Here is a 54,589-nt window from a genome sequence, read left to right as displayed (position 1 = left end):
AGGACATGGTGCATGAGACTTTGAGGTGCCTTCGCGGCTGGTTGGCCGGCTACCGCGAAACTGGCGTCACGATGGACGGCGAGGCGGTTTCCGCTCTCATCAAGCTGACGCTGTTTTACGACGCACAGTTCACCATCCTGCAGTCGCGTTTGGCAGGCGCGGCGGTACCGATCGAGCCCGGCGGCAACGTCGTCGACCTTAGACCCTATCTCGCCAAAGGCAGCGGTGCCCAGATCGGAGACGCCCGATGAAATCGGCCGGCTCCATCATGTTGCAGATCCCAGGCGAAACCGGCGACAGCCCGATCCAGCATTTCTTTCTCGTCAAGGCGGAGCGGCCTCTTGCCGCCCCGCCTACGGCTTCCCGCCCGCCATACGTCGAAGCCGCCATCGTCGAGGTCATCAAGGCCTTCACGCGGCTTGAAGACTCCCACAACAGCCGCAGCGAGCGCGCCGCTCGCTTCGCTCTAGAACGCGCGGCGCGAAAGCTTCGCCTCGCCCACGCTTCCGACAAACCCTTCCCGAAAAAAGGATAACGACCATGGATGCAGTCATTCTCGAAGAAAAACAGGCGACGGGCACCACTGTCGTCAAGGGCAAGGAATACGTCACCAATGCCGAAGGTGGCCTGACGCCTCTCGCCCTGGTGAAGGCAGAGGACTTTCTGGAAGATCAGATGGTCCGCAAGATCATCGGCTTTGCCAAGCCGCTTTCGGCCGAACTTGCCCGCTTCAAAAAGCACACCAGAGCGGACATCGCCGAGTTCGACCGTCTCCTCGAAGCCCAATACGGCCTGGTCAAACGCGGTAGAGCAGGCGCCGGAAACCAGAAGTACCGCACGATCGACGGGCTGATGACCGTCGAAACGCGCGTCAACAAGCTGATCGAGTTCGGGCCTCAGTTGCAGGTCGCCAAGGGCCTGATTGACGAATGCCTCAATGAGTGGACGGAAGACGGCCGCGCGGAAATCCGCGGCCTCGTCACCCGTGCCTTCAATGTCGACCAGGCCGGCAAAATCAGCAAGGACGCCGTGTTCGAGCTGTTCAAGATCGAAAGCGACGATCCGCGATGGGTGCGAGCCATGGAGGCCATCAACGCGGCCGTGCGTGTGATCGGCTCGAAGGAGTACCTGCATTTCAGCTTCCGCGAGAGCCACGAGTCCGAATGGATCCGCATCTCGCTCAATATCGCTGATGCGTGAGGAGAGCTGCCATGGATCGCGATGATTTGAAGCGCCGGATCAACTCCCTCCGGCGCATGACCACCGGCAGCGGTTGCACAGAACAAGAGGCGCTAGCGGCGGCTGCCAAGGCCGCCGAGTTGATGGCTTCCCATGGGCTTTCGGCCGATGAGCTGGAAATGACTAGCTCGACCATATCGACGGATAAGGGAAGCTCATCCCCAGAGTCCCGTCTATGGGGGGCGATTGCCTCCTGCACAAACACGTCCGTCCTCTGGACCATGGGTCCCGAGGGTAAGGCGCTGATCTTCATCGGCCGTGACCCCTGGCCGGAAATCGCCGGCTATTTGGTCGATGTCTGCTCGAATGCCGTCAAATTCGAGCAGAAGAAATTCCGGGCCGGCGAGTTCTACAAGCGCCGCCGCGCGACGGCGACCCGGCGCCAGGCTTTGCGGGATTTCACGTATGGGCTGATCGTCCGCATAGTCGAAAGGCTTCGGGAGTTATTCGCGGCCACGATCTCCGACGCCGCCCAGGCTGCCGCTCGGGCCGAGCGCGACCGCCAGTTTGCCAGCTCGAAGGTAGTCAAGTCGGCAAAGTACAAACCGAGGTTCGACCAAGCGATCAGCGCCGGATGGAGAGCCGGTGGCGACGTCCATCTTTCCCATGGCGTTGGGACCCGCAGCGCTCGGAAGCTGATCGGTGGTGCAGCATGACTACTCAGAAGTATCCCATACCGACCCACGATCACGCGGTGCAGGGATTGCCCCCTGCCGTCGCGGACGCCCTCGACGAAGCCTGGCTTGCCGACTTCGCCGCCTGGAACCTCGCAACTTTCGGACCCGGCCCGCGCACGCAAGGAACGATCGACCATATCCGGAAGGAGCTTGTCGAGATCGAGCGTGATCCGACAGACCCGGCAGAATGGGTCGATATCGTCTTGCTGGGGCTGAACGGGCTCATTCGGCTTGGCTACACTCCGGGCCAGGCCATCGGCCTTATCCGGTCCAAGCTGACGGTCAACAAAGCGCGCCAATGGCCGGATTGGCGCGACACCGATCCCCACAAAGCGATCGAGCATGTGAAAGGCGGTGCCGAGTGATGGTCATTCATAAAAGTTTGCCGATCGCTGATGGCGTCGCCTTCGACGACACCCTCGGTTTCAGCGACAGACAAATCCAACTGCTGAAATCTCGAAAGGTCCTGTTCGCCACCAAATTCCGTGATGAAGATGCTGATCGTTGGTTCTACGGCATCATCCTCGCCACTGACATCGATGCCGCCAAGGCTGTCGCCTTCGGGCGCGGCCTTGGCGAGGAAGTCACGGGAGAGCTGGTATGACTACGCTCTTCTGGACGCCCGATGAGGTTGAGCTGAAGACGTTCTCTTCGTCGTCGAAGAAGACGGCGAAGGGCCTCGAAACGCTCATCAAGATCGAACTCTCGGTCAAAGACACGTTCGCGATCGCCTCGCTCCTGCGGCAGCTCGATGATGCGTCGCGGAAACAGGAGGACGCGAAAAAGCCTCATCCAAAGCCGCCAACCAAAAAATCCGAACGCCTGGCGCTTCCCGCTCCATTGCTTCGGATCGCGGATCATCGGGAGGGCTCGAAGTGAGCAGCTCTATCGCCGCCCTTCACGTCGCCAAAAAGCAACTCGGCCTCGACGACGACACCTATCGCGCCAAGCTGGCGCGCATTACCGGCAAAACCTCGGCCAAGGATATGACCGAGGCCGAGCGCCAGAAGGTTCTCACAGTGTTCCGCAACGAGGGCTTTGCACCGGCCGGCGCCGATCGGCGCCGTGACGGCCGCCAAAAGCTGTCCGGCCGCTATGCCGGCAAGCTGCAGGCCTTGTGGATCGCCGGGTGGAACCTCGGCATCGTCCGCGACCGCGACGACGCTGCACTGATCGCCTTCGTCAAGCGTCAGACCGGCATCGACCATACCCGTTTCCTGCACCATGCCGATGACGCTGCCCGCGTTATCGAAGCCCTGAAAAACTGGCTGACGCGCGAAGGTGGCGTCGGCTGGCGCCGGGACAGGCTCGCTCCGTCCTGGGGCAACGAGCCGGAGTACCGCATCGCACAGGCGCAGTTCGCCCGGATCAAGGGCTGGAAGGAAAAGCAGTTCTGGGTCGAGGTTCGCGCCATCCTGCGCACACCGATCACCGGCGACCAAATGACCCGCGACAACTGGATCACGGTCATGAACGAACTCGGCCGCATCATCCGCGACCAGCAACATACCGGCAGGAGCGACTGACATGGCCGCTGTCCTGCCCCTCTTCGACAAGCATGAACTCGATGCCATCCGGTATGAGCGTGAAGAGCTTTTGAAAAGGCTTCAAAGGGGTGGCATGGACGCGCATTCGCGCATACGCACAGAACAGAAGGTCAAGCTTCTGACCGCTGACCTGATCCGCCTCGAGTTGCGCATGGGGCTTGTCCGATGAGAGCCGAGCGCAACGAAGAACTGACGGACGAGCTGCTCGACACTGTCGGGCTTGAAGGCTTTATCCGCCTGGCCGATGCCTTCGGCGGCACCCGGCTTTATGTGCCCGTCGAGCCGAACGGCACATTGCTGCAGCACGAAATCGGCGTGGCCGCCGCAAGCCGTCTATGCAAGCACTACGGCCGCAGCTATATAAGGGTACCGCTCGGCCGAGAGCATCGGGCGGTGCACTTCCGCGAAAGCGGCATGAGCAACAGCCAGATCGCCCGCCGCCTCGGCATGACGGAGACCGGCGTCGACAAGCTCTTTCGCCGCGCCGGCACCCGCCCGGCTCGCCCGCGCCGCCAGGCCGACACCTTCCAGCTCGAAATATTCCCGCCCAAAGAGGAATAGGCCCCGCCCCGGCGGGCATGATTAATCCCTGTCGCCCTGTCTAATCTCGACCCTGTCAAACCGGCCGCTTCGGCCGGTTTTCATTTAGGGCGAAATTTGGTCGAGGGGCGATAATGCAGTCTTTTGATGAGTGGCTGGCTGGCCGCCTGGCAATCCACGGCCATCCTGTTTCCGGCGCTGGCGCGAAAGCGGTCAGTGTCGCGCTGATGGCGTTTCAGTCATCGATCGGGCTGGCGGTAACAGGTACGGCCAATGCCGATACCGTCGCGGCCTTGCGCAAGACCACGGACCAGGTCACGAACATTTCTCAATACCAGGCCGTTCCGGTCGCGCCGACGAAGCCGTCATGGATGCGCGAAGCCGAGCGCCTCATCGGCCTGCACGAGGGCGTCGGCGCGGCCAACAACCCGACCATTATCGGATGGGCCAAGAAGCTCGGCGGCTGGATCAGCAGCTATTACACCCAGGACAGCACGCCCTGGTGCGGCCTCTTCCAGGCGCATTGCATTGGCGCCGCGCTGCCAACCGAAAGGCTCCCGGACAATCCGCTTGGCGCCCTGAATTGGGCAACCTTCGGCCGTGCGCTTCAAACGCCGGCGCCCGGGGCGATCCTCGTCTTCAAGCGTACCGGCGGCGGCCACGTCACCCAGTACTATGGCGAAAACGAAACGCACTTCTGCTGCCTCGGCGGCAACCAGTCGGACGCAGTGACCAATGACGACTGGGTGCCGAAAGAGCGCCTCGTTGCCATTCGCTGGCCTCTTACCGGCGAGGCGCCGGTTGGTGGCCGGATGATGCTAACCGCTAACCACACCCCCTCCGCCAAAGAAGCCTAGAAGGAACAACGATGCGTCTTGCTTTGATTGCCGCCGCCGCTGCTCTGTGCACGCTCTCCCTGTCGGGCTGCGTCACCACGAGCGTCGATAACGCCAATGCCACGATCCAGCAGAAGCTGACGGACTATTGCCCGAAGGTCGAAGCTGCCCACACAGCCTTCGTCCTGGTGACGTTGATCGCCAATGTTCCGCAGTCGGTCAAGGATGCGGAAAAGACCGCCTACACCACGGCGGAAGAGTTCTGCGCCGACCCCTCCTCCGTGACGGTTCAGACGGCGCCGCAGAAGGTCATCGACGCGCTCGATGACATCAACGACGCCAAGGCCAAAGCCGACGCGGCAAGCTAACCATCCCCAAACTTTGAAGGACCTAACGCAGTGACAAAGAAGTTTTTTGCCGCCTTGCGGCATCATATCGGAGATATCATCCCGCCTATCCCGGTGTTGTTGGTTTCAGCGATCGTTCTTTTCTTCGCCGCCGCAGGCTTCGTCCTGGCGGCGGACGGCGGAACGATCAGCCCGCCCCTTGGCATGCTGTCCTATGCGCCCACTGTCTTGATCGTGGCCGCCATGCTGGTGATCTGCTACCCGCTCGGCCGACGTGTCATCGGTGCAACCGTCGCGGCCTTTCTATCCATCTCAATGATTGCGCATGCGGCGGATGCAGCTCCTGCAACGACCAGCATCGCGGATCAGATCGTCGGCTACGGGATCGATACGGTTGTCGGCCTGCTCGGCCTGGCCGGCGCTTGGATCGTGAAGGAGATCATCTCCCTTCTTGGCCTGTTCAAAATTACGGCAAGTCAGGACGTTGAGCGGAACCTTCGCGATGTCCTGCATTTCGCGGCCGAGAACGGTCTGAAGTTCGCATTTGCCAAGGCTGGCCTGCCGCCCTCGGTCAATCCAACGGCCGACGTCATCGCTGATGCCATGTTCTACGTGCAGGGGCATGCCCCGGACGCACTCGACAAGCTTTCGGTCGATGAAGAGGCTCTGCATCGCCTCATCCTTTCCAAGCTGCCCGAGATGGCGTCGTGGTTCGGCCCAGCCGAGGCAGTCGTAACCGAGCCGGTGAATAGTCCGGCCCCCGTTGCCGCAGCTCCAGCGCCAGCCGCCACATGAATGATCGCGTAAATTTCGACCTCGCCGATCGGCGAGCCGAAGAAGAGCGGGAGGCGGCTATTTCCGCCGCCTCTCGCGCCGTGAAGGCCAAGGGCAAACTCGAATGCGAGGATTGCTCGGCCGAAATCCCCGCCGCCCGCCGAGCCGTATATCCGTCCGCCCGGCGCTGCATCCGTTGCCAAAGCGAGCACGAAGCCGATATCCGGAGCCACCGTTGACCATCGACCCGCAAAGCCTCCTCCTTTGGCTGACCATCATTTCCTCGCTGATCTCGATCGGCACCGCTGTCTGGGTCGGCCTCAGCTCCGGCCCCAAGAAGATTGCGTCGCGCCTGGACGATCATGCCAATCGCCTTGCCACAGTCGAAAATGATCTGAAGCACATGCCGAGCCAGGACACGGTCCACAGGCTGCAGCTCGATCTGACCGAGATGAAGGGGCAGATCGGCGTCATGGCGAAATCGTCGGAAGTGACCGAACGCACGACACGACGCGTGGAAGAATTTCTTTTGAGCCGGAAGGACTGATCCACCTATGAGCCTCGCAGACGAATACAAGGATTGGCGGCTGGAAAATGTCCGCCTCATCATTTTGAAGGCGCTCGCCGCCGAACGCGGTGGCGTCATGAACGACTATGGCCTTAGCAAGGAGCTTGAGGCCTTCGGCCATCGCAAGACGACGGATTTCGTTCGCAACCAGTTGCTCTGGCTTGAAGAGGAGGCCGGCGCCGTCCGCACCCGCGTTATCGGAACCGCGATGATGGCCGAGCTGACGAAGACCGGCAGGGACCATGTCGAGCGCCGGCATCAGCTCATCGGCGTCCAGGCTCCCGGCGATCCGGACTGAGGCGCACCATGGCACCGCATATGCGCCCGCGTCCATCCGCGATCGACCAGCTGCCAGAGGAGTGCGACGCCATCGTCGCCTGGGCCGCGCAGGAGCTGGCGCAGTCGGGCCGGACACAGACAGACATCTATGCCGAATTCCGGACCAAGCTGATCGCCCTGCAGGGGGAGCTTGGTCTCGGCTTCGACATTCCGGCTTTCTCGTCGTTCAACCGGCACGCCCTGAAAATCGGCAGGCTGAATGCCCGCCTGAAGCGCTCCCGCGTCATGGCTGAGGCGATCGTCGACCAGACGGCCGGAGGGACCGACGACAACGTCACCATGGCCGCCACCCTGACCTTGAAGACGCTCATTCTCGAAATGCTGGAAAACGGCGGCGAGGATGGTTTCGCGCCGAAGGAGGCGAAGGCCATGGCGGACGCCATGCGTTCGCTGCAGCTCGCCGAGAACATGTCGACGACGCGCCGGCTGAAGCTCGAAGCGGAATTCGCCAAGAAGACGGAAACCGTTCTCGAAACGCTGGCCAAGGAACCGGGCATCTCGAAGGAGAGCATCGCCAGGGCGCGCAAGGAATTCCTCGGCGTCCGCACGAAGGAGGAGAGCAAATGAGGCTGACGGGTCGCTATCGCTACCGCATCGGTTGGCGCGGGACACTCGTGCTGCAGGTCGAGGAGGAATACGATGTCTATCGTTCGCTCTTCAGCCGCCGCCAACCCGGCAATGACAGCGTGAAAGAAACCGAGCGAAACTGGCGGGACGCGCGAGTCGAAGACTTACCGCTTCAGTCGCCGACACTCGGGTTTCGGTCCGGCACGGCAGACACTCCATGACCGAGGAAACCACCTGCCCGCGTTGCCGTGGTGTCGGCCAGGCCGTCCGACGCATCACCTTCCGGAAAGACGGCAGCGTATCGACCATCACCTATGATCCGAAGCACGAGTGCACGGCCTGCGACGGCACGGGCGTTGCGGAGGTCAAGCGGTGACCACCTTCCCCGAAACCAAATGGACCGACCCGGTGCTGCCGCTCGACCAGGCCGAGCTGCCGGAAGAGTTGCCGCGCGGCGCCGATATCCCTGATGATCTCGATCCGTTGAAAGACGGCGTGTTGATGGCGCACCAAGCCGCCTGGCTCGCCGACGATTCGGATTTGAAGATTTGCGAGAAGGGCCGACGCACCGGCGTCACCTTCGCCGAGGCTCTCGACTGCACCTTGATCGCCGCAGCCAAGCGTTCGGCCGGCGGCCAGAACGTCTTCTATATCGGCGATACCAAGTCGAAAGCGCGCGAGTTCATCGGCTATGCCGCCCACTTCGCCAAGTTCGTCGCCAAGGAGATGCTGACGATCGAGGACAGCATCTATCTCGACCAGCGCGACGACGGCACCACGAAGTTCATTTCCGGCTACCAGATCAAGTTCGCCTCCGGCTTCCGCATCGAGGGCCTTTCGTCCCGGCCGGAAAACATCCGCGGTTTGCAGGGGACCGTCGTCATCGACGAAGCGGCTTTCCACAAGGATGTCCGCGACGTCCTGGACGCGGTCAACGCTCTGCTGATCTGGGGCGGCAAGATCCGCGTCATCTCCTCGCACAACGGCATCATGAACCCGTTCAACGAGCTGATCAAAGAAGCCCGCGCGAAGAAGAACCCGTTTTCGGTCCACACCTATTCCTTTGGCGATGCGGTCAGGAATGGCCTGTTCAAGCGTGTCTGTCTGATCAAGGGCGAAGAGTGGACGGCAGAGAAGGAGGAGGCATGGGAGGCGGACATCCGCGCCGCCTACGGCACGCGCACCGCCAAGATGAAGCAGGAGCTGGACGCGATCCCGGCCGAGGCCGAGGGCACAGCACTGACCCGGCTGCTGATCGAGAGCTGCATGTCCGACAGCCTGCCAGCTGTCGTGCGTTGGGACCGGCCCGACAGCTTCAAGATGCTTTCCGACATCGAGCGCGAACAGCAGGCCGAGGAATTCTGTGAAGGCGTTTTGAAGCCGCTTTTGGACGTCCTTGACGGCAACCGCGAGCACGCCTTTGGCGAGGACTTTGCGCGATCGGGCGACAAGACGGCAATCGTGGTCGCGGAGATCGGCTCCGACCTGGTGCGACGTGCCAAGCTGATAGTCGAGCTGAAGAACATTCCCTTCGATCAGCAGCGCGACATCCTCTTCTACATCGTCGATGGCATTCCGCGCCTGGTCGCCGGCGCGCTCGATGCGCGCGGCAACGGTCAGTATCTGGCGGAAAAGGCCCGCCAGCGCTGGGGCGAGATCATCTACGAAGTCATGACGACGGCGAGCTGGTACGCAGCCAACATGCCCGCCTATATCGAAGCTTTCTCCGACAAGACGATCCTCTTGCCGAAGGACGCCGACGTCCTGGCCGACCACCAGGCGCTCGCCTACGTCAACGGTATCATCAAGGTGCCGGACGGCCATTCGAGCCGAGGCGTCGACGGCTACGATCGCCACGGCGACACGGCGCCGGCCGGCGCGCTCGCCTTCTTTGCGTCCCGGCAGGAAAGCATCTCCTACGCCTATGAGGCTGGCCGCCGATCGGCGAGCACCATCGACGTGGTGCAATCGGCCATGATGCGTCCGGATGACGATCGCCGGCCGACCCGAAACACTGACATCCGCTTGAGAGGAGCGCTCTGATGGGCATGCTTCGCGACTTCCTCGGCCGCCTGGTCGACGCCTTCAGCCTCACCGAAGCCATAGCCGGGCCGAGCATAGCCGGCGGCCGCTCGCCCTATTCCGAGCATCCCGCCAACGGCATGACGCCGGAGCGCATGGCCCGAATTCTTCGGGCGGCGGATAGCGGCGAGCCGCTCGCCTATTTCGAGCTGGCCGAGGACATCGAGGAGCGCGATCCGCATTACGCCTCGGTCATGGCGACCCGCAAGCGCGCGGTGTCGCAGCTTCCGATCACCGTCACCGCCGCATCCGAGGATGCCGCCGACCAGGAGCATGCCGCCTTCATCCAGGGCTGGATCGACGACGGCGTCCTACGCCGGTCGCTCTTTGACATGCTCGATGCGATTGGCAAGGGCGTCTCGATCTGCGAGATCGACTGGCAGCTCCGTTTCGGAAGGCAGACACCCTGCCAGCTCACCTGGCGCGACCAGCGCTGGTTTACCTTCGATCTCACCGATGGCGACACCGTATTGTTGCGGGATGGTGGCATCGGTACGCCGCTGGCGCCGCACAAGTTCGTGGTCCATCGCCACAAGAACAAGTCCGGCCTGACGATCCGCTCCGGCATCGCCCGCGTCGCGGCCTGGTCGTGGATGTTCAAAAGCTTCACGGTCAAGGATTGGGCGATGTTCGTCCAGAACTTCGGCCAGCCGATCCGCATCGGCCGCTATGGCCGTGGAGCCACTGAGGCCGAGAAGGACGTGCTCTGGCGAGCCGTCTACAACATCGCCGGCGACTGCGCGGCGATCATTCCGAAGGACATGCTGATCGAGTTTCAGGAACTGTCGTCAAAGGGCTCGACGACGGACATGTACGAGAAACGCGCCGACTGGCTCGATCGTCAGACCTCCAAGCTTGTGCTCGGCCAGACAACGACGACGGACGCTGTCTCCGGCGGCCATGCGGTCAGCCGGGAGCACCGCCTGGTCCAGGAGGATATCGAGCGGTCGGACGCGCTCTGCCTGACCGACACGATCAATGCGCAGCTCATCCCGAACATGATCGCCTTCAATTTCGGGCCGCAGGATCGCTATCCGCATGTGCGCATCGGCCGTCCGGACGAAGTGCCGCTCGGCGAGTTCGCACAAGCCTTCTGGCAGTTGGCTCCGCAGGGCCTGACTGCCCCGGTCTCCTATATTCGCGATCGCATGGGCATTCCGACGCCCAAGCCCGGCGAGGACGTGATCGGCGGCAAGCCGAGCGGCGGCGGCAAGGGTGCGGCCGGCGATGGCGGGACAGACCCCGCATTGAACGCCATGATGGATCGGCTCTTCACCAGCCGGAATGCGCGCCAGACGCCCGACGACATGATCGCCGCCATGAACGATCGACTGAACCGTGAGGCAGCCGATGCGATGGACGGCATGATCGACGAGGTGCGCCAGGCCGTCACCGGCGCTAAGGATTTGCGTGACGCGGCCGACCGCCTGGCAAAGCTGCAGCTCGCTCCGGACGCACTCGCCGAGGCGATGGCCAAGGGCATGACGCTGGCGCACCTGGTCGGCCAGGCCGCACTCCTCGACGACATCAAGGCCAATGCATGATTGGCGCCCCACAGACGCTCGTAGGGCGCTTCGCCGCGACCGTCGCGCGGCTTGGACGTAAAAACGCGTCCACGGGCTTTGAAAGTACTTTGAAATCGATCCTTCCTGTCGATCCTCGCCCGTTCGCGCGGATAATTTCACGTCATGCGTCCGATGACGGAATTGCCAGTGCCTTCGACCAGCCATTCGAGGAAGCGATCGCCTTCCTGAAACAGAAGACGGCGACGCCGACAGAAAGCTACCGCGACGTCTGGGATGCTGCCCATTCGAAGATGTTCATGGTCGCCGGCGCCAACTCGAAGGCACTCGTCGAGGATTTCCAAGCCTCCATTCAAAAGGCGCTTGAGACAGGCTCGACGCTCGAAGACTTCCGGAAGGACTTCGACGCCATCGTCAAGAAGCACGGCTGGTCCTACAACGGCGATCGCGGCTGGCGGACGGACGTGATCTTCGACACCAACATGCGCACCGCCTATGCTGCCGGCCGTTATGCGCAGATGACCGAGCCCGACACGCTCGCGACCTTCCCAAACTGGCAATACAACCATTCGGGCTCACTTCATCCCCGCGTCCAGCATCTGGCGTGGAACGGCCAAATCTGGCCGGCAAACGATCCGATCTGGGGCAAGATATATCCACCGAACGGCTATCACTGCGGCTGCTTCGTCGTGCCGCTCTCGGCCGCCGGTATGCGCCGCGCCGGCAAGACCAGGCCCGATCGCGTGCCCGACCTCGACCAGCTCGGCACGGATCAGCCGCTCGGTATCGATCCGTCCTTTGCCTACAATCCCGGCAAGGCCTGGCTCGATCAGACCGCGCCTGGTCCGAAGGCCGTCAGCGCCGACGCGGTAAACATCGCCGCCTTCGTCCGCTCCTCGCTAAAGGGCAAGTGGCCGGACGGCGCCTGGACACCGGTCGCGATCGCGTCGAAGTCGATCGCCGCCGATCTCGATGTCCCGGTGAACACGGAAGTTCGCTTGTCGGCCGACACGATCCGCAGTCACGTCAAGCATGCGATCGCCACGGCAGATGCCTATGGCGTCCTGCCGAAGTGGCTGGCCGAGCATGGCAGGCTGGTAAAGGACGCGCAGGGTCGTTGGTCCTTCGTCGGCGAGTACTACGATGGCAAGCTCTACCAAGCGGGCGTCAAGGTGGTGAAGCGGCCGGACGGCAAGGATCAAATCTATCTCGTCTCGCTTCGGCGGACGAACGACAACGCAGTGCGGCGGCTGCTTGGGAAAGTGTGACGCGCTGGGGGGCCGGAAGTGCTGATCCCAATCGCTCTAAAGAGCGCGCGTCCTGCTCGGCGCGTCACAACTCAAATATAGCCCTGACAGGGCGGAAAGGCAAACATGGCCGGCGCCTCGATTTCATTCACCATCACCGACCGCGCCGTCCTTCGCGGCTTCGATCAGCTGGGCCGGCTGATGACCAACACGCGGCCGGTCATGGCCGCGATCGGCACGGAACTGGTCGCCTCGACGGTCATGCGCTTCGTCACCCAGACCGATCCGACCGGCGGCCACTGGATTGCGCTCAATCCGGAATATGCCGCCGGCAAGCGCAATGCGAGGATCCTCACCGAACGCGGCCGGCTGCGCGACAGCATCAACTCCCGGCCGAGCAATCACGAGGTCCGGATCGGCACCAACCTGGTCTATGCCGCCATCCATCAGTTCGGCGGCGTCATCCGGCCGGTGAAGGCAAAGCACCTCTTCTTCCGCATGGGTGGCAATCTCGTCGTTGCCAATCGCGTCACCTTGCCCGCGCGACCATATCTCGGTATATCGAAGGACGATCAGACCTCGATTGCCGAGATCGTCTTCTCCTTCATCGATCGCTACACCGCTCAGCCCTGACAATGCCGCCCGCCTTGTCGGGCATGATATGCGCGCGACACCCATGGCAAACCATTTGCCATGGAACAGCTCATCAACGCCCTTCTGCATGCCCTCGACCCGGCCGCCACCGTCGCGCCGGAATGGCTGCAGCTGTTGCCGGCGAAAGAATTCACCGGCGCTGACGGTCGTGGCCCTTATGCCAAGCCGGACATGGATGCGTTGATCGCGGCCTTCACCAAGGACGGCGTCCGTCTTCCCGTTGATGAAAACCACTCCACCGACCTCGCCGCCAAGCAGGGCCATTCGGCTCCGGCGCGGGGCTGGATCGTCGAATTGCAGGCTCGGCCGGACGGCCTTTGGGGCCGCGTCGACTGGACGCCGACCGGCAAACAAATGGTCGAGGATCACGAATACGGCTTCATCTCGCCGGTCTTTGCCCATACGCGGACGAAGCCCTTCAAGATCGCGAAGATGCTGCGCGTCGCGCTGACCAACGATCCCAACCTTCCATTTCTGAAATCCCTTCACTCGAAACAGGAGCATTCCATGCTTGAAGAGCTGCGGAAGGCGCTCGGCCTTCCGGAAACCGCCGACGAGGCCGCCATCCTGGCGGCCGTTGCTTCGGCTCATGCCGCACAGCAGGCGCACGCCGGCACCGTTGCTGCCATGGGCCGTATCGCCCTGGCCGCCGGCGTTGCCGCCAACGCCTCTCCGGACGCGATCGTCATTGCGATCAACGCCAAGGCGCCGGCAACCGGCACGGCGGCAGAGGTTGCCGAGCTGCGCAACCAGCTGACCTCGCTCAACACCCAGTACACGACGCTGGTCACGAGCCACGCCAAGGACCGGGCCGTCACCGTCGTCGATGCCGGCATCAAGGCCGGCAAGATCGTGCCGGCACTGCGCGACCATATGATCGAGCGCCACACGAAGGACCCGGCCTCGGTCGAGAAGGAGATCGAGCTGATGCCGTCGCTCAATGCGGGCGGCCTCGGCAATCGCACCACGCCCGCAAACACGGACCCACAGCTCAGCGTCGAAGACGACCAGGTCATCGCGCAGATGGGCTTCGACCCGAAAGCCTTCGCTGATGCCGCGAAGGCTCTGCATGGAAAGGGTGTCTGACCATGACGGCTTCGAACGATCTCTACTATGACCGCCGCCGTGGCGACAGCTACGGTTTCCCGGTTCTCGCAGGCGTGAAGATTTTCGGCCGCGCAGCTGTTGGCGTGACGGCCGCCGGCCTTGCGGTTCCTGCCGGCAACGTCAATGCCGTGGCACTTCTCGGCCTCGCCAAGGAACGCGTCGACAACACCAACGGCGCCAATGGCGACGTCTACGTCGACGTCGACAAGGGTATCTTCAATATCCCGCTCGCGGGCGCCACGCCGGCCGACGTTCATAAGCCGGTCTATGCCACGGCCGACGACACCTTCACCCTGACCGCCAGCACCAATCTGCAGATCGGCACGCTCGACGCGATCGACGCCGCCGGCGCGTGGATGAAAACCCTCTAGGATCTCCGATGGATATCAATTCAAGCACTCTGCGAAGCCTGTTCACCGGGCTTTCGCTTGCCTTCAATGCCCGTCTCGGCTCGGTCCAGACTTTCTGGAACACGGTCGCCATGCCGGTACCGTCCAGCACGGCCATGAACGAATATCCGCGCCTCGACGATCTGCCGGGCATCCGCGAATGGATCGGCGACCGCCGCGTTCATGATCTGTCGGTCCAGACTTACGTCATCCGCAACAGGTCCTTCGAGAACACGATCGGTGTGCTGCGCGAGAACATCGAAGATGATCAGCTCGGCGTCTATTCCAACATCGCCGCGCAGATGGGCCAGGACGCCGGTCAGTTCCCTGACCTGCAGATCTTCCCGTTGCTGAAAAAGGGCAACGTCACGAAGTGCTACGACGGCCAGTATTTCTTCGACACCGATCATCCCGGCTATGATGAGAACGGCGGAGCAACGACAGTCTCCAACTTCACCGATGGCGCAGGGCCGGCCTGGTATCTGGTCGACGATACGCAGGTCATCAAGCCCATGGTCTGGCAGACCCGCAAGCCGTTCAACCTTGTGCCTCTGCAGAATGCCAACGACCCGAACGTCTTTTTCAATCGCAAGTTCATCTTCGGCGTCGATGGTCGCTGCAACGCCGGCTTCGGTCTCTGGCAGCTTGCTTACATGTCGAAGGCAGCGTTGACCGCCGACAATTATGCGGCCGCCCGCGCCGCGATGATGAGCATCCGCAAACGATCCGGAGAGATCCTCAACATCCGCCCGACCAAGCTGCTCGTTCCGGCGTCACTCGAAGGCACGGCCCGTACCATCGTCGAAGCGGCATTGATCAACGGCGGCGAAACCAACGTCTGGGCAAAGACCGCCGAGGTCGTCGTCATTCCGTATCTCGCCTGATCGGCCGGGGCTGAAGCCTACGAGACAGGCCACCGCCGGCAGACCTCCCAAGCCTGCCGGCGGGTTTCTGAAAAACGGCTGATCGAGCCGCTTTCCCGAAACCCGCAAGAGGAAGTCTCATGACGAAAATCGCGATCATCTGCACGTCGCCCGGCATGCTCCGCCACGGCGTGCGCCATCCCGACCGAGAGGTCTACGACGAAGGTCGCTGGACCGAAGAGCAGCTCGCCGCGTTCAAGGCCGATCCATCCTTCCAGGTCGTCGAGATGGACGATGAGGAGGTCGCCGACCTTTCGCAGTCGATGGACTTCAAGGTCGCAGTTGCGGCCGAGGTGAAGCGCCAGGTCGAAGCCAAGTCTGCCGAACTGCAGAAGAGCTTCAACAAGTCCGTCGCCGATGCGGCGAAGGAAAGGACCAAGGAACTGAGCGCGCAGCTCGAATCCGCGAATGTGAAGGTCACGGAGTTGCAGGCGAAGGTCGATGCATCAGCCGCCGGCGCTGGAGCCGGCTCCCAGTAATACCCCGGAGCGCGGATGCCGACAGGCGCGTCAAGCTACGGGAGCTGCAGCGGCATCGCGGCTCCCAATCATCTTTTGAGGCAGAACTTTGTACGCAACCGTCGATGACATGATCGCCCGCTTCGGCGAACCCCAGATGATCCGGCTTTCCACGCCGGACGATCTGGACGCGACCGTGGTCGACGCCACCAAGGTCGAAACGGCGCTGACCGATGCGACGGCACTGATCGAGAGCTATGTGCGCGGCAGGTATTTCGTGCCGATCGCCACGCCGCCTTCCGAAATCGTCCGCGCCTGCTGCCAGCTCGCCCGCTATGACCTGGCCGATGGCGAACGCACCAGGCCGACCGAGGAGATGTCGAAACAGCGCTCCGATGTCATCTCCTGGCTGCGCGGCATTGCTGACGAAAAAATCCATCTCGATCTGCCGGCGGCCGATGCGCTCGGCCCGACCGTCAATTCCGGCCCGCGCATGGCCGATCGCCGCACTGTCTTTTCCGATCGCAGCATGAGGGACTTCTGATGGAGACTTCTTACGCACCGATCCGCACCATGGAGCCGGCCATTATCGACCGGCTGCGCCTGGCGTTCCCGTCGAAGACATTCAAGATTGACCGAGTGCCACAGAACATGACGCTGACGGAGTTCGACAGCGTCACCAAGACCACGCCGTTCATCGGCCTAGCATGGGTCGGCATGCGCACCGATCCTGACGCCGGTCGGCGCCTGAAGGGCCAGATGCTCTGGCGCCTGGTACTGATCTACAAGTCTTCGAGAGCGCTTATAGGCCGCTTCAAAGGTGACGCCCTGGACATCGGCCTCGATGCCATGGCCGACGTCGCGACCATCATGTTGCATGGCGTGACCTTTCCGGGCATCGGCGCGTGCCGTGTGACCGCCGCCAATAGCATCGTCGCCGATGGCTTCGCCGCCGACGATATCGTCCTGGCGCAGGTGGATTTCGAGATCGCCTTCACCGCCAACGTCAACGACCTGAAGCTTGAGCAGCTCGAAGACTTCCGGACGCTCGGCATGACGTGGACCTTCGCCGACGATCCGGACGCTCCGACCGTCTCCGCAGAAATCAACATCCCTCAAACCGAGTAGGACCATGGGCAAATATCTAAAACCCGGCCCCGGCCGGACAGTGTTTCAGGAGGATGGCCGTCTCTGGCCGGCTGACGGCATGGACGCCGAAAACACCCTCTATATCCGCCGGCGCCTGAAAGACGGCGACCTGATCGAAACCACGGCACCCGCCGCAGCCGCGACGCCCGCGCCGGCGGTCAGTACGCCGGCTAGCACGCCGGCCGTCTCTGCTTCGTCTTCGTCCGGATCGTCCCCGGCCGGCGCGACCGCAACCGATACGCAGGCTTCCGACGCCAGCGGCGATAAGTCCAAAGGAGTGAAATAATGGATTTCAACGAAATCCCGACCGACTGGCTGCAGCCAGATACATTCGCCGAGATCAGCGCCAACTATGACCAGGCAGGCCTTCTGGAATATCCGCAGCGCGTCTTGATGTTCGCGCCGCGCCTGGCCGCCGGCGCGCTGAAAGATACGCTGATCGCGCAGGTAACCCGCGCCAATCAGGCGATCGCTTATCTCGGCGACGGCTCGATCGGCAACGAGATGGTCGTCTATTTCAAGAAGGGTAATTCGACCACCGCCTTCTACATCATCGCGGTCGACGCGGACGTAGACGCGGTCGCCGCAACCGGCAGCTTCACATTCGTCGGCGCAGTGCCGTCCTCGACCGTCCTTCGCTTCCTCGTCGCCGGCCGCGATATCCGCATTACGGCTCTGCCTACCGACACGGTCGCCAACCTCGCGACGAAGCTTGCCGCGGCGATCAATGCGGACAGCTCCAACACTGTTACGGCAACCGCTGCCTTGGGCGTTGTCACCTGCACCAGCCGCTATGGCGGCGAGGTCGGCAACGACATCGATCTGCGCGTAAACACCGACGCGCAGATCGTTCCCACCGGCCTGACCATCACCGTCGCCGACATGCATGGCGGCCAAGGCAACCCGTCCATCCAGCCGCTGCTCGATGCGATCGCCAACACCTGGTTCACCTCGGTCATCTCGCCGTTTTCCGATGCGACCAACATGGGCCTTCTTGAAGCATGGGTGGCAGCTCGCTACGTCGCGACGGCAAAACTCGACGTCCAGGCCTATGTCGCCAAGCGCGGCACCTTCGGCCAGCTCGGCACCTTCGGCGCGCTGACGAACACGCCGTTCGTCTCCGCCATGGGCCTCAACCGGCCGAAGAGCAATGCGTTTAACATCGCGGCGGCGGTTGGCGCGCTTGCGGCCTTCCACTTGACCAACGATCCGGCCCGGCAGCTGCGCTCGCTCGTCCTTCCCGGCATCGTCGCGCCTGACGAAATCGACCAGTTCGAGGATACGGAGAAGAACCTTCTCCTGCAGACCGGCATCTCGACCTTCGAGCACCTGCCGGATGGCACGACGACGATCTCGCGCCTGATCACGACGTACAAGACGACGTCGCTCGGCGTCGCCGATCGCGCCTGGCTGGACGTCATGGTGCCCGCCACGATGAGCCGCATCCGCTATGATTGGGCGAGCTACACGACGCTCCTCTATCCGCGCGCCAAGCTGGTGAAGGACGATAGCACGGCGGCCAACTCCAACAGCTATGACAGCGACGGCAACCAGGACGCCGTTGTCACCCCGAAGAAGATGAAGGCGACCTGGACGGCGCGCTGCAAGCTCTATGAGAAGCGCGCCTGGATCCAGGACGTCGCCAACACCGTCAAGCAAAGCACCTTCGCGATTTCCGACAGTGACAAGAACCGGCTTGAGGGCCGGCCGCTGGTCAACATCGTCGGAAATCTGATGGTCTTCGCTCAGTCGCTGCAGTTCGAAGCGTAATCGAAGGACCCATCCATGACGCAAGTCTTAGGCATCGTCGACATCACCTGGAACGGGGTCAACGTCCCCGTCGAAAAGGGCGCCGAGTTTCGTCCCGGCGGCATCAAGAACAACTCCGTCACCTATGGCCGCAAGACGGCGCGCGCGCAGGAGTATCAGGGGTCGCTGATCACGGCGACCACCAACCTCGAAAAGGGCCAGAGCTGGTCCTCGCTTTATGGCACCAACAAAGAAGGGGAGCTGCAGGTCATCTGCGACACCGGCCAGACCTACGTCTGGGAGGATGCCTTCCTCTCCGGTGATATCCCAAACATTACCGGCGGCGACGGCGGTAAGATCAAGCTGCAATGGGAAGGCTCGACACCGACGGAGATCCTGAGCTAATGAAAACGCCCGCTCCCGCCCGCAATGTCACCATCGATCTTTCCTCTGAGGACGTGACCGAAATCCACGACGGCATCATCGACGAAGATGCTCCGGTCGCGGCGAAGATCAAAGACCCGACCATCATCGACGAGGACGAAGATCCGCGCGATGCTCTGCCGGACGATGCCATCAAGAACCGCGATGGCTCGGTCACTATCCCGCTGCACTATCCGGTGAAGCTCCGGACCCGGAAGGACGGCGTCGTTGCCGAGAAGGACTATAGTGAGCTGACCCTTCACCGGCTGACCGGCAAGGATCAGAAGGTGATCGCCGGCTCCCGCGACGGCGACACGATCGTCGTCGCCTTTGCCCGCGCGACCCGCATCAACCAGGCCGTCATGAACGGCATTTTCGACAATATGGATGCAGCCGATATCGCCCGATGTGGCCAGGTGCTCAACCATTTTTTGTACAGTGGCCGGAAAACTGGCGCGTAATCCTCGGCGGTCTCGCTGAGGGCACAGGGTTTGCGGCGTCGGAGATTGAGAGCTTCGACGCCGAAACCGCAATCTTCTGGTGGAACAGCATCATGGCGTTCCGACAGGAAACTTCACCGAAGGACGGCTGATCAATGGCAAACTCGATGTCGCTCGACGTCCTGGTCCGTCTGAAGGACGGACTTACCGGCCCGCTACGTGGGCTGCGCAACAGCGTTCAAAGCTTCGTCGACCTGTCCAAGAAGATCGGCCTGGTCGGCACGGCGATCGCCGGCATCTCCTTCATGGCGCCGATGCAGGAGGCGGCGGCGTTCCAGCAAAAGCTTGTCGATATCGCCGGCACGGCGAACCTGTCGGGCAAGGCCGCCTATGATTTCGTCGACAAGGCGAAAACGCAGTATGAGGGCCTGGCGCTCAAGATCGGCCAATATTCCAGCACGATCGCCGAGGGCGCCGGCCAGATGATTGCCGCCGGCCTCGACGAGAAGCTGGTGGACGCCTCGATCGGCTCGATCGGCAAGGCGGCGACGGCCGCGCATGCCGAGTTCTCTGACATGGCCGGTGTCGCCACCGCGTTGCTCACCACGCTGAAGGTGCCGGCCGACCAGCTCGACGATTCGCTCGCCGCTCTCGCGGTTGCCGGCAAGGCCGGGTCCTTCGAGCTGAAGGACATGGCGAAGTACTTCCCGACCCTCGTCGGCCAGATGGCTAAGTTTGGCGTCACCGGCCGCGAGGCGGTCAACTTTCTCGGCGCCGCGCTCGAAATCGCCAAGAAGGGCACGTCCGACCCGGCCGAGGCGGCGAACAACCTGAAGAACTTCCTGACGAAGATCCTCGCACCGACGACGATCAAGAATTTTAAGGACGCCGGCGTCGATATCCAGGCGGTCATGCAGGACGCGGCCACGAAGGGCATCAACCCGATCGAGGCCGTCGTGCAGAAAATCGTCAAGCTGACCGGCGCGTCGTCACAGGAGATCGACGGCCTGATGAAGAAAGCGAAGGCGAGCGGCCTGCAGGGCGCCGACGCGCTAGGCTACGTCCGCAACGAGCTTGAGAAAATCCACGGCGCCGGCAAGCTCGGCGGCCTCTTCTCCGACATGCAGGTGATGGACTTCCTACTGCCGCTGCTCGGCAATCTCGACGAGTATAAAGACATCAAGGACCAGGTGGCGAAGGCGACGGGTGCAGTGACCGATCGCGATTTCGCGACCCAGATGCAGGCGCTCAACCAGCAGCTCGTCATCTTCGGCGAAATCGGTACACAGGCGACCCGCGAAGTCGGCCTCGCCTTCGGCACATGGATGCCGATGATCAATAGCGGCCTTGAAGCGGCTTTGAAGTGGATGCGCGATCTCGATGCCGAGACCGGCGGCCTCGTTCGCCAGGGGCTAGCATGGGCCGGTGCTGCCGTCCTGGTGACCGCCGCCCTCGGTGCGCTCGGCATAGTTCTACCGATCGTCGGTGCTGGCATCGAGGCGGTCGCCGCACTCTTTTCCGTCGCCGGCGCTGCGATCGCAGCCGTCGGGTATGGGGCGTATCTCCTCTATAAAAATTGGGGCACGTTCGGGCCGAAGATCGGCCAGGTCTGGCAGCGGACGAAGGATGGTTTCTGGTCCTTCGTCGACGGCATGCGCGATCGCGGTCGGCAGCTCCTTGCATATGGCAGCGAGTTGTTCGACCGCTACGGACCGATGGTCAGCGATGCGCTTGGCCGCGCATGGGATGGCATCGCTGACGGTGCGCCGCGCGCCGTCGCCGCGATCGTTGATATCGGCGGCCGGATCATCGCGGCCGGCAAGGACATCGCCGATCATTTTGGCCCTGAAATAGCGGCCGGATTTGCCAGCGCCTGGGACGATATCAAGGGCGGATGGGAGAACCTGAAGACGTTCTTCGACGGCTTCAAGGAGTCACTGAATTTTAAGATCGACCTGTCTGGCCTGACGATCGACGATGCCAAGGTCAAAGCGGTCGAGGCGCTCGATCTTGCCCTGAGGGGTATCGCTGCCGGCTGGGGTGCGTTGAAGGATTTCGGGACCGGCTTTGCACCTTATCTCCGGGGCATGGGGCAGGACGTCGGTGGCATCGTCAATAATATTGTCGAGATTGGCAACGGCTTCATGCGCATAGGTGAGGCTGTCGTGAAAATCGCAGGCGTCGATCCGAGCACAGTCTCCGGCTTCTTTAAGATGCTTGGCGATCTTTTCGGTGGCACGATTGGCGCTTCGCTGCATCTAATCAAGGACATTTCCGACTGGATCGCCGCCATTGTGGACGGCTTGGCTGATCTCTCCGAAAAGGTCGCGGCCGGCATTGACTGGTCAAAGCTCCTTCCGGACGGCGTCGTGAAGACTTGGTCGGATTTGGCCAATGCGGTTTCTACCGTCAGAAACTTCATGTCGTTTGGCCAGACCTCGGCCGCACCCGGCGACAAACTTCCCAACGGCGGCACGGCCGCTGCGATCGATGATCATCTCGGCAATGACGATTTTCTCAATCCATTGCCGCAGCTGCCGCAGCGTCCCGCCGCCAACAACAACACGCCCGCGCAGGCAGCACCGGCCGCCGCCCGCAACGTCATCGTCCCAGCTCTTCCCCCGGTTACTGGCACCGCCGTCATCAAGAACGAAATCAAGGTGACGGTCGACGGCCCCGCCAGAGTCGTCGGTCAACCTGAACCAGCCGAGCAGACCGTGCCGATTAGCTCCGAGACCGGCCGCGCGATCGGGAGGCTCTGATGTCTCTGCTCGACGATATCGATTGGGCTCTCCCCGGCCTGCTCGCCGGCTCCTTTCGCGGCATCACGTTTCATATGCCGGACACCAGCACGTCGGTCGGCCGGCGCGTCATGCAGTCGCTCTATCCCGGCATCGACACCGCCGACTACGACGACTTTGGCGTCTCGCCCGACACGATCGAGATATCCGGCCTGATCATCGGCGACGACTACCAGGCGCAGGCGGCTGCCTTGGCCGCCGCGTTCCGGACACCCGGCCCGGCGATGCTGATCCATCCCTGGCTTGGACCGATGCAGGTGATCCTGGCCGAGGACCCTGCGCGCATCAGCTTCTCGGCGACCGAGCTGCGCGTCGTTCGCTTCACCGCCACCTTCAAGGAATACACGCCCGGCGCTGGCGACGTCCTTGGAAGCCTCGCCGGCCTGGTGTCGGCGATCGACGGGATCGTCGCCGCCGCCTCGGCCATCATCGGCGTGGTCGGCACGATCATATCCGCGACCCAGACGAAGTCGGTGCAGCGCTCGACGCGCGTCGTCACCTCGGCCATTGGCAGCCTGACGCCGCCATCCGGATCGGTCAACGCCGTGAGCCAGCTCAAGACGGCGATCGCCGCCAGCTCGCCGTCGACGCCAGCGGAGTTCGACACGCTGATCATCTCGGCGGCCGCGATCATCAATGCCGTCAATTCGACGCCGGCTGTCTCGCCAGCGGCTGAGGCGGCTACGATAGTGGCCCCAACGCCTGAGAGCCTGACGGCGATCGGATTGGCGATGGTAAACGCGATGACGACCGCCGCTGCCTCGGCTCCCTCCGACGCCGACACCGCGCTGCTGCTCTCGACGGCGGCGCATTTCGCAGGACAGACGGCCGCACAATCGGTCTATGCTGACTATTCCTCGCGGCAGGACGCTCAGACGTTTCGCGGCCAAGCGACCGATGCGCTCGACACGCTCGCCGACGCGCTCGAAGCCATCCGCTCCCCCATGTTTCTGACGACAGCCTCGACGTTGCGGCGCGCGACGCGCGGCGTGCAGTCGGCCTTGATTGTCGACATCAATGAGACGATTGGCCGCCTGCCGAGCGTGCTGACCTTCAATCTCGATCGACCCACCGATGCCTGGGGCCTGGCACAATATGTCTATGGTGACACGCCGAGCCAGATCGAGGCGGCCTATGCCGATATCGTCGCCCGCAACAAGCCGCGTCACCCGGCGCGTCTGGAAGGCTCGGTCGAGGTGCTCGGCTCATGATCACGCAAGGCCAGGGCATCACGCTGCGCGTCGGCGGTCAGGACTATGTCGAGTGGACATCTGCCGAGGTCAAACGGGATTTGAAGGACTTTTCAGGTGCCTTCAAATTCACCCTGAGGGACACGAAACGGTCACTTGCTACTTTCCCTTTTGCCACCGCGGGCACCGCATTCGACCTTAAGCTGGGTGTGGAAGTGCAGGTGCTGGTGGATGGCGAGCTGGTCCTGAAGGGCTGGATCGAGGGGATCGACACTGAGATCGAGGCGACCTCGGCCTCAGTGGAAATCTCCGGCCGCGACAAGACGGGCGACTTGGTCGACTGCGCGGCCTTCACCACGGGGCCGAGCGAGTACAACAACGTCAAGCTGGAAGACGCCGCCAAGCGGATTGCACAGCCCTACGGGCTCGGCGTCCGATCCGAGATCGACACGGGCGACCCCTTCACCCGCTATGGCCTCGATCTCGGCGAGACCGCCTTCACCGCGATCGAGAAAGGTTCGCGCGCCCGTCATGCCCTGGTCTTGTCGGATGGCGTCGGTAATATCGTCATTACCCGGACCGGCGCCAAGCGCGCGCCGGCAGACCTTTCACTGCCCGGCAACGTCTTGAAGTCCAAGGGTCGCTTCGGCCACCATAACCGGCATTCCCATCATCACGTCCATGGGCAGGGCGAGCGCGCCGGCAAGAAGCGCACTGGCAAGCCGCTCGACGTCTCGGCCGAGCCGTTGGCGACCGCGGATCGCAGGAGCGGCGACGGCTCCGCCACCACGGCCGAGCGCGCTGGCACCGCCGCAAAGGGCCTCGCGACCGACAGCGAGATCACGCGTTACCGCCCTGTCGTCCATCTTGCACGCGCCAAGGCTGACAACAAGGCGGCCGGCGACGAGGCTGACCGGCGCATGCGCACGTCTAGGGCGGCGAGCGAAAGCGTCACCGAAACGGTCAAGGACTTTCGGGCAAACGGACAGCTCTGGCGTGTTAATGAAATCGCCTATGTCTCCGACAGCTGGGCCGGCATCGAGCGCGACATGCTCATCACCCGCGTCACCTTCAGGGAGAGCAATGGCGAGGCGCGTGTGACCGAGCTGGAGATCATGAGCCCGGAAGCCTTTGATGCGCAGCCGGTCGGAAATCGCCGGCGCAACGGCAAAGGTAAGAAGAAGAAACACTCAGGTCCCCTCGACGGGACGGCAAGCGGGCTCTGATGGACAAGGAAACGACCGACAAGCTTCGTGGCATGGTCCGGCGCGGCGTGATCAAGAACATCAAGGATGACGGCCAGATGCAGACCGCCTCGATCGAGGTCGCGGATGGCATCTGGCGCGACAATGTCGAAATCATCCATCCCTACGGCTATGCCGGCCACCCGCCCGAGGACGGCGCCCTGGCGATCGCGCTGGCGGTTGCCGGCGACCAGGGCGACATTGTCCTCCTGCCGATCGCCAATCCGTCGAAGCGCATGGGAAACCTCAACGAGGGCGATGCCGGCATCCATAACCAGCACGGTGATAAGATGATTGTCGGCAACGATGGCGTGATCAACATCGCCGCTGGCGATTCGCTCAAGGTGAAGATCGGCGGCGTCACTTTCACAATCTCGGCCGATGGCGTCGACATCGAGGGCGGAACCGTTAAGCACAACGGCAAGAACATCGGCTGGACCCACACCCACGGCGGCGTCGTCCACGGTGGCGAAAGTACGGACGCCCCCAACAACTGACCGCCCGACATGGCGGGCATGATTGGCTTCGCGCGCGCGCGATAGCCTCCCGCCCATGTTTTACGATCTCGCCTTGTCCTTCGACCAGACCACGCGCCGGTGCGACCTCGCGCTGGATGCCGACTGCAATCTGGCGATCGACACCACGCCCATTACTCCGATGATGCTCTCGATCGGCCTCGACCACCGCGCCGGTCCTGACGATCCGCTTCCTGACGGCCGCTCTCAGTTCCTTGCCCCCGCCAGCTATTCCGAGCGGCGTGGCTGCGCCGGCGATGCGCTCGATCCATTCGGCGACCTGACCGGCAGCCTTATGTGGCTGCTTTCGCGCGCCAAGCAGACCGAACAGACCCGGCAGCTCTGCGAATATTGGCTGGCGCAATGCCTCGCTTGGGCGCTCGACGAGACCGGCGAGGCGGCCGAGATTAATGTCGTCTGGCTTCAGACTGGCGCGACCGCCATCCTGAAGTACACCGCCGAAGTTCAGGATGCATCTGTGACACTCACGTATCGGGTGGGCGGCTAATGCCCTGGCCGATCCCGACCGCAAAGACCATCGCGTCCAACATCGCCGGCACGATCGAGGCCGCGCTCATTAAGTACAATCAGGCCCTCAACCCGCTCGCGGTCTCTCGCGCCGTGCGGTCGGTCAAGGGCGCCTTCGCCCAAATCGGCCGCGCCTTCTCGCTGGAGCTTCGCGAGGCCCACGATCACATCGCCTGGTGGGGCCTGCAATACTTCCCCGACACTTCTGAAGATGAGTTTGTCCTTCGCCACGCCAGTATCTGGGGGGTAGAGCAGCGAGGACCGACCTCTTCGCTCGGTCGGGTGACGATCGCCGGCACGGTGAACTATCCCTTGCCGGCTGGCCTTCAGATGGCGACTTCGGATGCCATCGTGGTTCAAACGACCGCGACGGCGACGATCGGCGCCGGTGGCACGGTCGACGTTCCGGCGACCGCTATCACTGCTGGCAGCGCCGGCAATCTCGAAGCAGGCGTCCAGCTCGCGACCGTCGAGCCAAATCCGGACATTTCCACGATCACCGTATCGTCCGCCTTCGTCGGCGGCACCGAGGAAGAAACGCCCGCCGAGCTGCAAACGGCTGTTCTGGCGCGCATCCGTCAGCCGCCACATGGCGGCGCTTCGTTCGACTATCAGACGTGGGTCAAAGACAACTTTTCCACCTCGGCCGTCGCCATCGTCACCGATTGGGTCGGCCGCGGATCGGTCGGTGTTGTCGTCGTCATGAAGGACGATGACGGTTCGCCACGTTCGCCGACTGCGGATGAGCTGACCGCGATCGGCGCCTACCTCGGCACGTCGGGCAGTCAAACCGGCGTCAAGCCGGTCACCGCTTTCGTCGTTCCGGTCGCCGGCGTTCTGCGGCCGCTCACCCTCGACATCCGTCTTCGTCCGGATACCGCCGTGACCCGTGCCGCCGTCCAGGACGCCTGGACGCGCTTCGTCGCAACGATCGGCGATGCCGACGACGATCAAAACCCCAGCCCGATCGGCGCCCGCATCGAGCCGTCGAGGATCTCCGAAGCGATCTCGGCCGCCAATGGCGAATATGCCCACGACATGCTCTCTCCGGGTGCTCCCTTCACGCTCGGCCAGACCGAATATCCAACTGCCGGCACTGTCACATGGGAGGCGGCGATCTGATGGCGCGCACAGTGGCAGCGATCCTCAGCAGTATCATCGCCAAGCTCCCAGTGGGCTGGGCACTCGGCCTTCGCGGCGGCGTGCTGGACGCGGTTCTGTCAGGGGGCGCCGAACGTATCGCCGAGGTAGAACAGTCGGCCGAAGCCATGATGGTCGAGGTCGATCCGCGATCGGCCGTCAACTTCCTTGCCGACTTCGAGCGAGTACTTGGACCGGACCCCTGCGGTCGCGACATCGATGCCACGACGATCGAGCAGCGCCAGCTGCTTGCGCATCAGCGCTGGACCTCCTTGGGCGGCCAATCCATTCCCTATTTCATCGCGGTCGCGGCCAAGCTCGGCGTTGCGATCACCATTGACGAGTTCTGGCCATCGGTCGCCGGAGGCCTGCGCTGCGGTCAGCGGCTTCAGCCCTTCGGCTGCCAATTCGATTGGCGCGTCAACATCCCCGGCCTGACGACCGTCATTACCTTCCGCACAGGCACCAGCGGCGCCGGCGAGCGCCTCGGCACCTTCCAGATTTCCAACATCGAATGCGAGCTGCGACGGCTGAAGCCCGCGCACTCACAAGTCGTTTTCTCTTACGGAGCTGCCTGACATGGAACGTATCAATGGGGCGGATTGGGTCGATATCGGCGGCGGCAAACACGGCTTCCGCGATCTCGACCTCGCCGCCGGCCTACCCGGCACTGAGGTCACCGCCGCTTTCTTAAACGGCGTCCAGGAAGAGATTTTAAAGGTGATCGAGTCGGCTGGGTTTGCGGCCAGCGGCGCCGATCTTGGGCAATTGGCAAGGGCCATTCAGAGCGGGGCGATGAACACCGCAAATGCGGGTGGGACGGTCAACGCCTATACGGCAGCCCTGACACCTGCGCCAAGCGCATACAAGTGGGGCCTCCTGGTAAGCATGTGGTTCGCCACGCCAAATACCGGAGCGGCAACCCTAAATCTCAATGGTCTCGGCGCCTTACCAATCTTGAGCGCAGATGGCGCCCCGGTCACTGCAAACGATCTCAAGGCCAGCGTAACGTTGATATGCGTCGGCACATCCTTTGTGGTTCTGAACGTATTCACGGCTTCGGAGTTCTCACGGGGTGTCGTCCAACTAGCCACCGCCGCAGAAACCACGGCCGGCTCGAACACGAACAAGCCCGCTTCGGTCGGACGCATGGCTCCGGCGGTACAGTCGGGATCTTGGAACTATATTGCGGCGACCGGCACGGCTACTGCTCTTGTCGCGACTTTGGTCCCGGCTCCGACCGCCCTGGCCGCTGGTCTTGCGATCAATCTCAAGATTACGGCTGCGAGCACAGGACCAGCGACACTGAACGTCAACGGACTTGGGGCAAAATCGATCGTCAATTCGGATGGCAGCGCGATCGCGGCCGGCGACTTCGATGTCAACGGCATCGTCACGATGATCTATAACGGCACCAACTTCGTTGTGTCGAACGTGTCGCAAGCTACCGAAACATCGCGCGGTGTCGTCGAGCTTGCGAGCGCCGCAGAGGCCACCGCCGGCACTGACCTGACAAGGCCCGCTTCGGTCGGACGCATGGCGCCGGCAGTGCAATCGGGGTCTTGGAACTATGCTGTGGCGGCCGGAACGGCCAATGCCATTACGGCTGCCCTTACGCCGGCACCGGCAGCGCTCACTGTAGGCATGGTAGTTGACGTCAAGATTGCGTCCGCCAATACGAGCACGACGCCGACCTTGAACGTTAATGGCTTGGGCGCTGCGACGATTGTCGGCAATGACGGATCGGCAATACCGTTGAATGCGCTCGTTCCCGGCCTCGTCGCATCCTTCGAATGGGACGGAACCAACTGGCGGTATTTGAACTTCACGGCTCTCCAGGCACCACCGCGCAACATTCAAATATTTTCAGCTGCGGGAACGACTAACTTCACCGTCCCCGCCGGCGTCTACAAGATCGAGGCCGAAGGCTGGGCCGGCGGTGGTGGCGGCGGCGGCGTTGGATCTTCCGGCGGCACTGGCGGCGGCGGCGGTGGCGGGGAGTATTTCTCGGGCTGGTTTGACGTAACGCCGGGCCAGGTTATTCCCGTTACTGTTGGCGCTGGCGGTGCAGCTGGGGCGGCATCGACAACAGGTGTCGGCGGCACTGGTGGAACAACGTCTCTTGGTGCACTGGCCACAGCCATCGGCGGAGGCGGTGGTGGCAACAACACCGCTGGCGGTGGGTCTCCCGGATCTGGCGGTTCCGGAGGCCAATTCAGGCGCGCCGGCGGTGGCGGCTATAACGGCGCCTATCTCGCCGGGAACGCCAGCTATGCGATCGGCGGAAATGGCGCCCCATCCTTCAATCAGTCAATCATCCCCGCCTATGTGAGTGGTTCTGCGGTTTCGGGTTTTGGGCCAGGATCGGGTGGATCTGGAGCAGGCTATCAAGGCTCTGCCATCGTCGGTGCTGCCGGCGCGGCCGGCCAGGTCATCATCCGATATTGAGAGGTGAATATGCGTTACGGTCGTGTGCCTGAAAATGTGGTCGTGGAGATTGTTGATCTCCCGGCAGACATCACGCCATCAGATGCTTTCCACGAGGATATCGCCAAAACCTTCGAGCCCATCAGTGATGATGTTCAAGAGGGTTGGGTTCGCAATGGTGCGGCCTTCAAGGCACCGCCGCTGCCAGTCATCGCGCTTGACGACATTAAGGCCGGGCGGATCGCCGCTCTCACAGCAGCTTGCGCCGCTGCGATCATTGGCGGCTACAAGTCCTCTGCTCTTGGGTCGGAACATACATATCCGAGTGGCATCACCGACCAGATCAACATGATGGGCAGCGTCACCGCGAGCCTCTTGCCCGACCTCGCCGCTGGTTGGTCCACGCCATTCTGGTGTGAAGACGAAGCCGGGGAATGGGCGTTTCGTCCGCATGATGCTTCGCAAATCCAGCAGGCTGGGTCTGACGGTAAGGCTTGGATCGTCGCATGCCAAAACAAGCTTGCATCTCTAAGCGCTCAAGTGATGGCATCGATCTCTACCGAGGATGTGTCCAAGATCGCCTGGTGAATATCTGCCCGCTACAACGGGCGGCCGTGGCGCATATAGCGACGCCACGGCGACGGGTCTTAGTTTGGCGACCAGCCCCGTCCGACAGCATGAAAGAGATAACTGTCACACCCGTACCCTGCAGGGCGGGCTCTTCGTGACTGATTCTCAAAACGGTTTCAAATGGGCTTTGAAGAAGATTTTAGAGACGTTCCCAATACTCAGCCGCCGGCCGCATGGATCGGCGGAAAGCGCGCTCTCGCTCCCCGCCTCGTGCAACTGATCGCCGCGCGGCCACACACCCTTTATGCCGAGCCTTTCGTCGGGATGGGCGGCGTGTTTTTCCGCCGCAGGAAGGCCCCTCGGACGGAGGTCATCAACGATCGAAACGGCGAAGTCGTGAACCTCTTCCGCATCCTGCAACGTCACTATCCGCAGTTCATGGACACGCTCAAATTCCAGATCACCAGCCGGCGCGAGTTCGAACGCCTGAAGGCCTGCGACCCGACCACCCTGACCGACCTGGAACGCGCTGCGCGGTTCATCTATCTCCAGAAGCTTGCATTTGGCGGGAAGGTCGAAGGGCAGAATTTCGGCGTCCAGCGCGCCGGCGCGGCACGCTTCAACCTGACGCGCCTGGCGCCTCTTCTGGAAGACGTGCATGAGCGCCTGGCCGGCGTCGTTATAGAGAACCTGGACTGGATGGCGTTCGTTGATCGCTACGACCGGCCGGGCTCACTCTTCTACCTCGACCCGCCCTATTGGGGCTCGGAGGATGATTACGGCAAGGCTCTCTTTGGCCGCGAGCAGTTTGCGGCAATGGCCGAACGCCTCTTGCGGCTCAAAGGGAGCTTCATCCTGTCGATCAACGATCGGCCGGAAATCCGGTCGCTCTTCGCGGACTGTCTAATCGACGCCGTCGAATTGGCCTATACGGTGAACAGGCGACGCGCTACGAAGGCGAGAGAGCTGATCATCAGGGGGAAGACATGAGACTGACGGGCGCCTTGCTGGGCCTTGCGATCGTAACCTTCACAGCTACCGTCTCGTCGGCCGAAGTCGACAGAGATACGCAGGAACGAATTCGTGGCTTGGCACAAGTTATCGCCTATGCTCAGCCCTGCGGATATCAGATCGACCAGTCAGCGCTTGAACGGTACGCGGCCACGAACCGGCTCAACGATCCGGAGGCGCTTGCCATGATCCACACCCAGATCATCATCAAGGGAAGCACTCCTTCTCCGGCGGAGTGTACCCTATCGCGCAGTACAGGTCAGGCCACGGGGCTGCTGCAGAAGTGACAATCCGTTCGAGTTGCGATTTTCGCTTTGTCGCAAAAGCCGTGTCAAAAATCGCAAAAGGCGCGTCCGGCTACAGCGGCGATCAAGCCGCAACGAATGAGTTAGTCGAACCAACTAATTTCGTTGAAGATTTTGGTAGCGGAGGAGGGATTTGAACCCCCGACACAAGGATTATGATTCCTCTGCTCTGACCTACTGAGCTACTCCGCCATTTCAGCGCATAATCTCTTGAATTATACGTGACGCCAAACGATACCGCCGCTCGAGGAGCGTCGGCTCGTCGGTTGAGCGGCTTATAAGGTGCGGTTCGGCTTGGTGTCAAGCGGATGATTTGGAAAAATCAGTGCTTTCCACTATCCGGCACCAGACGTCGTCAGGCGGCGACCGGGCTGGCCAGCAATGCCTTCAGCGAGGCTTCCGCCATCGGCTCGCGTTCGGAGCGTTCGATGAAGCCGCCGCCGTAAACGCGGGCGTCGTCGCCGGGGGCGGAATAGAGCGCGCAGGCCTGGCCAGGAGCAACACCTGCCTCGCCGATCGTCAGATCGACATAGATGCCGGTCGCGTCCGCATACAGCACGGCAGGGGCCGGCGCGCGGGTCGAGCGGACCTTGGCGTAGCACGCAAAACCCTCGCCCGAAGCTGCCTTCGCCAGCGGCTCGTCACCCAGCCAGTTGACGTCGCGGAGATAGACGCGGTGCGTTTCCAGCGCCTCCTTCGGGCCGACGATGACACGACGCGAACGGGCGTCGAGATAGACGACGTAGAGCGGCTCGCCGGTCGCTATACCGATGCCGCGGCGTTGGCCGATCGTATAGTGCAAGATGCCTTCGTGTTGGCCGAGCACGCGGCCGTCGAGATGGACGATCTCGCCGGCAAGCGCCGCATTCGGCTTCAGCTTGGCGATCACGTCGGAATATTTGCCCTGCGGCACGAAACAAATGTCCTGGCTGTCGGCCTTCTTGGCAACGACGAGGCCCATTTCCTCGGCAAGCGCACGCGTCTCCGATTTCGGCATGCCGCCGAGCGGAAAGCGCAGATAGTCGATCTGCTCCTGCGTGGTCGCAAAGAGGAAATAGCTCTGGTCGCGATCGGCATCGGCCGGGCGATAGAGCGCACGGCGGCTAGGATGCTCGGCGGACGGGTTCGGGCGCGAGCGGATATAGTGGCCGGTCGCCAGCGCATCGGCGCCGAGCTCCTTGGCGGTCGCCAAGAGATCGGCGAACTTGACCGTTTGGTTGCAGGCAACGCAGGGGATCGGCGTCTCGCCGGCAACATAGCTTTCGGCGAAAGGATTGATCACCGTCTCGCGGAACCGCTTTTCGTAGTCGAGGACGTAATGCGGAATGCCAAGCGTCTCGCAGACGCGGCGGGCATCATCGATATCCTGGCCAGCGCAGCACGACCCGGCGCGGTGCACTGCTGCGCCGTGATCGTAAAGCTGCAGCGTGATCCCAAGCACATCATAGCCCTGACGCCTCAGAATACCGGCAACGACGGAACTATCGACGCCGCCAGACATGGCGACGACAACGCGCGTATCTTCCGGCCTCTTGTCAAAATCCAGTGTGTTCACGGTCTTGCCGCCAATCTCAGTCGATCTTCGGTGCTGTATTCTGTCCACCGGTTGCCATACAAAAGCGGCGGATTTTTATCATATGCGGGCACGCGGCCAGTTGGCCACCCGGCCTTGATGGATCACGGATATAGAAAGGATTGCTGCCCGGCGCAAGGGGCGGCGAATCACCGATATTGCGACGACGAATGAAACAGCCGATCAACCCCTGGCCTTTAGCCGCTGAATAAGGTGGAGGCCGCGGCGAAGAGCCGTCACCGCCGCGCCGACCGCAACGATCCAGAGTGCGATGGTCAGCAGCCAGGAGCTGCCACTCCACAGCACTTCGATGACCGACAGCAGCGCGGCGGTCGTCATTGTTGCCATACGGTGCTGCTTGGCCATCGGCCCGCCGAAATCGCTGGGATTGCCGGTGGCACGGCCTAGCTCGCGGACATAGGCGGTGAGAACGGCGAAGGCGGCCGCAGCCCAGCCAAGGCCGGGCGCGGCGATGCCGTAGCCGACGCCGGCGAAGATCAGGATATCGGCAACGCGATCCGGGAATTCATTCCAGAACGGTCCATCCGCTTCGCCCTTGCCGCCCTCGACGGCCACCATGCCGTCAAGCAGATTGCACAGCAGGCGAAGTTGGCAGAAGAGTGCCGCGAGGACCAGGAATAGGGCGCGCAGCCCGCCGTCGCCCTGCCCCGCCAGCCAGCCTGACACCCAGAAAGAACCGCCGGCCAGCGCCGCCATGACCATGCTCGCCTGCGATATCTGGTTCGGCGTCACCGACAGGCTCGTCATGCGCCGCGCCAGTGCCCGCGCCCAGCGCGTGTTGCGGCTCGCCAATGGCCGCCTGTCACCCATACCCTCGCTCGCCATGAACCTAACGTCTCCCGCCGGAAATCGAATAGTTGTAGATCGCCGCATAGCTGGTCGAGACCAACAGCGGCACTGCGATGGTCTTCAATATCTCCGGGGTGCCGCTGAGCGCATGGATCGTCACCAATATCCCGGTTGAGCCGACACAGGCGATCAACGGCGGTGCCCAGAGCGCCGTGAAGCCGCTGAAGCGTTTCGACAGGCCTTCGACAACCGACTTGAGAAACAGCGTCAGGCAAGCCGACAGAATGCCCTGAACAAGACCGGAAATCACCGGCTGCGGCATTGGGTGCAAGCGGTTGGCAAAGACGGCCCAGCCGCCCATGGCCAGGAAAGCGAAAAGCACGTGCACGACGCTGCTGCCGGCAAGCGCCCTCCCCAGCGACGTCATGACAGCGACCACCAGTAGCGCACGAGGTGAAAGAAAATCGGCGCGGAGAAAACGACGGAATCCAGCCGGTCGATCAGCCCGCCATGACCTTCGATCAGATGTCCCCAGTCCTTGACCCCACGATCACGTTTGATCGCCGACATCACCAGCCCGCCGAAGAAGCCCATCAGTGTAATCACGAAGGCAAGAAGGCCCGCCTGCAGCGGTGTGAACGGCGTGATCCACCAGAGCGCCGCCCCGATCAATGTCGCGCTGGCAACGCCACCGATGAAACCTTCGACCGTTTTGGACGGTGACAGCTTTGGTGCGATCTTGTGGCGGCCAAATAGCTTGCCCCAGACATATTGCAGGACATCGCTGAGCTGCACGACGATGACGAGAAAAGCGATCAAAAGGACGTTGCGCCCCTCATAGCCGGGTATGTGGAGGGTTAGCAGTGCGGGCACATGCGAGGCGCAGAAGACGCAAATCATCAGCGCCCATTGCACCTCGGCAATACGGATCAGGAAGCGCTCGGTATCGCCGCGCAGGACCGCAATAATCGGCATGAACAAAAAGGCGTAGACGGGGATGAAGATGGAAAAGATGCCGTATTGCTCGGCCCAGAGCAGATAATATTGGACCGGCAGCGCCACGAAGAACGCGGCGGCAAGTGCCCAATGGTCGGCGCGCCTGGTGTTGATGAGCGTGACGAACTCGCGCAACGCCGCAAAGGAGCAAAAGGCGAAAAGCAGGATGACGCCGGCGCGGCCCGCCAGAAAGGCGATGCCGATCAGGATCACCATCACCCACCAGGCCTTGATGCGGGCATTGAGGTTTTCGATCGCCGCGTTGGACCCATCCGGCGACAGGCGTTGCTGCAGCACCTGGCCGATGACGGAAGCGACGATCAGAACACCGAGGATACCTAGGATAAGCTGGATGAGATCAGAGCTTGCTGCGCTCATTCGCCACTCCCCATTGGTTTGGGAGAGAGGGCCAACAGCGCCGCTTGCGCCCGCGCCAGAAAATCCGCCTTCTCTTCGTCTGCGCCGATATGCAGTGGATCGCCGAACGTCACCGTGCAGATCAGCGGAATGGGCACGATCTCGCCCTTCGGCATCACACGGTTGAGATTGTTGATCCAGACGGGAACGAGATCGATATCGGGGCGCATCTTCGCCAGATGAAACAGCCCGCTCTTGAACGGCTGCAAAGGCGCTTCCGTCAGGTTCCGCGTGCCCTCGGGAAACAGGATCAGCGAGGAGCCCGCATCGAGAGCGGCGGCCATCTGTTCGACCGGGTCTTTCGTCCGTGCCTCGCGAACCCGTTCGATGAGCACAGCATTGAATACGTCGCGGCCGATGAAGCCCTTCAGCTTCGACTTCAGCCAATAGTCGGCGGCCGCGACCGGACGTGTTCGATATCTGAGCCGCGGCGGAAGCACCGCCCAGATGAGGATGAAATCGCCATTGCTGGAGTGATTGGCGAAATAGACGCACTGTCCGGACGGTACGCCGATCTCCGCCCAGATCGCTCTCACGGCGGTGACGGCACGAGCAAACAGCACGATCGCCGCCGCAGCCGGTTTCGCAAGCCAAGCCGCTACCGGCTTGCTCATCATTCGCCCACCATTTTCTTGTGAGGCCCCCATGACAAAGAGATAGGCATGTTTGAAGGGGAGCCGATAGCCCGATAGGCGGACTTATCCACAGCCCGTTAGGAGGTGCATTCCAACAGCAGAGCCGGCGCAGTTTCCTGCACCGGGCTCACCTGTCGCTCTTGGGAGGAGCAAGTCTAGTCGACGTTGAACACCAGCGGCTTTGCCTGGCGGATCGCCTGGTTGGCGGTCAGTTTGGCCAGAACCTCGTCGTTGATCGGGCCGTCGACGTAAAGCAGCGCGATGGCATCGCCGCCCTGCTTGTCGCGGCCGAGCTGGAAGTTGGCGATGTTGACATTGGCGGCACCCAACGTCGTGCCGATGAAGCCGATCATGCCGGGAACGTCGGTATTGGCGATATAGACCATGTGGCTGCCGACATCGGCGTCGAGATTGATGCCCTTGATCTGAATGAAGCGGGGCTTGCCATCGGAGAAGACGGTGCCGGCGATCGAGCGCGTCATGCTGTCGGTGGTGACCGTCAGCTTGATGTAGCCGTCATAGACGCCGGTCTTGTCGCGCTTGACTTCTGCGAGCACGATGCCCTTTTCCTTGATCATGATGGGCGCCGAAACCATGTTGACGTCGGCAACCTGGTTGCGGATGAGGCCGGCCAACAGCGCGCTCGTCAGCGCCTTGGTGTTCATCCCCGCGGTAACGCCGTCGTAGAGGATCTCGATTTCCTTGATCGGATCTTCCGTTACCTGGCCGACGAAGGCGCCGAGAACGTCGGCGAGCTTGATGAACGGCTTCAGGATCGGCGCTTCCTCGGCGGTAATCGAGGGCATGTTGATCGCGTTGGAAACCGCGCCCTTGACGAGATAGTCCGACATCTGCTCGGCCACCTGCAGGGCGACATTCTCCTGCGCTTCCGTGGTCGAAGCGCCGAGATGCGGCGTGCAGACGACGTTCGGCAAGCCGAACAGCGGGCTTTCCTTGGCAGGCTCGACTTCGAACACGTCGAAGGCTGCGCCGGCGACATGGCCGGACTTGATGGCGGCGGCAAGCGCTGCCTCATCTACCAGACCGCCGCGGGCGCAGTTGATGATGCGCACGCCCGGCTTGGTTTTGGCAAGCGCGTCGGCGTCAATGATATTGCGGGTCTTGTCCGTCAGCGGCACGTGCAGCGTGATGAAATCGGCGCGGGCGAAAAGTTCGTCGAGCTCGACCTTGACCACGCCCATCTCCTCGGCGCGTTCCTTGGAGAGGAACGGGTCATAGGCAACGACATGCATCTTCAGGCCGATGGCGCGGGCAATGACGATGGAGCCGATATTGCCGGCGCCGATGACGCCGAGCGTCTTGCCGGTGATTTCGACACCCATGAACTTCGACTTTTCCCACTTGCCGGCCTGGGTCGAGGCGTCGGCGGACGGAAGCTGGCGGGCAACGGCGAACATCAGCGCGATGGAGTGTTCGGCTGTTGTGATCGAATTGCCGAACGGCGTGTTCATGACGATGATGCCGCGGCGCGAAGCGGCCGGGATATCGACGTTGTCGACGCCGATGCCGGCACGGCCTACGACCTTCAGATTCTTCGCCGCTTCGATGATCTTTTCCGTCACCTTGGTGGCGGAGCGGATGGCGAGGCCGTCATAATTGCCGATGATTTCGAGCAGTTTGTCTTTGTCCTTGCCGAGCTGCGGCTGGAAATCGACTTCGACGCCGCGATCGCGAAAGATTTGGACGGCGGTTTCCGACAGTTCGTCGGATACGAGAACGCGAGGTGCCATTGAGGCCTCCTGAGAAAAGGGTCAGCGGTGACGAGCAATTCCAGGAAAAGTGTGAAGCGGTTTTCCGTCCGGAATTGCGTGAATATAAAGAGAAATTCGCGAATGCTGGGCTCCGCCTTCTTGGCGGAGCCGGGGGACGCTATGATCTCAGGCTGCAGCCTGGGAGAGCGTCGCCTTCTGCGTTTCGAAAGCCCAGGAGAGCCAGGGCATCAGCTTCTGCATGTCGGCGGCTTCGATCGTCGCACCCGCCCAGATGCGCAGGCCCGAAGGCGCGTCGCGATAATGGCCGACGTCATAGGCGACGCCTTCTTTTTCGAGCAGTGCAACCACGCCCTTGGCAAAATTCGCCTGGCCATCGGCATCGAGAGCGACGACATCGTTGTCGACGATCTTCAGGCAGACGGAGGTGTTGGATTCAGTCTCGGCCTTGACGGCGAGATTGGCGATCCAGTCATTGGCCGCAACGAAGTCGTGGATGACCCTGGCGTTGGCATCGGCGCGGCCGATCAGCGCCTTCAGGCCGCCGAGTTCCTTCGCCCAGAGCAGCGCATCGATGTAGTCTTCGACGCAGAGCATCGACGGCGTGTTGATGGTCTCGCCGGTGAAGATGCCTTCGATCAGCTTGCCGCCGCTGGTCATGCGGAAAATTTTCGGCAGCGGCCAGGCCGGCTGGTAGGTGGTCAGGCGCTCGACGGCGCGCGGCGACAGGACGATGATACCATGTGCGCCTTCGCCGCCCAGGACCTTCTGCCAGGAGAAGGTGACGACATCGAGCTTGGCAAAATCGAGGTTCTGCGCGAACGCGGCCGAGGTGGCATCGCAGATCGTCAGGCCCTTGCGATCAGCCGGAATGAAATCGGCGTTCGGAACCCGGACGCCGGAGGTCGTGCCGTTCCAGGTGAAGACCACATCGCGGTCGAAATCGATAGCGGAAAGATCGGGCAGCTCGCCGTAACCGGCCTCAAGCTTGCGGACGTCCTTGAGCTTCAGCTGCTTGACGACGTCGGTAACCCAGCCGGCACCGAAGCTTTCCCAAGCGAGCATGTCGACGCCGCGCTCACCGAGCAGCGACCAGAGCGCCATTTCGACGGCGCCGGTGTCGGAAGCCGGAACGATGCCGATGCGGTAGTCCGCCGGCACTTCAAGAACTTCGCGGGTGAGATCGATGGCCTGCTTCAGCTTGGCCTTGCCGACTTTCGCACGGTGCGAACGGCCAAGAGCCGCGTCGGAAAGAGCATCGAGCGTCCAACCGGGGCGCTTCGAGCAGGGGCCAGAAGAAAAATGGGTATTATTCGGACGGATGTCCGGCTTAGCGAGCTTAGTCATGATGCTATCCTCTCAGATAGAAAGCTCCTCGTTGGGGAGGAGTGTCCCGCCGCCGGATATATTGGAAGCCGCCAGTTGGCGCAATAGGTAAAATGCAGCGGATGGAAAGCGCTCACGAATTCGTGCAGCAATGATGCCGGTGGATAAGCTTCGCACCGCACAATCGCGTTACGTTAGCCACACAAAAGCTGGCATCTTCGCAGACACCCACCATATGTTACGGGCGTTGAATGGTCGGCGCCGACAAATAAAGAACAATGTCTTTCAAATGTCTTTTATGTACCAAGCCGCACTTTCACAGAGCCTCAGCGTGCCCGTGCAGCCGCTGCCCGTCTATCTCATCAACATTGGTCGAGCGACGGACAGATTGGCGGAAATCCAGCGCCAGAGTAATCAATTTGGCATAAGGATCGAGCGCGTCGAGGGCGTCGATGGCACTCTTTTGCCGCAGTCGCAATGGATCGACGTCGATCACGATCGTTTCCGGCGCCGGCACGGCAGGGTCATCCTTCCCGGTGAATATGGTTGCTATCGCAGCCACCTGATGGCGCTGCGTCAATTTCTGGCCGACGGCGGCGAATCGGCTGTCATCATCGAAGACGATGTCGCGCTGGACGGCGATTTTCTTGATCGCGCCATGGCGGCAAAGGAAGCCGCCCCGAACGCCGAGATCATCAAGCTGGTCAATCATCGCTGGGGCGGCTTCCGCGCCGCGACGAGCAGTCGCATGGGGGACGTGATCGGCCGCTGCCTCTTCGGCCCGCAGGGCTCGACGGCTTGCTATCTGGTGACACGCAGCGGCGCGGAAAAGATCGTCAAGTCGCTCGCAGTCATGTCCCTGCCCTGGGATGTCGCCATCGAACGCGGCTGGGAGACGCGCACATCCATCTTCACCACGCGCAACAACGTCGTTGGCTTCAGCCCGCTGCAGAGGACGACGATGATCGGTTGGCGTCGCGACTATCGCGCCGCGAAATCACCCGAATGGCGGCGCATTCCCGCGCACCTCTTCCGCACCCTGGATTTCTTTCGCCGCATCGCCTACGTGCTGACGACGTCGTAGGCAGCAATTCTACCAGGTGGTGATTCGCAAACCGATACGAATCTCGTGTCGCGACAGGGCTCCGTCGCGACCCATCGTGCCGCCGGCGCCTGCCGCCGTATCCGTAGTGGAATAGCCGAACATGTCGCCCCCGGCGATATGCGAGAAGCGATAGCCAAGATCCAGCTTCACATTCGGTGCCACCTCATAGGCGACACCCGCCATCAAGGCGTAAGTCATGCGCCAGTCGCTGTCGCCGGGATAACGTGCGCTGACCGAAGCGGCACCGCCGCAGCCGGAGATACCGTCGACGCAGGAGCCGATGGCATTGACGCTGCTCCAGGAGACCCTGGTCGCACCGATGCCGGCACCGACATAGGGCGTGAAGCCCGCGAGCGTGCCGAGATCGACATAGCCGTTCACCATCAGACTGCCGGCTTTGAAAGAGGAGCGCACCTTGGTGGAGCAACCTGCGCCGCCGGAGCAAGGCGAAGCGCTCGCCGTGCGACCATCGAAATCGCCGCTGAAGTAGTCGCCGGTGAGATCGGCACGGATGAGGTCATTGAACTGATAACCGACACCGAGGCTACCCGAAAAATCGCCGCTGAAACGGTCGGAATCGAAACGCCCGGAGCCGTAATCTCCGCTGGCGGGATCGTGGGTGCGGAAGGTCGTATCATCGTGGCTGGCGTTGATCGCGTAGCCGACATCTCCGCGCACGTACCACCCCTGGGCATTCTTGACGCTGACTTCGGGCATCTTGATTTCCGGCGGCAGATCGGCTGCAAAAGCAGTGCCCGCAAACACGCTCGCCATCATCGCGGCCAGCGCCAAAGCGTCGAAACGGATCATTACCCCTCGCCTTCCAACCTCGGGCAGGTGCCCGCATTCCAAGCCGGCCAGCCCTTGTCGTATCCACCGTTCCGGCCCTCCAAGCGGAGAGACCGGGCCGGGTCGCAGCCATTGTCATTTCATTAACCATAGGGAATTCATGGTTAATGAAGATTTAAGACGCGGCTGAATTGCTTAACGGCGACAGCAAAAAAGAAAAAAGCCGCCCGGACGAACCGGACGGCTTTTCAATGGCTTGGACGTAAGAATGCTTATTTGTAGACCGCAGGTTGGGGCGGGATCTCGGCCGGCGGCATGTAGCTGGCAGTCTGGCAGCCGCCGAAAGTGTAGCGCGCGCCGATGCGGGCTTCGTGCAGGTTGAGGCCCTTGTCGTAGCCGGGACCGCCGTTTTCCGCAAAGCCGAACATGTCGCCGCCTTCGATATGGCGGTAGCGATAGCCGACGTCGGCCTTGAGATTGCACGAGAGGTCGATCGATGTACCGGCCATCAGCGCGTAGGTGAAGCGCCAGCTGCCTCGGCCGTTATGCGTGACGGTCTCGTCGCAGGAACCCGGATTGGCGTCGGAGCAAGAGGTGTTCTTCAGATTGTCCCATTTGACGTAGGTGCCGCCGAGACCGCCGCCCACATAAGGCGTGAAGATGCCGTAGGTACCGATATCGACATAGGCGTTCGCGAGCAAGCTGTAGGCCGTCAGCGAAGCCACGTCGTGAGAGGTCGCAGGTACCGCCGTAAAGCCCGGGCCGCAGCCGCCGCAATCGCCGCTCGTGGAGCCATGGAAATCAGACTTGAAGAGGTAGTCCAGCGTCACGTCCGTGCGCAGGTAGTTATTGACCTGGTAACCGACACCGCCGCCGAGCGACCAAGTGTTGTCGAGGCTGGCGCTATCGAAATCATGCAGGTTGGAGTTAGAGCCTTGGAAATAATTGGCGCCGCGCAGATCGGAGAAAACGTAACCGACATCGCCGCGCAGATACCAGCCGCTCGATTGGCTGACCACTTCAGGTGCCGCCGGTGGCGGCGTATAGAGATCGGCTGAAAAAGCGGATGTGCCGACGAGCAAAGCTGCAGCGGCCCCAATCAAAGTTTTCATCATGACTTTGGCTCCAAATTTATTGCCATTGGCACGACAAACGCCTGCCAATCGAAAGACATGACGTGGATAATGAATGGTAATGGTTAAAACCCGCTTAACTACAAATATTTACTCTATTTCGTTGCAGGATATACTTGTTTTGTACATTAGCAATTCATAAAACTAAGATTGCAGAAAGGAATATCTTGACCTATTCGGCTCTCCGCTTCGCAGGAACCGAGGAACCCCAAAGCCAAGCCGTCCGAAGCTTTTAAACCAATTGGCAATAATCAGGTCGTTACGATGACCGTAGCCGGGGCGTAAAATATGGAGGAAGTCATTGACTTGCTTTCGCAATCTGGGTGCCGGCCTTTGCCTCGCGCTCATCTTTCTGACCACCGCCGCCCTCGCCGGGCCGATGCCGATACAGCCCGTTGCGGCAACGAGCTGGAACAAGGGGCGGGAAACTGGGCTGCCGATCCCTCGTTTTGTGTCCCTGAAAGCGCATAAGGCGCGTATGCGCGCCGGACCATCAACGATCTATCCCACCAAATGGATCTATATGAAACCCGGCCTGCCGCTGGAGATCATCGACGAATATGGCCATTGGCGACAGGTGCGCGATGACGTCGGCACCACCGGGTGGATGCACAGCGCACTTCTTTCAGGGTTGCGTACGGCTGTTGTCGCGCCGTGGCTGAAGACAAACGCAATGCTGCGCGGTAGTCCAGAAACGACGGCCGCACTCATCGCTGAACTGCAACCCGGCGTTCTGCTGTCGTTGCGTTCCTGCGCCGGCATCTGGTGTAGCGTCTCGGTACAGAAGCATTCTGCCAGCGGCTATATCAGGCAGAACTCGCTCTGGGGCGCCTATCCTGGCGAAATGTTTCAGTGATCTTCGCACGGCACCATGCGATGTGGCCGCCTCGACGAGGCAGCCACGAATCTCCTATCAATATTCTGATGGCCGGAAGCCCTGATCAGGCAGCGTTGCGCACGTTCGAGATCACATCGATCAGACCGCCGACGATGCGTTCGATCTGGCCGCGATCGTCGCCTTCCGCCATGACACGAATGAGCGGCTCGGTCCCAGAAGGGCGAATGACCAGGCGGCCGTTGCGGGCCAGCTCATTTTCGGCATCGGCGATCGCCTTGCGCACTTGAATATCTTCCAACGGCTTGCCGCCGGAAATGCGGACATTGCGCAGCAGTTGCGGCACCGGCTCGAAACGGCGGCAGACTTCGCTGACCGGCTTGCCGGTGCGCTTGACCGCAGCCAGGATCTGCAGCGCGGCCACGAGACCGTCGCCGGTCGTGCCGTAGTCGGAGAGCACGATATGGCCGGACTGCTCGCCGCCGACATTGTAATTGTGCTGACGCATATGCTCGACGACATAACGGTCGCCCACCGCGGTGCGGGCAAGCGCCATGCCCTTGTCTTCGAGGAAACGCTCCAGTCCGAGATTGGACATGACGGTGGCGACGATGCCATTGCCACGCAGCATCTGGCTCTCGGCCCAGCTCTCGGCAATGACGGCCATCAGTTGATCGCCATCAATGATCGTGCCGGTTTCGTCGACGATGATGACGCGATCTGCATCACCGTCGAGCGCAATGCCGATATCGGCACGCACCTCGTCAACCTTCTTCTGCAGCGCGACCGGGCTGGTGGAGCCGCAATTGAGATTGATATTGGTGCCGTTCGGCTCGTTGCCGATGGTGACGACATCAGCACCGAGTTCCCACAGCACCGCAGGCGCGACCTTGTAGGCGGCGCCATTGGCGCAGTCGATGGCGATACGCAGGCCCTGCAGCGTGACATCGCGCGGCAACGTACGCTTGGCATGTTCAATATAGCGGTCATGCACGCCATCGACGCGCTTGGCGCGGCCGATATTCTCGGACTTGGCAAGATGCGCCGTCATGTCCCTTTCCAGCAGGTCCTCGATCTTCGTTTCGAGATCGTCGGAGAGCTTGTAGCCGTCGGGGCCGAAAAGCTTGATGCCATTGTCTTCGTAAGGATTATGCGAAGCGGAGATCATCACGCCTATGTCCGCGCGAAGCGACCGCGTCAGCATCGCGACAGCGGGCGTCGGGATCGGGCCGAGAACGAACGCATCGACACCGGCTGCGGTGAACCCCGCCACCATGGCGTTTTCCAACATATAGCCGGAGAGACGCGTATCCTTGCCGATGACCACTCGATGGCGATGACTGCCCCGATGGAAGATCGTGCCGGCGGCGATGCCCACGCGCATGGCGAGATCCGGCGTCATCGGATAAATGTTGGATTGACCGCGGATTCCGTCCGTTCCGAAATAGCGACGTTTCATATGCACTCCCGTGATTGCGGCGTCCCTTTGAGGGACTGCGGCATCCCGTTCACCTACCCTGAATTCCAGGGGCGGCGCGAACATCGATGCTTGAGGCTCATGCCATAGATTGCAAATCTCGGCACTTAAATTACCAAGAAAGCGTATTACAACGCGTTACCGTTAATAAGCACTAAAAAAGGCCGATCCCCCAATGAAACGGACCAGCCTCCTAGTCTATCGGCGTAAATGCAGTCGCCGCTGGTACGGCGGCAGTTGGAAACTCTAACCATCCTCACATCCTTATACTTGCGCTCGTTCCGATCAACAGCAACCGTCTCTCCTGCCCAGAGTCTGGATCGGCGGGCAAGGGACGGTTCCGTATGAGCAGAACACGCAGCAATCGCCGGCCTTCGGCCGAAGGGTGGCACCGCAGCCCTTGCATTCATAGGAGTATTGGCAGGCGTCGATTGGCATCGTTTCCGTCGCCTGGAAGCGGCAGATCGGACAGGTAATTGTTGAACTGAGGATCACGGATGCTTCACGCACTGAGATCTCCGATCGTCAGTAGGGCAACTCCGGCGACACGACCGGCCTCCACTCGTTACCCTCAATCATCAAGAAAAGGCCGATTCCCTACTCAAAGGAGAACCGGCCTTTTCGTTCACATGTTCAATCAGCCCCGCGGGTCAACGCGGTTGCGGTTCGAAGCCGCCTTCGGGTTCGTCACCCTTGGTGCCCAATGAGCCGTCCTTCTTGGCGCCGGTCTTCGGCACTGCCGAGCCGCGGCTGGGAGGCGTATCGTCGCCGAGATCGCGCGCAGGCTTTTCGCCGCGAATCAGCGCCTTGATCTCTTCACCGGTCAGCGTTTCGTATTCGAGCAGGCCTTCGGCCAGTGCTACGAACTCGTCGTGTTTGGTGGTGATAATGTCCATGGCCTGTTTGTAAGCCTGATCGATGAGACGGCGGACTTCGTTGTCGATCTTCTGCGCGGTCGCCTCAGAAACATTCTTCGACTGCGAGACGGAGTGACCGAGGAAGACCTCCTGCTGGTTTTCACCATAGGCAACCTGGCCGAGCTCATCGGAGAAGCCCCACTGCGTGACCATGGCGCGGGCAAGCTTGGTTGCCTGCTCGATATCCGAGGACGCGCCGGAGGTGATGTTCTCCTTGCCAAAGGTCAGTTCTTCCGCAACGCGGCCGCCCATCATGATGCAGAGGCGCGACACCATCCACTTGTAGCTCATCGAGTAGCGGTCGCCCTCGGGAAGTTGCATGACCATACCGAGCGCACGACCGCGCGGAATGATGGTCGCCTTGTGCAGCGGATCGGCAACGGCAACATTGAGCGCCGTGATAGCGTGACCGGCTTCGTGATAGGCCGTGAGCTTCTTTTCCGCTTCGGTCATCGCCGAAGAACGGCGCTCGGCGCCCATCATGATCTTGTCCTTGGCGTCCTCGAACTCCTGCATGGTGACTAGGCGCTTGTTGCGGCGCGCAGCCATCAGAGCGGCTTCGTTGACAAGGTTCATCAAGTCCGCGCCGGAGAAGCCGGGCGTACCGCGGGCAAGAGTCTTCAAGTCGACGTTCGGAGCAAGCGGAACGTTGCGGGCGTGGACTTTCAGGATGCGCTCGCGGCCGACAATATCCGGGTTCGGCACGACGACTTGGCGGTCGAAGCGGCCGGGACGCAGCAGCGCCGGGTCGAGAACGTCAGGGCGGTTGGTCGCCGCGATGAGGATGATGCCCTCATTGGCTTCGAAACCATCCATCTCGACCAGCAACTGGTTCAGCGTCTGCTCGCGTTCATCGTTACCGCCGCCAAGACCGGCGCCACGATGGCGGCCGACGGCGTCGATTTCGTCGATGAAGATGATGCAGGGCGCATTCTTCTTGGCTTGTTCGAACATATCGCGGACGCGGCTGGCGCCGACACCGACGAACATTTCAACGAAGTCGGAACCAGAAATGGTGAAGAACGGCACATTGGCTTCGCCGGCAATGGCGCGCGCCAGAAGCGTCTTACCGGTACCGGGAGGGCCGACGAGCAGCACGCCACGCGGGATACGGCCGCCAAGACGCTGGAACTTCTGCGGATCACGCAGGAATTCAACGATTTCTTCCAGATCCTGCTTGGCTTCGTCGACACCAGCGACGTCATCGAAGGTGACGCGACCATGCGCCTCCGTCAAAAGCTTGGCTTTGGACTTGCCAAAGCCCATCGCACCGCGCGAGCCACCTTGCATCTGCCGCATGAAGAACAGCCAGACACCAAGGATCAGGAGCATCGGCAGCAGCGTGCCGAGATAGCTCAGGAAGCTCGAGGACCCATCCGATTCCGGACGGCCGACAATGTTGACGTTCTTGTTTTGCAGGCGCTCAAGCAGGCTGTCGTCCACGACCGGGGCATAGGTCTGGAAGGGTGTTCCATTTTCGACATAGCTGCCGACCACGCGATTGCCGGTGACGGTCACGTCACGGACCCGGCCGGAATCAACTTCACGGAGGAATTGCGAGTATGGAATTTCTCTGGAGCCTGTTTGTGCCGGCGCGTTCTGGAACATGCTGAACAGAGCAATCAATAGCAAAGCTATGATTGCCCACAGAGCGAAATTACGAAAATTAGGGTTCATCGAACTCCCCAGCACTGAAACTTCCGCCGTCGAACGGCGGCATTACTTGATCCCTAACATAGGGTTGCGCCAAGCCCTTGCCAAGGCAAACCGCATCGCCACGCGCTTTTTCCGTCAATAAGTCTCAAAGCGGCGGCGGCGTATAGGGTTCACGGCCAAAGCAAGCCGCCAAGCGATCGGCGAATGTGAGGTCGAATCGTGTCAAAAAGCGGTCGAAAGGCGCGACATAAGGCGCAATCGCGACTGACGCGCTGTTCCCGTCACCGCAGACGAAGACCCGCGGCAAAACCGCCCGTGCCCGCTGTACGGCACCTTTCGGCAACCCTTCCGGAAACTTCGCTGTACCGCTTGCGCCTGCCGCTTCGATACGGACGGCGGTCGGGCCGTGATTGACGATGCGGAAGCGGCCATCCCAAACACCATCAGCTCCCGACGCAAGCACAAGCGGCTGGATGTCGCGGCTTTCGCGCATGAGATAGAGCCCATCCCAGCGCAGGTCGAAGACCACTCCCCCCGCCGTGCGCCGCCCCGGCTTGTCCTCGCCGATGAAATCCAGGATATGGCGCATCCGCTCGCGGCCCGGCCCGTAGGGTTCACCGCCAAATACGGCGGCAAGGTTGGACAGCGCGTAGGAGAGCACGGCCTCATCGACGGTCAGCGCATCCCGGCTGATGACGCAGAGGACGTCCGCATGGACAACCACATGTCTGTCCAGCCAAGCAGCAGCTTTCGCCGAGAGCGCCGCGCGAGCCACACCGCCACTATTGGCCACGGAGAACGACGCGCCATCCTCCTGCGCCAGGCGCTTTCGTGTGCGCACACGCTCGTAGCGGATATCCTCATTGCTCGGATCGTCCAACCAGGACATGCCGCGCTGCGTAAGATAGGCGCGAATATCTGCCCGTCGGCAGGCGAGAAACGGCCGGACGATCCACAGGCGCCGATCGAAAAGCATCGCGTCGGCAATGCCGGTGCCGGCTCCGCCCTCACCTTCGCTGAGACGCGCAGCGCGCATCGCCAGCGTCTCATGCTGGTCATCGAGCGTGTGCGCGGTGACGACGACATTGGCAGAGATTTCGACCGCTATATCGGCGAGCAGCCCATAACGCGCCTCACGGGCAGCAGCCATGATACCGCTCTTCGGCTTCTCACCCTCCCAGCGACGAACGATATGGGGCACGCCAAGCCTTGCACAGAGAGCGGCGACGTCGCGCGCTTCCTCGGCGGACTCTGTCCGCAAGCCGTGATCTATGGTCGCCGCAGAAAGGGCAATCTCGGAATTCGGGAAGGATTTCAGCTGTTCGGCAAGAGCGGCCAGGAGACCGGTGGAATCGCTGCCGCCCGAAATGGCGACCAGAATATGGGCAGGCTTGAAAAGGGAATGAATGAAATCGGCCGCAGCAGTATCTGGCATTTGGGCTGTGGCAGCACCGGTCACAGCATCACCGGACATAGGAATCAGCAGGCAAGGCGCTTCTGTTCACTGGCGACCTTGTTGGTAACGGCCTTGGAAGCCTTCGGATAGCGCTTGTTCACTTCGCGCAGCGTCGCGCAGGCCGTGTCCTTGTTGTCGAGCGCGGCGAGCGACATGCCAAGCTTCAAGAGCATTTCGGGCGCCTTTTCGGAGGTGCCGTATTTCTGATGCGCGTTCAGGAAAGTCTTGGCCGCATCATTGTATTTGCCTTGCGAATAAAGCGCTTCACCAAGCCAGAAATTGGCGTCAGCCGCCCGGGCGCTGTTCGGATAGCTGTCGATGTACTGGCGGAACTCCTGCTCGGCGACACCATAGTCGCCGGACAGGACATGGCCATAGGCCGCCTTATACTGATCGCCTTCGTTGCCGAGCGAGGCCGTCTGTGTTCCGGCCCCTGCGGCGGGCGGAGCGCCCGCACCATTATTGGCACGTGTCGCCGTCGAGCCGACCTGTTTGCCGCTCGGATCGAACTGGATCGAGCCAAGCTGGGTCGGCGGCTTACCGGGACCACCGCTCTGCGGCGCGGGACCCGGTGCGTCGCCGCCTTGCGAATCGCTGATGACGCCGGCGATGTCGTCCTGTTGCTGACCGCCACCCGCACTCTGGGCCGGGACATCCGCTTCGCTCTTCTTCATTGGAGCGGCGCCGGCGCCCGCCGCACCGCTGCTGCCGCCTCCACCGCGCTTTTCAAGCTGCTGGAAGCGGAATTCATTGTCCTCTTGGGTCTTGCGGATCTGCTCCTGCATCTGCAGCAATTGATAGCTCATTTCTTCGACGCGGCCGTTCAACTGGCGCATCTGGTCTTCAAGCTGCTGCAAACGGACTTCGGCATCGCTGTTTTGGACGTTGATGACAGGTGCTTGCCCGGACTGTCCCTGCCCCTGGAGAACCGCGTTGTTCGGAACAGGCTGTTCCGACGTGCCGCGCCCACCGAGGTGAACTCCGAAAAGCGATAAGGCAGAGGCGTCACGCTCACTACCAGCGACAGCGGCGAGACAAAGCAAGCTCGCCACGACAAGTCTTCTCATTTGGATCATCCTGTCCCATTGATTCTTCGCGCCCTGGGCACGAACAGGAGATTTTTACAATTGATCTCAAAAAGCAATTGAGTTCGGCCAAAGTGTGGTCAAAAAAGTAAAGGCGGCCACGAGGACCGCCTTTGTACATTTTGACCCGATTTGCCCTATCAGGAACCGGCGCCGTTGAGCACCGTAACGGCGCGACGGTTCTGCGACCAGCAGGAAATATCGTCGCAAGTCGCGACCGGACGTTCCTTGCCGTAGGAGATCGTCTTCATGCGCTGAGCCGGAACGCCGCGCGAAGCGAGATAATCCTTGGTGGCGGCAGCACGACGGGCACCGAGAGCCAGGTTGTATTCGCGCGTACCACGTTCGTCGGCATGGCCTTCGACTGTGATCGAGTAGTTCGGGTAGCGGGCGAGCCACTGGGCCTGACGCTGGAGCGTCTGGGCGGCGTCGGCACGGATCGACGAGCTATCGGTATCGAAGAAAATGCGGTCGCCGACGTTGACCGTAAAGTCCTGCGGCGAGCCAGGAGCGGCATTACCGGCACCGTTGAGGCCAAGGCCGTTGGCATCGTTCGGCAAGCCCTTCTTGGAGGCGCAGCCGGCCAGCGAAAGGCCGACGAAAAGCGCGATCATGATCGGGTTGCGAGCGAGGTTTTGCATATGGCCAACGGCCGGGGTTGCGATGCGGCTCATTGCCGGTCTCTCCTTAAGTCTTTATCAGGGTTGCCAGACTGTAACCGGGTTCGGTTAATCCGATTCCAACAAATATGGTTAATAGTGTCCTAAAGTTGTCCCGAAGTGGTCCACTCACAGGACTTTGCGGCGATAAAGTGACGCGCCCCACTCTACTCGAGAAGCGGCGACCAGGCCGGATCCGAGGCGAAGCCCGGGGTCGGGATCTTCTGCTCGTTGTAGCCCGTCAGATCGATCGAATAGAGCTGCGGACCACTGGACCCCTGCGGTTCGCGGAAGAACATGATGACGCGGCCGTTCGGCGCCCAGGTCGGGCCTTCATTGTGGAAACCCGAGGTCAGAAGGCGCTCGCCCGAGCCATCCGTCTTCATCACGCCGATCGAGAAGGTCTGACCGGACTGTTTGGTGAAGGCAATCAGATCGCCGCGGGGCGACCAGACCGGCGTCGAATAGGAGCCGTCGCCGAAGGAGATGCGGTGCTGGTTGGAGCCATCAGCATTCATCACGTAGATCTGCTGCTTGCCGCCGCGGTCGCTTTCGAAGGCAATCTGCGTGCCGTCGGGCGAATAGGACGGCGAGGTGTCGATTGCCGCCGTCGACGTCAGGCGGGTCGTCGTGCGCGAGCGCAGGTCCATCGTATAGATGTTGGCGTTGCCTTCCTGCTGCAAGCTCATGATCACCCGCTGGCCATCCGGCGAGAAACGCGGCGAGAAGGTCATGCCGGGGAAGTTGCCGACGAGCTCACGCTGGCCCGTCTGAAGCTGCAGCAGGTAGACGCGCGGCTGCTGGTTGGCAAAGGACATGTAGGTGACCTCCTGCCGGTTCGGCGAGAAGCGCGGCGTCAGCACGAGATCGCTGCCATCCGTCAGCATGCGCGCGTTGAAGCCATCCTGGTCCATGATGCCAAGCTGCGTCTTGCGGGCCGTCTTCGGCCCGCTTTCGGCGACGAAGACGACGCGCGTATCGAAATAGCCCTTTTCACCGGTGATCTTCTCATAGATCGCGTCGGCGATGATGTGGGCGACGCGGCGCCAGTTGTCCGGCTGCGCATAGAACTGCTGGCCGACCATCTGCTGGTTCCCATAGGTGTCCCACAGCCGGAACTCGGCGCGAAGGCGGCCGCCCTCCTGCGTCACCCGACCGGTCACCAGCGCCTGTGCGTTGATCGCCGTCCAGTCCTGGAAGCGCGGCGTCGAATCGGGATTGCTGATTTTCTCGATAAATGCCTGCTTGTTGACCGGCGCGAACAGGCCGGACCGCTGCAGATCGGCAGCTATGACGCCCGAAACCTGGGCACCCAGGCCATCATTCGACAGAAGGTCGGTGATGGCGATCGGCATGGGCTGGACATTGCCCTTGTTGATATTGAGTTCAACCACAGCATAGGCCGGAGTGGCGAGGGCTGCCGTCAGGCCTGCCAGCACTAGCAGGAGACGAACGAGGGATTTTCTGATCATATGTGCCAAGCCTTTCAGCATTAAAGCGCCATGTCGCCCGGTGTGAAGTTTAGGATGACTTCGACCGAGCTAGTTTCATTGTCGAATTGAGTCTGCGGCAGGGTCTTGAAAGGTGCCGCCTTCACGACGGCGCGCGTAGCGCTTGTCGCAACAGCAATCTGTGTCTCTTTAGGGCCGCCCCTTGTCGTGACTTCTGGCTCTCCCACGATCTGCCCGCCACGGTCGAGCCTGAGGCGGATTTGAACATGGACGTTCTTCATGCCAGACAGACCCGGCATCGGGTTCCAGTTCTCCGCGACCTTCTCGCGAATGCTTTCCTCGGCCGCACGTTCAAGCTGATGTACGTCAGCGGCCTTCGTGGGCTGGGCAGACACGGAACCTGCCAGCATCGTCCGCAGGGCCGCAAGCACGGGCAGGCCGAAACGGAGACAGTGGTTCGTTGAAAGCTGCACTGCCCGCATCACAGCCCCAAGTCGCTTGCATCGAAGTTCAACACCAGTTCGTTCCAACCATCGGCGCCGCCATATTTATCGGGCGGCAACAGTTTCCCGGCGTCTACTTCTTTCTGAAAATCGGCCTGGCTTCGTCGCACGGCACGCTCTGCAGCCCCTCTCAAAGCTTCCTGTGTGGGAGCCGGCCCGCCGATGGCGACCGCTTCCGGTTCACCGATAATCTGGCCCGACTTGTCGAGGCGAATACGAACTTTGATCTTCACATCGCTCGCCCCCTCCAGGCCAGGAAGGACATTCCAGTTCTTGGCAATCAGGTCCCGCAGACCGTCCTTTTGGCTCTGACTAAGCTTGCCGCCGCCGAGCGACCTGCTGCCCCCAAGCGACGCGACCTGCGTCTGCGCGCCGGCGGATGCCGACTGGCTGGACCGCTTGGCGCCGCCGGCCGAAGAGGTTTTGTTCAACATCGCAGCGATTTCACCCTCGTTGAAATCACCGTCGTTGTTGGAACCTTTCGCGGTCTTGCGACTCTTGTCGCTGTCGCCCTGCCCGTTATCGGACGATGTGGTCTTGCTCGTGCTCTGGGTGGTCGTCTTGTCCGTAGGCTTAACCGGCGGCTTTGCGTCCGCCACCTGTTGAGGCTTCGTCGTGGGCTTCTGCTCCGGTTTCGGGTCGGGCTTCGCCTCAACAACCTTCGGCGGCTGCTGAGGTTGCGGCTTCACGTCGGGAACGGGAACTTTGTCCGCTGGTGGCTGTGCAGCCTGCTCGGTCGGGTTTTCCGTCACCGGCTTCGGATCAGCTTTTTGCGCAGTCGGCGTCGGCGGTGTTGGGGTCGGCGTAGGCGTGACCTCGCTCTTCTGCGGGGTCGGCTCCGTCTTTTGCGGGGTGGGGGGTGTAGGCGTCGGGGTGGGCGTCACATCCGGCTTTTGCTGCGGAATGGCAGCCACCTCCTTCGGAGCGGCCTCCGTATCCTGCTGCTCGATCGTCTTGACGTCGTTCGGCCGCGGATCGTTCTGCGGCACCGGCACGGCGGATTTCTTAGGCGCAGCCGTAGCGTTCTCATCTTGCGGACGCTGCGTCGGCACGGCGGGGTTCTTCAGATCGACATTGTTGTCGCCGACATTCTGGGCATTTGCGACTTGCGTCTGCTTCGTCGTCTGCTTGTGCGCGGCATGATCGGTCACGGGCGCACTCTTTTCGCCCTGCTGAAGCTGCTCAGCAGGGACGATATCCACATCCATGGCCGTGCTTTCAGGCGTCTCCAGCGGCGCAGGCGCACTCAGTGTCAACATGGCACCGATCAGCACCAGGATGTGAATGACCGCAGATGTCGCGATGCTCCGCTTCATAATCGAACCGTCAGTGATCCGTTATCTGCTGGGTAACCAGGCCGATGTTCTTGTAGCCGGCCTCCTGAATGCGCGACATGACGTCGGCGATCACGCCATAGGGCGCCTTGCCGTCGCCACGCACGAAAATGCGTTCGCTGTAACCGGTCGTGGCGATCGCCTGCAGCTTGGCGGCAATATCGGCCGCTTCGATCTGCGTTTCCTGCAGGAAAACCTGGCCGTCCTGCTTGATGGAAATGGTGATCGGCTGCGTCTGGGCGTTCAGCGCACCTGCCTGGGTCTGCGGCAGGTCGATCGGTACTCCCGAGGTCATCATCGGTGCCGCCACCATGAAGATGATCAGCAGCACGAGCATGACGTCAACCAGCGGCGTTACGTTGATGTCGGCGATCGGGCCGCCCCGGCGGCCACCGCGGCGGCCGCCCCGGCGGGCACCGCCACCACTATTGCCTCCAACAGACATTGCCATGTGCGTTACTCCGGTTCCGTCTGCGCTTTACTGGGCAGCCTGACGCGGCTGCAGCTTTTCGTCGATCTGACGCGACAGGATGGCGGAGAATTCGTCCGCAAATCCTTCCATGCGCGCCGACAGCTTGCCGGCATCGGCCGAGAACTTGTTGTAGGCGATAACCGCCGGGATAGCGGCGACGAGGCCGATCGCGGTTGCGAGCAGTGCCTCCGCGATACCAGGCGCTACGACTGCCAGATTGGTCGACTTCGAGCCGGCGATGGCCTGGAACGAGGTCATGATACCGACGACGGTGCCGAACAGACCGATGAACGGGCCGGCCGAACCGATGGTCGCGAGCGAGCCGAGACGAGCGACCAGATGTTCCGACTCACGCGCGAGCGTGACGTCCATGGCGCGGTCGATACGCATCTGCAGGCCGATCGGCGAGCGTGCGCCGCGCTCAAACGATTTCTTCCATTCGCGCATCGCGGCGACGAAGATGGCGCTGAGACCCGTATTGGTCCGTTCCGAGAGCGTGCGATAAAGTTCCTCGAGCGACTGGCCAGACCAGAAGACCTGCTCGAAGTGATCGAACTGCCGGCGAGCGCGGGCATAGCTCAGATACTTGTCGATGACGATCGCCCAGGTCCAGACGGATGCTGCGAGCAGACCGAGCATGACGACCTTAACCACGAGGCCTGCCTGCATGAAGAGCGACCAGAGTGTGATGTCCGGTGTGGCGACCGCTGCCAGTGCTGTTGTTGTCGTATCCATTGATCCAAAATCCCCGAATCCAAACGCCCGGCGCTAGACCGGGCGGCACAAAGTGATCTCACAAGATTTGTTTGGCAGCCGCCGCTGAACGCCCTGGTCAAGCTTTTCCAAGCTCTACAACTGCCTTCTTGCCGTCAAATTTGGTCAAAGGAAGGCGTGCACCGCACAAACTCCGACGACGGCAGT

Annotated in this window: 66 protein-coding genes and 1 tRNA gene (1 of these 67 running past the window's edge); 46 read left to right on the top strand and 21 right to left on the bottom strand. The window is 61.8% G+C overall.

Going from position 1 to position 54,589, the window contains the following annotated elements:
* The 44 genes from PY649_RS20460 to PY649_RS20245 form a co-directional block, all read left to right on the top strand.
* On the top strand, positions 1-251 hold the 3' portion of the coding sequence (locus PY649_RS20460) for a hypothetical protein (RefSeq protein WP_285870475.1). It extends 34 nt beyond the left edge of the window; the window shows 251 of its 285 coding nt (coding positions 35-285); its start codon lies off the left edge, out of view; its stop codon occupies positions 249-251.
* Positions 248-535 (top strand): hypothetical protein, encoded by a 288-nt coding sequence (locus tag PY649_RS20455; protein ID WP_285870474.1) that lies wholly within the window; start codon positions 248-250, stop codon positions 533-535. The genes PY649_RS20460 and PY649_RS20455 overlap by 4 nt, the downstream gene beginning before the upstream one ends.
* Before the next feature lie 5 nt (positions 536-540).
* Entirely contained in the window at positions 541-1,200 is a 660-nt protein-coding gene (locus tag PY649_RS20450; RefSeq protein WP_285870473.1) for a DUF3164 family protein, read from the top strand.
* A gap of 11 nt (positions 1,201-1,211) precedes the next feature.
* Positions 1,212-1,895 (top strand): DUF7168 domain-containing protein, encoded by a 684-nt coding sequence (locus PY649_RS20445; RefSeq protein WP_285870472.1) that lies wholly within the window; start codon positions 1,212-1,214, stop codon positions 1,893-1,895.
* Entirely contained in the window at positions 1,892-2,281 is a 390-nt protein-coding gene (locus PY649_RS20440) for a dATP/dGTP pyrophosphohydrolase domain-containing protein (RefSeq protein WP_285870471.1), read from the top strand. Before PY649_RS20445 ends, PY649_RS20440 begins: the two co-directional genes overlap by 4 nt.
* Positions 2,281-2,520: a hypothetical protein gene (locus PY649_RS20435; RefSeq protein WP_285870470.1), complete on the top strand. Its 240-nt coding sequence runs from the start codon at positions 2,281-2,283 to the stop codon at positions 2,518-2,520. The genes PY649_RS20440 and PY649_RS20435 overlap by 1 nt, the downstream gene beginning before the upstream one ends.
* Complete coding sequence (locus PY649_RS20430; RefSeq protein WP_285870469.1) at positions 2,517-2,795, top strand: hypothetical protein; 279 nt, start codon at positions 2,517-2,519, stop codon at positions 2,793-2,795. The genes PY649_RS20435 and PY649_RS20430 overlap by 4 nt, the downstream gene beginning before the upstream one ends.
* The gene (locus tag PY649_RS20425; RefSeq protein ID WP_285870468.1) at positions 2,792-3,442 is read left to right on the top strand and encodes a regulatory protein GemA; all 651 of its coding nucleotides are present in this window, start codon (positions 2,792-2,794) and stop codon (positions 3,440-3,442) included. Before PY649_RS20430 ends, PY649_RS20425 begins: the two co-directional genes overlap by 4 nt.
* Before the next feature lies 1 nt (position 3,443).
* Positions 3,444-3,632, top strand: coding sequence for a hypothetical protein (locus PY649_RS20420; RefSeq protein ID WP_285870467.1), 189 nt, complete (start codon positions 3,444-3,446; stop codon positions 3,630-3,632).
* Positions 3,629-4,024 (top strand): hypothetical protein, encoded by a 396-nt coding sequence (locus PY649_RS20415; protein ID WP_285870466.1) that lies wholly within the window; start codon positions 3,629-3,631, stop codon positions 4,022-4,024. The genes PY649_RS20420 and PY649_RS20415 overlap by 4 nt, the downstream gene beginning before the upstream one ends.
* A gap of 113 nt (positions 4,025-4,137) precedes the next feature.
* A complete protein-coding gene (locus PY649_RS20410) occupies positions 4,138-4,860 on the top strand; it encodes an NlpC/P60 family protein (RefSeq protein ID WP_285870465.1) in 723 nt (240 codons plus the stop codon).
* Positions 4,861-4,871: 11 nt separating this feature from the next.
* A complete protein-coding gene (locus tag PY649_RS20405) occupies positions 4,872-5,207 on the top strand; it encodes a cell wall anchor protein (RefSeq protein WP_285870464.1) in 336 nt (111 codons plus the stop codon).
* Between the two features lie 30 nt (positions 5,208-5,237).
* Positions 5,238-5,981 carry a hypothetical protein gene (locus PY649_RS20400; RefSeq protein WP_285870462.1) on the top strand — a complete coding sequence of 248 codons (744 nt, stop codon included), beginning with the start codon at positions 5,238-5,240 and terminating at the stop codon, positions 5,979-5,981.
* Positions 5,978-6,199 carry a TraR/DksA C4-type zinc finger protein gene (locus tag PY649_RS20395; protein ID WP_285870461.1) on the top strand — a complete coding sequence of 74 codons (222 nt, stop codon included), beginning with the start codon at positions 5,978-5,980 and terminating at the stop codon, positions 6,197-6,199. Before PY649_RS20400 ends, PY649_RS20395 begins: the two co-directional genes overlap by 4 nt.
* The gene (locus PY649_RS20390) at positions 6,196-6,507 is read left to right on the top strand and encodes a DUF2730 family protein (RefSeq protein ID WP_285870459.1); all 312 of its coding nucleotides are present in this window, start codon (positions 6,196-6,198) and stop codon (positions 6,505-6,507) included. Before PY649_RS20395 ends, PY649_RS20390 begins: the two co-directional genes overlap by 4 nt.
* A gap of 7 nt (positions 6,508-6,514) precedes the next feature.
* Positions 6,515-6,826: a VpaChn25_0724 family phage protein gene (locus PY649_RS20385; RefSeq protein ID WP_285870458.1), complete on the top strand. Its 312-nt coding sequence runs from the start codon at positions 6,515-6,517 to the stop codon at positions 6,824-6,826.
* A gap of 8 nt (positions 6,827-6,834) precedes the next feature.
* On the top strand, positions 6,835-7,434 hold the full coding sequence (locus tag PY649_RS20380; protein WP_285870457.1) for a DUF3486 family protein: 600 nt from the start codon (positions 6,835-6,837) through the stop codon (positions 7,432-7,434).
* Complete coding sequence (locus tag PY649_RS20375; protein ID WP_285870456.1) at positions 7,431-7,655, top strand: hypothetical protein; 225 nt, start codon at positions 7,431-7,433, stop codon at positions 7,653-7,655. The genes PY649_RS20380 and PY649_RS20375 overlap by 4 nt, the downstream gene beginning before the upstream one ends.
* Positions 7,652-7,810, top strand: a complete 159-nt coding sequence (locus tag PY649_RS20370; protein ID WP_285870455.1) for a hypothetical protein — start codon at positions 7,652-7,654, stop codon at positions 7,808-7,810. The genes PY649_RS20375 and PY649_RS20370 overlap by 4 nt, the downstream gene beginning before the upstream one ends.
* A 125-nt stretch (positions 7,811-7,935) precedes the next feature.
* The gene (locus PY649_RS20365) at positions 7,936-9,477 is read left to right on the top strand and encodes a hypothetical protein (protein ID WP_285870503.1); all 1,542 of its coding nucleotides are present in this window, start codon (positions 7,936-7,938) and stop codon (positions 9,475-9,477) included.
* Complete coding sequence (locus PY649_RS20360) at positions 9,477-11,060, top strand: DUF935 domain-containing protein (RefSeq protein ID WP_285870454.1); 1,584 nt, start codon at positions 9,477-9,479, stop codon at positions 11,058-11,060. Before PY649_RS20365 ends, PY649_RS20360 begins: the two co-directional genes overlap by 1 nt.
* Positions 11,057-12,307, top strand: coding sequence for a phage head morphogenesis protein (locus PY649_RS20355; protein WP_285870453.1), 1,251 nt, complete (start codon positions 11,057-11,059; stop codon positions 12,305-12,307). Before PY649_RS20360 ends, PY649_RS20355 begins: the two co-directional genes overlap by 4 nt.
* 105 nt (positions 12,308-12,412) lie before the next feature.
* On the top strand, positions 12,413-12,919 hold the full coding sequence (locus PY649_RS20350; RefSeq protein ID WP_285870452.1) for a phage virion morphogenesis protein: 507 nt from the start codon (positions 12,413-12,415) through the stop codon (positions 12,917-12,919).
* A 60-nt stretch (positions 12,920-12,979) separates the two neighbouring features.
* Positions 12,980-14,026 carry a phage protease gene (locus PY649_RS20345; RefSeq protein WP_285870451.1) on the top strand — a complete coding sequence of 349 codons (1,047 nt, stop codon included), beginning with the start codon at positions 12,980-12,982 and terminating at the stop codon, positions 14,024-14,026.
* A gap of 2 nt (positions 14,027-14,028) precedes the next feature.
* Positions 14,029-14,418 carry a capsid cement protein gene (locus tag PY649_RS20340; RefSeq protein WP_285870450.1) on the top strand — a complete coding sequence of 130 codons (390 nt, stop codon included), beginning with the start codon at positions 14,029-14,031 and terminating at the stop codon, positions 14,416-14,418.
* A gap of 8 nt (positions 14,419-14,426) precedes the next feature.
* Positions 14,427-15,320: a Mu-like prophage major head subunit gpT family protein gene (locus PY649_RS20335; RefSeq protein ID WP_285870449.1), complete on the top strand. Its 894-nt coding sequence runs from the start codon at positions 14,427-14,429 to the stop codon at positions 15,318-15,320.
* A 119-nt stretch (positions 15,321-15,439) separates the two neighbouring features.
* Complete coding sequence (locus PY649_RS20330) at positions 15,440-15,838, top strand: HI1506-related protein (RefSeq protein ID WP_285870448.1); 399 nt, start codon at positions 15,440-15,442, stop codon at positions 15,836-15,838.
* A gap of 88 nt (positions 15,839-15,926) precedes the next feature.
* The gene (locus PY649_RS20325) at positions 15,927-16,361 is read left to right on the top strand and encodes a gp436 family protein (RefSeq protein ID WP_285870447.1); all 435 of its coding nucleotides are present in this window, start codon (positions 15,927-15,929) and stop codon (positions 16,359-16,361) included.
* On the top strand, positions 16,361-16,945 hold the full coding sequence (locus PY649_RS20320; RefSeq protein WP_285870446.1) for a hypothetical protein: 585 nt from the start codon (positions 16,361-16,363) through the stop codon (positions 16,943-16,945). The genes PY649_RS20325 and PY649_RS20320 overlap by 1 nt, the downstream gene beginning before the upstream one ends.
* 4 nt (positions 16,946-16,949) lie before the next feature.
* Entirely contained in the window at positions 16,950-17,252 is a 303-nt protein-coding gene (locus tag PY649_RS20315; RefSeq protein ID WP_285870445.1) for a DUF2635 domain-containing protein, read from the top strand.
* The gene (locus PY649_RS20310; RefSeq protein WP_285870444.1) at positions 17,252-18,736 is read left to right on the top strand and encodes a phage tail protein; all 1,485 of its coding nucleotides are present in this window, start codon (positions 17,252-17,254) and stop codon (positions 18,734-18,736) included. The genes PY649_RS20315 and PY649_RS20310 overlap by 1 nt, the downstream gene beginning before the upstream one ends.
* 15 nt (positions 18,737-18,751) lie before the next feature.
* Positions 18,752-19,120, top strand: coding sequence for a phage tail tube protein (locus PY649_RS20305; protein WP_285870443.1), 369 nt, complete (start codon positions 18,752-18,754; stop codon positions 19,118-19,120).
* Entirely contained in the window at positions 19,120-19,599 is a 480-nt protein-coding gene (locus PY649_RS20300) for a phage tail assembly protein (RefSeq protein WP_285870442.1), read from the top strand. Before PY649_RS20305 ends, PY649_RS20300 begins: the two co-directional genes overlap by 1 nt.
* A gap of 134 nt (positions 19,600-19,733) precedes the next feature.
* Positions 19,734-22,340, top strand: a complete 2,607-nt coding sequence (locus PY649_RS20295) for a phage tail tape measure protein (protein WP_285870440.1) — start codon at positions 19,734-19,736, stop codon at positions 22,338-22,340.
* On the top strand, positions 22,340-23,590 hold the full coding sequence (locus PY649_RS20290) for a DNA circularization N-terminal domain-containing protein (RefSeq protein ID WP_285870439.1): 1,251 nt from the start codon (positions 22,340-22,342) through the stop codon (positions 23,588-23,590). The genes PY649_RS20295 and PY649_RS20290 overlap by 1 nt, the downstream gene beginning before the upstream one ends.
* Positions 23,587-24,795: a phage baseplate assembly protein gene (locus tag PY649_RS20285; RefSeq protein ID WP_285870438.1), complete on the top strand. Its 1,209-nt coding sequence runs from the start codon at positions 23,587-23,589 to the stop codon at positions 24,793-24,795. The genes PY649_RS20290 and PY649_RS20285 overlap by 4 nt, the downstream gene beginning before the upstream one ends.
* Positions 24,795-25,310, top strand: a complete 516-nt coding sequence (locus PY649_RS20280) for a phage baseplate assembly protein domain-containing protein (protein ID WP_285870437.1) — start codon at positions 24,795-24,797, stop codon at positions 25,308-25,310. The genes PY649_RS20285 and PY649_RS20280 overlap by 1 nt, the downstream gene beginning before the upstream one ends.
* Positions 25,311-25,365: 55 nt before the next feature.
* A complete protein-coding gene (locus tag PY649_RS20275) occupies positions 25,366-25,836 on the top strand; it encodes a phage GP46 family protein (protein ID WP_285870436.1) in 471 nt (156 codons plus the stop codon).
* Entirely contained in the window at positions 25,836-26,978 is a 1,143-nt protein-coding gene (locus PY649_RS20270; protein WP_285870435.1) for a baseplate J/gp47 family protein, read from the top strand. Before PY649_RS20275 ends, PY649_RS20270 begins: the two co-directional genes overlap by 1 nt.
* Positions 26,978-27,574: a YmfQ family protein gene (locus PY649_RS20265; protein WP_285870434.1), complete on the top strand. Its 597-nt coding sequence runs from the start codon at positions 26,978-26,980 to the stop codon at positions 27,572-27,574. The genes PY649_RS20270 and PY649_RS20265 overlap by 1 nt, the downstream gene beginning before the upstream one ends.
* A gap of 1 nt (position 27,575) precedes the next feature.
* Positions 27,576-29,444 carry a glycine-rich domain-containing protein gene (locus PY649_RS20260; RefSeq protein ID WP_285870433.1) on the top strand — a complete coding sequence of 623 codons (1,869 nt, stop codon included), beginning with the start codon at positions 27,576-27,578 and terminating at the stop codon, positions 29,442-29,444.
* A gap of 9 nt (positions 29,445-29,453) precedes the next feature.
* Positions 29,454-30,011: a DUF4376 domain-containing protein gene (locus PY649_RS20255; RefSeq protein ID WP_285870432.1), complete on the top strand. Its 558-nt coding sequence runs from the start codon at positions 29,454-29,456 to the stop codon at positions 30,009-30,011.
* Positions 30,012-30,173: 162 nt separating this feature from the next.
* Complete coding sequence (locus tag PY649_RS20250; protein WP_285870431.1) at positions 30,174-30,983, top strand: DNA adenine methylase; 810 nt, start codon at positions 30,174-30,176, stop codon at positions 30,981-30,983.
* Positions 30,980-31,291 (top strand): hypothetical protein, encoded by a 312-nt coding sequence (locus tag PY649_RS20245; RefSeq protein WP_285870429.1) that lies wholly within the window; start codon positions 30,980-30,982, stop codon positions 31,289-31,291. The genes PY649_RS20250 and PY649_RS20245 overlap by 4 nt, the downstream gene beginning before the upstream one ends.
* Before the next feature lie 133 nt (positions 31,292-31,424).
* Here the strand turns inward: PY649_RS20245 and PY649_RS20240 are convergent.
* The 8 genes from PY649_RS20240 to PY649_RS20205 all read right to left on the bottom strand — a co-directional run bounded on the left by PY649_RS20240 (position 31,425) and on the right by PY649_RS20205 (position 38,817).
* Positions 31,425-31,501: transfer RNA gene (locus PY649_RS20240), tRNA-Met, on the bottom strand.
* A gap of 163 nt (positions 31,502-31,664) precedes the next feature.
* Positions 31,665-32,864: a tRNA 2-thiouridine(34) synthase MnmA gene (mnmA, locus tag PY649_RS20235; protein WP_285870428.1), complete on the bottom strand. Its 1,200-nt coding sequence runs from the start codon at positions 32,862-32,864 to the stop codon at positions 31,665-31,667.
* 201 nt (positions 32,865-33,065) lie between these two features.
* The gene (locus tag PY649_RS20230; protein ID WP_285870427.1) at positions 33,066-33,728 is read right to left on the bottom strand and encodes a CDP-alcohol phosphatidyltransferase family protein; all 663 of its coding nucleotides are present in this window, start codon (positions 33,726-33,728) and stop codon (positions 33,066-33,068) included.
* 4 nt (positions 33,729-33,732) lie between these two features.
* Positions 33,733-34,119 carry a hypothetical protein gene (locus tag PY649_RS20225; protein ID WP_285870426.1) on the bottom strand — a complete coding sequence of 129 codons (387 nt, stop codon included), beginning with the start codon at positions 34,117-34,119 and terminating at the stop codon, positions 33,733-33,735.
* Positions 34,116-35,066: a phosphatidate cytidylyltransferase gene (locus PY649_RS20220; RefSeq protein WP_285870425.1), complete on the bottom strand. Its 951-nt coding sequence runs from the start codon at positions 35,064-35,066 to the stop codon at positions 34,116-34,118. Before PY649_RS20220 ends, PY649_RS20225 begins: the two co-directional genes overlap by 4 nt.
* Positions 35,063-35,719, bottom strand: coding sequence for a lysophospholipid acyltransferase family protein (locus PY649_RS20215; protein WP_285870424.1), 657 nt, complete (start codon positions 35,717-35,719; stop codon positions 35,063-35,065). The genes PY649_RS20220 and PY649_RS20215 overlap by 4 nt, the downstream gene beginning before the upstream one ends.
* A 176-nt stretch (positions 35,720-35,895) precedes the next feature.
* Positions 35,896-37,491 (bottom strand): phosphoglycerate dehydrogenase, encoded by a 1,596-nt coding sequence (gene serA, locus PY649_RS20210; protein ID WP_285870423.1) that lies wholly within the window; start codon positions 37,489-37,491, stop codon positions 35,896-35,898.
* Positions 37,492-37,638: 147 nt separating this feature from the next.
* Positions 37,639-38,817 (bottom strand): phosphoserine transaminase, encoded by a 1,179-nt coding sequence (locus PY649_RS20205; RefSeq protein WP_285870422.1) that lies wholly within the window; start codon positions 38,815-38,817, stop codon positions 37,639-37,641.
* 268 nt (positions 38,818-39,085) lie between these two features.
* Here PY649_RS20205 and PY649_RS20200 point away from each other — a divergent pair, with 268 nt between their 5' ends.
* Complete coding sequence (locus PY649_RS20200; protein ID WP_285870420.1) at positions 39,086-39,880, top strand: glycosyltransferase family 25 protein; 795 nt, start codon at positions 39,086-39,088, stop codon at positions 39,878-39,880.
* Positions 39,881-39,889: 9 nt separating this feature from the next.
* Here PY649_RS20200 and PY649_RS20195 read toward each other — a convergent pair whose 3' ends face one another.
* Positions 39,890-40,711, bottom strand: a complete 822-nt coding sequence (locus PY649_RS20195; protein ID WP_285870419.1) for an outer membrane protein — start codon at positions 40,709-40,711, stop codon at positions 39,890-39,892.
* 251 nt (positions 40,712-40,962) lie between these two features.
* On the bottom strand, positions 40,963-41,805 hold the full coding sequence (locus tag PY649_RS20190; protein WP_285870417.1) for an outer membrane protein: 843 nt from the start codon (positions 41,803-41,805) through the stop codon (positions 40,963-40,965).
* A gap of 319 nt (positions 41,806-42,124) precedes the next feature.
* Here PY649_RS20190 and PY649_RS20185 point away from each other — a divergent pair, with 319 nt between their 5' ends.
* On the top strand, positions 42,125-42,679 hold the full coding sequence (locus PY649_RS20185) for an SH3 domain-containing protein (RefSeq protein WP_285870415.1): 555 nt from the start codon (positions 42,125-42,127) through the stop codon (positions 42,677-42,679).
* A gap of 85 nt (positions 42,680-42,764) precedes the next feature.
* Here PY649_RS20185 and glmM read toward each other — a convergent pair whose 3' ends face one another.
* The 11 genes from glmM to tolQ form a co-directional block, all read right to left on the bottom strand.
* A complete protein-coding gene (glmM, locus tag PY649_RS20180) occupies positions 42,765-44,117 on the bottom strand; it encodes a phosphoglucosamine mutase (RefSeq protein ID WP_285870414.1) in 1,353 nt (450 codons plus the stop codon).
* A 303-nt stretch (positions 44,118-44,420) separates the two neighbouring features.
* Positions 44,421-44,630, bottom strand: a complete 210-nt coding sequence (locus tag PY649_RS20175; protein ID WP_285870502.1) for a GDCCVxC domain-containing (seleno)protein — start codon at positions 44,628-44,630, stop codon at positions 44,421-44,423.
* A gap of 155 nt (positions 44,631-44,785) precedes the next feature.
* Positions 44,786-46,729 (bottom strand): ATP-dependent zinc metalloprotease FtsH, encoded by a 1,944-nt coding sequence (ftsH, locus tag PY649_RS20170; RefSeq protein ID WP_285870412.1) that lies wholly within the window; start codon positions 46,727-46,729, stop codon positions 44,786-44,788.
* A 124-nt stretch (positions 46,730-46,853) separates the two neighbouring features.
* Positions 46,854-48,182: a tRNA lysidine(34) synthetase TilS gene (tilS, locus tag PY649_RS20165; protein ID WP_349644435.1), complete on the bottom strand. Its 1,329-nt coding sequence runs from the start codon at positions 48,180-48,182 to the stop codon at positions 46,854-46,856.
* Between the two features lie 5 nt (positions 48,183-48,187).
* Complete coding sequence (gene ybgF, locus PY649_RS20160; protein WP_285870410.1) at positions 48,188-49,231, bottom strand: tol-pal system protein YbgF; 1,044 nt, start codon at positions 49,229-49,231, stop codon at positions 48,188-48,190.
* Between the two features lie 158 nt (positions 49,232-49,389).
* Complete coding sequence (gene pal, locus PY649_RS20155) at positions 49,390-49,923, bottom strand: peptidoglycan-associated lipoprotein Pal (protein WP_285870409.1); 534 nt, start codon at positions 49,921-49,923, stop codon at positions 49,390-49,392.
* Between the two features lie 152 nt (positions 49,924-50,075).
* Positions 50,076-51,380: a Tol-Pal system beta propeller repeat protein TolB gene (gene tolB / locus PY649_RS20150; RefSeq protein ID WP_285870408.1), complete on the bottom strand. Its 1,305-nt coding sequence runs from the start codon at positions 51,378-51,380 to the stop codon at positions 50,076-50,078.
* Positions 51,381-51,400: 20 nt separating this feature from the next.
* Positions 51,401-51,841 (bottom strand): energy transducer TonB, encoded by a 441-nt coding sequence (locus PY649_RS20145; protein WP_285870407.1) that lies wholly within the window; start codon positions 51,839-51,841, stop codon positions 51,401-51,403.
* Complete coding sequence (locus tag PY649_RS20140) at positions 51,841-53,178, bottom strand: hypothetical protein (RefSeq protein WP_285870406.1); 1,338 nt, start codon at positions 53,176-53,178, stop codon at positions 51,841-51,843. Before PY649_RS20140 ends, PY649_RS20145 begins: the two co-directional genes overlap by 1 nt.
* A gap of 10 nt (positions 53,179-53,188) precedes the next feature.
* Positions 53,189-53,647: a protein TolR gene (gene tolR / locus PY649_RS20135; protein WP_285870405.1), complete on the bottom strand. Its 459-nt coding sequence runs from the start codon at positions 53,645-53,647 to the stop codon at positions 53,189-53,191.
* 27 nt (positions 53,648-53,674) lie between these two features.
* Positions 53,675-54,403 carry a protein TolQ gene (gene tolQ, locus PY649_RS20130; protein WP_120705292.1) on the bottom strand — a complete coding sequence of 243 codons (729 nt, stop codon included), beginning with the start codon at positions 54,401-54,403 and terminating at the stop codon, positions 53,675-53,677.
* Positions 54,404-54,589: the final 186 nt, after the last annotated feature.

The organism is Rhizobium mayense, from assembly GCF_030272705.1.
Classification (GTDB): Bacteria; Pseudomonadota; Alphaproteobacteria; order Rhizobiales; family Rhizobiaceae; genus Rhizobium; species Rhizobium mayense.
The sequence above is the reverse complement of the archived record's forward strand: the minus strand, read 5'-3'. Positions and strand labels throughout refer to the sequence as shown.

Coding starts and splice junctions, on each gene's coding strand:
- PY649_RS20455 (WP_285870474.1), top strand. CDS start 248: ATGAAATCGGCCGGCTCCATCATGTTGCAGATCCCAGGCGAAACCGGC.
- PY649_RS20450 (WP_285870473.1), top strand. CDS start 541: ATGGATGCAGTCATTCTCGAAGAAAAACAGGCGACGGGCACCACTGTC.
- PY649_RS20445 (WP_285870472.1), top strand. CDS start 1,212: ATGGATCGCGATGATTTGAAGCGCCGGATCAACTCCCTCCGGCGCATG.
- PY649_RS20440 (WP_285870471.1), top strand. CDS start 1,892: ATGACTACTCAGAAGTATCCCATACCGACCCACGATCACGCGGTGCAG.
- PY649_RS20435 (WP_285870470.1), top strand. CDS start 2,281: ATGGTCATTCATAAAAGTTTGCCGATCGCTGATGGCGTCGCCTTCGAC.
- PY649_RS20430 (WP_285870469.1), top strand. CDS start 2,517: ATGACTACGCTCTTCTGGACGCCCGATGAGGTTGAGCTGAAGACGTTC.
- PY649_RS20420 (WP_285870467.1), top strand. CDS start 3,444: ATGGCCGCTGTCCTGCCCCTCTTCGACAAGCATGAACTCGATGCCATC.
- PY649_RS20415 (WP_285870466.1), top strand. CDS start 3,629: ATGAGAGCCGAGCGCAACGAAGAACTGACGGACGAGCTGCTCGACACT.
- PY649_RS20410 (WP_285870465.1), top strand. CDS start 4,138: ATGCAGTCTTTTGATGAGTGGCTGGCTGGCCGCCTGGCAATCCACGGC.
- PY649_RS20405 (WP_285870464.1), top strand. CDS start 4,872: ATGCGTCTTGCTTTGATTGCCGCCGCCGCTGCTCTGTGCACGCTCTCC.
- PY649_RS20395 (WP_285870461.1), top strand. CDS start 5,978: ATGAATGATCGCGTAAATTTCGACCTCGCCGATCGGCGAGCCGAAGAA.
- PY649_RS20385 (WP_285870458.1), top strand. CDS start 6,515: ATGAGCCTCGCAGACGAATACAAGGATTGGCGGCTGGAAAATGTCCGC.
- PY649_RS20380 (WP_285870457.1), top strand. CDS start 6,835: ATGGCACCGCATATGCGCCCGCGTCCATCCGCGATCGACCAGCTGCCA.
- PY649_RS20375 (WP_285870456.1), top strand. CDS start 7,431: ATGAGGCTGACGGGTCGCTATCGCTACCGCATCGGTTGGCGCGGGACA.
- PY649_RS20370 (WP_285870455.1), top strand. CDS start 7,652: ATGACCGAGGAAACCACCTGCCCGCGTTGCCGTGGTGTCGGCCAGGCC.
- PY649_RS20365 (WP_285870503.1), top strand. CDS start 7,936: ATGGCGCACCAAGCCGCCTGGCTCGCCGACGATTCGGATTTGAAGATT.
- PY649_RS20360 (WP_285870454.1), top strand. CDS start 9,477: ATGGGCATGCTTCGCGACTTCCTCGGCCGCCTGGTCGACGCCTTCAGC.
- PY649_RS20355 (WP_285870453.1), top strand. CDS start 11,057: ATGATTGGCGCCCCACAGACGCTCGTAGGGCGCTTCGCCGCGACCGTC.
- PY649_RS20350 (WP_285870452.1), top strand. CDS start 12,413: ATGGCCGGCGCCTCGATTTCATTCACCATCACCGACCGCGCCGTCCTT.
- PY649_RS20345 (WP_285870451.1), top strand. CDS start 12,980: ATGGAACAGCTCATCAACGCCCTTCTGCATGCCCTCGACCCGGCCGCC.
- PY649_RS20340 (WP_285870450.1), top strand. CDS start 14,029: ATGACGGCTTCGAACGATCTCTACTATGACCGCCGCCGTGGCGACAGC.
- PY649_RS20335 (WP_285870449.1), top strand. CDS start 14,427: ATGGATATCAATTCAAGCACTCTGCGAAGCCTGTTCACCGGGCTTTCG.
- PY649_RS20330 (WP_285870448.1), top strand. CDS start 15,440: ATGACGAAAATCGCGATCATCTGCACGTCGCCCGGCATGCTCCGCCAC.
- PY649_RS20320 (WP_285870446.1), top strand. CDS start 16,361: ATGGAGACTTCTTACGCACCGATCCGCACCATGGAGCCGGCCATTATC.
- PY649_RS20315 (WP_285870445.1), top strand. CDS start 16,950: ATGGGCAAATATCTAAAACCCGGCCCCGGCCGGACAGTGTTTCAGGAG.
- PY649_RS20310 (WP_285870444.1), top strand. CDS start 17,252: ATGGATTTCAACGAAATCCCGACCGACTGGCTGCAGCCAGATACATTC.
- PY649_RS20305 (WP_285870443.1), top strand. CDS start 18,752: ATGACGCAAGTCTTAGGCATCGTCGACATCACCTGGAACGGGGTCAAC.
- PY649_RS20300 (WP_285870442.1), top strand. CDS start 19,120: ATGAAAACGCCCGCTCCCGCCCGCAATGTCACCATCGATCTTTCCTCT.
- PY649_RS20295 (WP_285870440.1), top strand. CDS start 19,734: ATGGCAAACTCGATGTCGCTCGACGTCCTGGTCCGTCTGAAGGACGGA.
- PY649_RS20290 (WP_285870439.1), top strand. CDS start 22,340: ATGTCTCTGCTCGACGATATCGATTGGGCTCTCCCCGGCCTGCTCGCC.
- PY649_RS20285 (WP_285870438.1), top strand. CDS start 23,587: ATGATCACGCAAGGCCAGGGCATCACGCTGCGCGTCGGCGGTCAGGAC.
- PY649_RS20280 (WP_285870437.1), top strand. CDS start 24,795: ATGGACAAGGAAACGACCGACAAGCTTCGTGGCATGGTCCGGCGCGGC.
- PY649_RS20275 (WP_285870436.1), top strand. CDS start 25,366: ATGTTTTACGATCTCGCCTTGTCCTTCGACCAGACCACGCGCCGGTGC.
- PY649_RS20270 (WP_285870435.1), top strand. CDS start 25,836: ATGCCCTGGCCGATCCCGACCGCAAAGACCATCGCGTCCAACATCGCC.
- PY649_RS20265 (WP_285870434.1), top strand. CDS start 26,978: ATGGCGCGCACAGTGGCAGCGATCCTCAGCAGTATCATCGCCAAGCTC.
- PY649_RS20260 (WP_285870433.1), top strand. CDS start 27,576: ATGGAACGTATCAATGGGGCGGATTGGGTCGATATCGGCGGCGGCAAA.
- PY649_RS20255 (WP_285870432.1), top strand. CDS start 29,454: ATGCGTTACGGTCGTGTGCCTGAAAATGTGGTCGTGGAGATTGTTGAT.
- PY649_RS20250 (WP_285870431.1), top strand. CDS start 30,174: ATGGGCTTTGAAGAAGATTTTAGAGACGTTCCCAATACTCAGCCGCCG.
- PY649_RS20245 (WP_285870429.1), top strand. CDS start 30,980: ATGAGACTGACGGGCGCCTTGCTGGGCCTTGCGATCGTAACCTTCACA.
- PY649_RS20230 (WP_285870427.1), bottom strand. CDS start 33,728: ATGGCGAGCGAGGGTATGGGTGACAGGCGGCCATTGGCGAGCCGCAAC.
- PY649_RS20225 (WP_285870426.1), bottom strand. CDS start 34,119: ATGACGTCGCTGGGGAGGGCGCTTGCCGGCAGCAGCGTCGTGCACGTG.
- PY649_RS20220 (WP_285870425.1), bottom strand. CDS start 35,066: ATGAGCGCAGCAAGCTCTGATCTCATCCAGCTTATCCTAGGTATCCTC.
- PY649_RS20215 (WP_285870424.1), bottom strand. CDS start 35,719: ATGAGCAAGCCGGTAGCGGCTTGGCTTGCGAAACCGGCTGCGGCGGCG.
- serA (WP_285870423.1), bottom strand. CDS start 37,491: ATGGCACCTCGCGTTCTCGTATCCGACGAACTGTCGGAAACCGCCGTC.
- PY649_RS20205 (WP_285870422.1), bottom strand. CDS start 38,817: ATGACTAAGCTCGCTAAGCCGGACATCCGTCCGAATAATACCCATTTT.
- PY649_RS20200 (WP_285870420.1), top strand. CDS start 39,086: ATGTCTTTTATGTACCAAGCCGCACTTTCACAGAGCCTCAGCGTGCCC.
- PY649_RS20195 (WP_285870419.1), bottom strand. CDS start 40,711: ATGATCCGTTTCGACGCTTTGGCGCTGGCCGCGATGATGGCGAGCGTG.
- PY649_RS20190 (WP_285870417.1), bottom strand. CDS start 41,805: ATGATGAAAACTTTGATTGGGGCCGCTGCAGCTTTGCTCGTCGGCACA.
- glmM (WP_285870414.1), bottom strand. CDS start 44,117: ATGAAACGTCGCTATTTCGGAACGGACGGAATCCGCGGTCAATCCAAC.
- ftsH (WP_285870412.1), bottom strand. CDS start 46,729: ATGAACCCTAATTTTCGTAATTTCGCTCTGTGGGCAATCATAGCTTTG.
- tilS (WP_349644435.1), bottom strand. CDS start 48,182: ATGTCCGGTGATGCTGTGACCGGTGCTGCCACAGCCCAAATGCCAGAT.
- ybgF (WP_285870410.1), bottom strand. CDS start 49,231: ATGAGAAGACTTGTCGTGGCGAGCTTGCTTTGTCTCGCCGCTGTCGCT.
- pal (WP_285870409.1), bottom strand. CDS start 49,923: ATGAGCCGCATCGCAACCCCGGCCGTTGGCCATATGCAAAACCTCGCT.
- tolB (WP_285870408.1), bottom strand. CDS start 51,380: ATGATCAGAAAATCCCTCGTTCGTCTCCTGCTAGTGCTGGCAGGCCTG.
- PY649_RS20145 (WP_285870407.1), bottom strand. CDS start 51,841: ATGCGGGCAGTGCAGCTTTCAACGAACCACTGTCTCCGTTTCGGCCTG.
- PY649_RS20140 (WP_285870406.1), bottom strand. CDS start 53,178: ATGAAGCGGAGCATCGCGACATCTGCGGTCATTCACATCCTGGTGCTG.
- tolR (WP_285870405.1), bottom strand. CDS start 53,647: ATGGCAATGTCTGTTGGAGGCAATAGTGGTGGCGGTGCCCGCCGGGGC.
- tolQ (WP_120705292.1), bottom strand. CDS start 54,403: ATGGATACGACAACAACAGCACTGGCAGCGGTCGCCACACCGGACATC.